General features: G+C 43.0%; 55 protein-coding genes (2 of these 55 cut by a window edge). 32 read left to right on the top strand and 23 right to left on the bottom strand.

All coding sequences use genetic code 11. The features are described 5' to 3' along the window. The 10 genes from G3569_RS09255 to G3569_RS09210 all read left to right on the top strand — a co-directional run. Positions 1 to 200, top strand: partial view of an acetyl-CoA C-acyltransferase gene (locus G3569_RS09255; RefSeq protein WP_165268367.1) — the final stretch only. It extends 982 nt beyond the left edge of the window; the window shows 200 of its 1,182 coding nt (coding positions 983-1,182); its start codon lies beyond the left edge, outside the window; its stop codon occupies positions 198 to 200. 180 nt (positions 201 to 380) lie between these two features. Next, positions 381 to 1,496 carry a type IX secretion system outer membrane channel protein PorV gene (porV, locus tag G3569_RS09250; RefSeq protein WP_205720113.1) on the top strand — a complete coding sequence of 372 codons (1,116 nt, stop codon included), beginning with the start codon at positions 381 to 383 and terminating at the stop codon, positions 1,494 to 1,496. Positions 1,497 to 1,524: 28 nt separating this feature from the next. Continuing rightward, positions 1,525 to 4,695, top strand: a complete 3,171-nt coding sequence (locus G3569_RS09245; RefSeq protein WP_491523260.1) for a T9SS-dependent M6-like inactivated metalloprotease — start codon at positions 1,525 to 1,527, stop codon at positions 4,693 to 4,695. Next, on the top strand, positions 4,696 to 8,061 hold the full coding sequence (locus tag G3569_RS09240) for a TolB-like translocation protein (RefSeq protein ID WP_165268361.1): 3,366 nt from the start codon (positions 4,696 to 4,698) through the stop codon (positions 8,059 to 8,061). Next, positions 8,054 to 8,962, top strand: coding sequence for a hypothetical protein (locus G3569_RS09235; RefSeq protein WP_165268359.1), 909 nt, complete (start codon positions 8,054 to 8,056; stop codon positions 8,960 to 8,962). The genes G3569_RS09240 and G3569_RS09235 overlap by 8 nt, the downstream gene beginning before the upstream one ends. Before the next feature lie 29 nt (positions 8,963 to 8,991). After that, positions 8,992 to 9,816 carry a PASTA domain-containing protein gene (locus G3569_RS09230; RefSeq protein WP_240894665.1) on the top strand — a complete coding sequence of 275 codons (825 nt, stop codon included), beginning with the start codon at positions 8,992 to 8,994 and terminating at the stop codon, positions 9,814 to 9,816. Between the two features lie 5 nt (positions 9,817 to 9,821). Continuing rightward, entirely contained in the window at positions 9,822 to 10,508 is a 687-nt protein-coding gene (gene rpe / locus G3569_RS09225) for a ribulose-phosphate 3-epimerase (protein ID WP_165268356.1), read from the top strand. A 98-nt stretch (positions 10,509 to 10,606) separates the two neighbouring features. Next, positions 10,607 to 11,587: a PhoH family protein gene (locus G3569_RS09220; protein ID WP_434084075.1), complete on the top strand. Its 981-nt coding sequence runs from the start codon at positions 10,607 to 10,609 to the stop codon at positions 11,585 to 11,587. Positions 11,588 to 11,651: 64 nt separating this feature from the next. Beyond that, on the top strand, positions 11,652 to 12,443 hold the full coding sequence (locus tag G3569_RS09215) for an MBL fold metallo-hydrolase (RefSeq protein WP_165268354.1): 792 nt from the start codon (positions 11,652 to 11,654) through the stop codon (positions 12,441 to 12,443). 3 nt (positions 12,444 to 12,446) lie between these two features. Then, positions 12,447 to 13,235 carry a purine-nucleoside phosphorylase gene (locus tag G3569_RS09210; RefSeq protein ID WP_165268352.1) on the top strand — a complete coding sequence of 263 codons (789 nt, stop codon included), beginning with the start codon at positions 12,447 to 12,449 and terminating at the stop codon, positions 13,233 to 13,235. Between the two features lie 222 nt (positions 13,236 to 13,457). Here G3569_RS09210 and G3569_RS09205 read toward each other — a convergent pair whose 3' ends face one another. Continuing rightward, entirely contained in the window at positions 13,458 to 14,948 is a 1,491-nt protein-coding gene (locus tag G3569_RS09205) for a hypothetical protein (RefSeq protein ID WP_165268350.1), read from the bottom strand. A 288-nt stretch (positions 14,949 to 15,236) separates the two neighbouring features. Between G3569_RS09205 and G3569_RS09200 the strand changes: the two genes are divergently transcribed. The 7 genes from G3569_RS09200 to G3569_RS09170 all read left to right on the top strand — a co-directional run bounded on the left by G3569_RS09200 (position 15,237) and on the right by G3569_RS09170 (position 20,317). Next, positions 15,237 to 15,722, top strand: a complete 486-nt coding sequence (locus tag G3569_RS09200; protein WP_165268348.1) for a TIGR00725 family protein — start codon at positions 15,237 to 15,239, stop codon at positions 15,720 to 15,722. 69 nt (positions 15,723 to 15,791) lie between these two features. Next, positions 15,792 to 16,286 (top strand): hypothetical protein, encoded by a 495-nt coding sequence (locus G3569_RS09195; protein ID WP_165268346.1) that lies wholly within the window; start codon positions 15,792 to 15,794, stop codon positions 16,284 to 16,286. A 5-nt stretch (positions 16,287 to 16,291) separates the two neighbouring features. After that, complete coding sequence (locus G3569_RS09190) at positions 16,292 to 16,675, top strand: BlaI/MecI/CopY family transcriptional regulator (RefSeq protein ID WP_205720112.1); 384 nt, start codon at positions 16,292 to 16,294, stop codon at positions 16,673 to 16,675. Then, on the top strand, positions 16,672 to 18,300 hold the full coding sequence (locus tag G3569_RS09185) for a M56 family metallopeptidase (protein WP_165268344.1): 1,629 nt from the start codon (positions 16,672 to 16,674) through the stop codon (positions 18,298 to 18,300). Before G3569_RS09190 ends, G3569_RS09185 begins: the two co-directional genes overlap by 4 nt. 153 nt (positions 18,301 to 18,453) lie before the next feature. Beyond that, complete coding sequence (locus G3569_RS09180) at positions 18,454 to 19,137, top strand: CDP-alcohol phosphatidyltransferase family protein (protein ID WP_165268342.1); 684 nt, start codon at positions 18,454 to 18,456, stop codon at positions 19,135 to 19,137. 53 nt (positions 19,138 to 19,190) lie between these two features. Continuing rightward, a complete protein-coding gene (locus G3569_RS09175) occupies positions 19,191 to 19,373 on the top strand; it encodes a PspC domain-containing protein (protein ID WP_165268340.1) in 183 nt (60 codons plus the stop codon). Positions 19,374 to 19,462: 89 nt separating this feature from the next. Further along, positions 19,463 to 20,317 (top strand): Gfo/Idh/MocA family oxidoreductase, encoded by an 855-nt coding sequence (locus G3569_RS09170; RefSeq protein ID WP_165268338.1) that lies wholly within the window; start codon positions 19,463 to 19,465, stop codon positions 20,315 to 20,317. Here G3569_RS09170 and G3569_RS09165 read toward each other — a convergent pair. The 5 genes from G3569_RS09165 to G3569_RS09145 form a co-directional block, all read right to left on the bottom strand. Next, a complete protein-coding gene (locus G3569_RS09165) occupies positions 20,314 to 21,177 on the bottom strand; it encodes an SDR family oxidoreductase (protein ID WP_165268336.1) in 864 nt (287 codons plus the stop codon). The two genes, G3569_RS09170 and G3569_RS09165, sit on opposite strands and share 4 nt — an antisense overlap. 112 nt (positions 21,178 to 21,289) lie before the next feature. Continuing rightward, positions 21,290 to 22,471: an acetyl-CoA C-acyltransferase gene (locus tag G3569_RS09160; RefSeq protein ID WP_165268334.1), complete on the bottom strand. Its 1,182-nt coding sequence runs from the start codon at positions 22,469 to 22,471 to the stop codon at positions 21,290 to 21,292. A 54-nt stretch (positions 22,472 to 22,525) separates the two neighbouring features. After that, positions 22,526 to 22,879, bottom strand: coding sequence for a four helix bundle protein (locus G3569_RS09155; protein WP_165268332.1), 354 nt, complete (start codon positions 22,877 to 22,879; stop codon positions 22,526 to 22,528). 97 nt (positions 22,880 to 22,976) lie between these two features. Then, entirely contained in the window at positions 22,977 to 25,349 is a 2,373-nt protein-coding gene (locus tag G3569_RS09150; RefSeq protein WP_165268330.1) for a 3-hydroxyacyl-CoA dehydrogenase/enoyl-CoA hydratase family protein, read from the bottom strand. Between the two features lie 50 nt (positions 25,350 to 25,399). Further along, on the bottom strand, positions 25,400 to 27,202 hold the full coding sequence (locus G3569_RS09145) for an AMP-dependent synthetase/ligase (protein WP_165268328.1): 1,803 nt from the start codon (positions 27,200 to 27,202) through the stop codon (positions 25,400 to 25,402). A gap of 212 nt (positions 27,203 to 27,414) precedes the next feature. Here G3569_RS09145 and G3569_RS09140 point away from each other — a divergent pair, with 212 nt between their 5' ends. Continuing rightward, the gene (locus tag G3569_RS09140; protein ID WP_350356555.1) at positions 27,415 to 27,780 is read left to right on the top strand and encodes a hotdog fold thioesterase; all 366 of its coding nucleotides are present in this window, start codon (positions 27,415 to 27,417) and stop codon (positions 27,778 to 27,780) included. 138 nt (positions 27,781 to 27,918) lie between these two features. Here G3569_RS09140 and G3569_RS09135 read toward each other — a convergent pair whose 3' ends face one another. The 4 genes from G3569_RS09135 to G3569_RS09120 form a co-directional block, all read right to left on the bottom strand. After that, positions 27,919 to 28,275 (bottom strand): four helix bundle protein, encoded by a 357-nt coding sequence (locus G3569_RS09135; RefSeq protein ID WP_165268324.1) that lies wholly within the window; start codon positions 28,273 to 28,275, stop codon positions 27,919 to 27,921. Between the two features lie 138 nt (positions 28,276 to 28,413). Continuing rightward, complete coding sequence (locus G3569_RS09130) at positions 28,414 to 29,130, bottom strand: hypothetical protein (RefSeq protein WP_165268322.1); 717 nt, start codon at positions 29,128 to 29,130, stop codon at positions 28,414 to 28,416. Positions 29,131 to 29,262: 132 nt separating this feature from the next. After that, entirely contained in the window at positions 29,263 to 30,921 is a 1,659-nt protein-coding gene (locus G3569_RS09125) for a class I adenylate-forming enzyme family protein (RefSeq protein WP_165268320.1), read from the bottom strand. A 349-nt stretch (positions 30,922 to 31,270) separates the two neighbouring features. Further along, positions 31,271 to 32,875, bottom strand: a complete 1,605-nt coding sequence (locus tag G3569_RS09120) for a sensor histidine kinase (RefSeq protein ID WP_165268318.1) — start codon at positions 32,873 to 32,875, stop codon at positions 31,271 to 31,273. Between the two features lie 406 nt (positions 32,876 to 33,281). Here G3569_RS09120 and G3569_RS09115 point away from each other — a divergent pair, with 406 nt between their 5' ends. Genes G3569_RS09115 through G3569_RS09105 form a run of 3 tightly spaced genes read left to right on the top strand, consistent with a single transcriptional unit; the run spans position 33,282 to position 36,557 of the window. Next, positions 33,282 to 33,986: a protein-L-isoaspartate(D-aspartate) O-methyltransferase gene (locus tag G3569_RS09115; protein ID WP_205720111.1), complete on the top strand. Its 705-nt coding sequence runs from the start codon at positions 33,282 to 33,284 to the stop codon at positions 33,984 to 33,986. Between the two features lie 49 nt (positions 33,987 to 34,035). Next, positions 34,036 to 34,854, top strand: coding sequence for a hypothetical protein (locus tag G3569_RS09110; RefSeq protein ID WP_165268314.1), 819 nt, complete (start codon positions 34,036 to 34,038; stop codon positions 34,852 to 34,854). A gap of 32 nt (positions 34,855 to 34,886) precedes the next feature. Next, on the top strand, positions 34,887 to 36,557 hold the full coding sequence (locus G3569_RS09105; protein WP_205720110.1) for a S8 family peptidase: 1,671 nt from the start codon (positions 34,887 to 34,889) through the stop codon (positions 36,555 to 36,557). A gap of 67 nt (positions 36,558 to 36,624) precedes the next feature. Here the strand turns inward: G3569_RS09105 and G3569_RS09100 are convergent, their stop codons facing one another. From G3569_RS09100 to G3569_RS09085, 4 genes are all read right to left on the bottom strand, one after another. Continuing rightward, positions 36,625 to 37,440: a class I SAM-dependent methyltransferase gene (locus G3569_RS09100; protein ID WP_165268312.1), complete on the bottom strand. Its 816-nt coding sequence runs from the start codon at positions 37,438 to 37,440 to the stop codon at positions 36,625 to 36,627. Positions 37,441 to 37,489: 49 nt separating this feature from the next. Continuing rightward, entirely contained in the window at positions 37,490 to 38,185 is a 696-nt protein-coding gene (locus tag G3569_RS09095) for a class I SAM-dependent methyltransferase (protein ID WP_205720109.1), read from the bottom strand. Further along, on the bottom strand, positions 38,182 to 38,712 hold the full coding sequence (locus G3569_RS09090) for an OsmC family protein (RefSeq protein ID WP_165268308.1): 531 nt from the start codon (positions 38,710 to 38,712) through the stop codon (positions 38,182 to 38,184). Before G3569_RS09090 ends, G3569_RS09095 begins: the two co-directional genes overlap by 4 nt. A gap of 73 nt (positions 38,713 to 38,785) precedes the next feature. Next, on the bottom strand, positions 38,786 to 40,480 hold the full coding sequence (locus G3569_RS09085; RefSeq protein ID WP_205720108.1) for a tetratricopeptide repeat protein: 1,695 nt from the start codon (positions 40,478 to 40,480) through the stop codon (positions 38,786 to 38,788). A gap of 248 nt (positions 40,481 to 40,728) precedes the next feature. Between G3569_RS09085 and G3569_RS09080 the strand changes: the two genes are divergently transcribed. Further along, positions 40,729 to 41,346, top strand: coding sequence for a TetR/AcrR family transcriptional regulator (locus tag G3569_RS09080; RefSeq protein WP_165268306.1), 618 nt, complete (start codon positions 40,729 to 40,731; stop codon positions 41,344 to 41,346). 7 nt (positions 41,347 to 41,353) lie between these two features. Here G3569_RS09080 and G3569_RS09075 read toward each other — a convergent pair whose 3' ends face one another. The 7 genes from G3569_RS09075 to hppD all read right to left on the bottom strand — a co-directional run bounded on the left by G3569_RS09075 (position 41,354) and on the right by hppD (position 49,618). After that, entirely contained in the window at positions 41,354 to 42,061 is a 708-nt protein-coding gene (locus G3569_RS09075) for a hypothetical protein (RefSeq protein WP_205720107.1), read from the bottom strand. A gap of 87 nt (positions 42,062 to 42,148) precedes the next feature. After that, positions 42,149 to 43,720: a tetratricopeptide repeat protein gene (locus tag G3569_RS09070; protein ID WP_165268302.1), complete on the bottom strand. Its 1,572-nt coding sequence runs from the start codon at positions 43,718 to 43,720 to the stop codon at positions 42,149 to 42,151. Positions 43,721 to 43,847: 127 nt separating this feature from the next. After that, a complete protein-coding gene (gene mddA / locus G3569_RS09065; protein WP_205720106.1) occupies positions 43,848 to 44,618 on the bottom strand; it encodes a methanethiol S-methyltransferase in 771 nt (256 codons plus the stop codon). A gap of 66 nt (positions 44,619 to 44,684) precedes the next feature. Continuing rightward, positions 44,685 to 45,134 (bottom strand): cupin domain-containing protein, encoded by a 450-nt coding sequence (locus G3569_RS09060; RefSeq protein WP_165268300.1) that lies wholly within the window; start codon positions 45,132 to 45,134, stop codon positions 44,685 to 44,687. A gap of 144 nt (positions 45,135 to 45,278) precedes the next feature. Next, positions 45,279 to 46,928 carry a tetratricopeptide repeat protein gene (locus G3569_RS09055; RefSeq protein WP_205720105.1) on the bottom strand — a complete coding sequence of 550 codons (1,650 nt, stop codon included), beginning with the start codon at positions 46,926 to 46,928 and terminating at the stop codon, positions 45,279 to 45,281. A gap of 266 nt (positions 46,929 to 47,194) precedes the next feature. Further along, a complete protein-coding gene (locus G3569_RS09050) occupies positions 47,195 to 48,379 on the bottom strand; it encodes a homogentisate 1,2-dioxygenase (protein WP_165268296.1) in 1,185 nt (394 codons plus the stop codon). Between the two features lie 90 nt (positions 48,380 to 48,469). Further along, on the bottom strand, positions 48,470 to 49,618 hold the full coding sequence (gene hppD, locus G3569_RS09045; RefSeq protein ID WP_165268294.1) for a 4-hydroxyphenylpyruvate dioxygenase: 1,149 nt from the start codon (positions 49,616 to 49,618) through the stop codon (positions 48,470 to 48,472). 202 nt (positions 49,619 to 49,820) lie between these two features. On the opposite strand from hppD, the gene paaA reads away from it, so the two are divergent. The 6 genes from paaA (at position 49,821) to G3569_RS09015 (ending at position 53,713) form a co-directional block, all read left to right on the top strand. Beyond that, a complete protein-coding gene (gene paaA, locus G3569_RS09040) occupies positions 49,821 to 50,765 on the top strand; it encodes a 1,2-phenylacetyl-CoA epoxidase subunit PaaA (protein ID WP_165268292.1) in 945 nt (314 codons plus the stop codon). Between the two features lie 127 nt (positions 50,766 to 50,892). Further along, the gene (gene paaB, locus G3569_RS09035) at positions 50,893 to 51,207 is read left to right on the top strand and encodes a 1,2-phenylacetyl-CoA epoxidase subunit PaaB (RefSeq protein ID WP_165268290.1); all 315 of its coding nucleotides are present in this window, start codon (positions 50,893 to 50,895) and stop codon (positions 51,205 to 51,207) included. Further along, complete coding sequence (gene paaC, locus G3569_RS09030; RefSeq protein WP_165268288.1) at positions 51,204 to 51,989, top strand: 1,2-phenylacetyl-CoA epoxidase subunit PaaC; 786 nt, start codon at positions 51,204 to 51,206, stop codon at positions 51,987 to 51,989. Before paaB ends, paaC begins: the two co-directional genes overlap by 4 nt. 6 nt (positions 51,990 to 51,995) lie before the next feature. Next, positions 51,996 to 52,508, top strand: a complete 513-nt coding sequence (gene paaD / locus G3569_RS09025) for a 1,2-phenylacetyl-CoA epoxidase subunit PaaD (RefSeq protein ID WP_165268286.1) — start codon at positions 51,996 to 51,998, stop codon at positions 52,506 to 52,508. A gap of 12 nt (positions 52,509 to 52,520) precedes the next feature. Then, positions 52,521 to 52,907: a hypothetical protein gene (locus G3569_RS09020; RefSeq protein WP_165268284.1), complete on the top strand. Its 387-nt coding sequence runs from the start codon at positions 52,521 to 52,523 to the stop codon at positions 52,905 to 52,907. A gap of 20 nt (positions 52,908 to 52,927) precedes the next feature. Next, positions 52,928 to 53,713: an enoyl-CoA hydratase-related protein gene (locus G3569_RS09015; RefSeq protein ID WP_165268282.1), complete on the top strand. Its 786-nt coding sequence runs from the start codon at positions 52,928 to 52,930 to the stop codon at positions 53,711 to 53,713. Between the two features lies 1 nt (position 53,714). Here the strand turns inward: G3569_RS09015 and G3569_RS09010 are convergent, their stop codons facing one another. After that, positions 53,715 to 54,131 (bottom strand): type II toxin-antitoxin system VapC family toxin, encoded by a 417-nt coding sequence (locus tag G3569_RS09010; RefSeq protein ID WP_165268280.1) that lies wholly within the window; start codon positions 54,129 to 54,131, stop codon positions 53,715 to 53,717. After that, on the bottom strand, positions 54,128 to 54,367 hold the full coding sequence (locus tag G3569_RS09005) for a FitA-like ribbon-helix-helix domain-containing protein (RefSeq protein WP_165268278.1): 240 nt from the start codon (positions 54,365 to 54,367) through the stop codon (positions 54,128 to 54,130). The genes G3569_RS09010 and G3569_RS09005 overlap by 4 nt, the downstream gene beginning before the upstream one ends. A gap of 154 nt (positions 54,368 to 54,521) precedes the next feature. On the opposite strand from G3569_RS09005, the gene G3569_RS09000 reads away from it, so the two are divergent. The 4 genes from G3569_RS09000 to G3569_RS08985 all read left to right on the top strand — a co-directional run. After that, positions 54,522 to 55,688, top strand: coding sequence for a 3-hydroxyacyl-CoA dehydrogenase NAD-binding domain-containing protein (locus G3569_RS09000; RefSeq protein ID WP_165268276.1), 1,167 nt, complete (start codon positions 54,522 to 54,524; stop codon positions 55,686 to 55,688). Between the two features lie 79 nt (positions 55,689 to 55,767). After that, positions 55,768 to 56,196 (top strand): hydroxyphenylacetyl-CoA thioesterase PaaI, encoded by a 429-nt coding sequence (gene paaI, locus G3569_RS08995; protein ID WP_165268274.1) that lies wholly within the window; start codon positions 55,768 to 55,770, stop codon positions 56,194 to 56,196. Positions 56,197 to 56,242: 46 nt separating this feature from the next. After that, positions 56,243 to 57,448 (top strand): 3-oxoadipyl-CoA thiolase, encoded by a 1,206-nt coding sequence (pcaF, locus tag G3569_RS08990; protein ID WP_165268272.1) that lies wholly within the window; start codon positions 56,243 to 56,245, stop codon positions 57,446 to 57,448. A gap of 97 nt (positions 57,449 to 57,545) precedes the next feature. Next, on the top strand, positions 57,546 to 57,671 hold the 5' portion of the coding sequence (locus G3569_RS08985) for a four helix bundle protein (RefSeq protein WP_165268270.1). The gene runs 312 nt beyond the window's last position; only the first 126 of its 438 coding nucleotides appear in the window; it begins with the start codon at positions 57,546 to 57,548; the stop codon falls past the right edge of the window.

Here is a 57,671-nt window from a genome sequence, read left to right as displayed (position 1 = left end):
AGATCCTGGAGTTAGCCCCTGAAAAAGTCAACATCCACGGGGGCGCAGTTAGTATCGGGCACCCCATCGGATGTTCCGGCACACGTATTATGGTAACCCTGGTACATGCTCTCAAAAGGACAGGTGGCAAATATGGTTGCGCCGGAATCTGTAATGGAGGAGGCGGAGCATCGGCAATGGTAATTGAGATGCTATCTTAAACTTCTGTATACCCATTGTATGAAGGCGGGATAACTCTGGTTGTCCCGCCTTTTTTATTTTAAAATATTATGATACATTTATACTATTACAATTATTGGTAATCAAGGGAGAAATTTACGAAGTTATATTTCGCTTGATCGTTTTTTATACACATAAATGATTTATAATTGCCTGATCTTATGATTAAGAAAGTACTTTCAGTTTTATCATTACTTCTACTAACAGTTAGTATATCTTCTGCCCAGGTGGGGATAACTGCAGTTCCATTTCTACAAATTGAACCTGATTCACGGGCCGCCGGAATGGGAAATACAGGGGTTGCTCTTGCTGATAATGCCTCGGCGGTATTCTGGAATCCCGCAGGACTTGCTTTCCAGAAAGGGAACCAAATAAGTGTTACCCACAGTGAATGGCTACCCCGATTTAATGCCGACCTTTTTTATGACTATCTCGTTGGCAAATATCATGTTAAAGATATTGGAACCTTTGGTGCACATATCACCTATTTGAACCTTGGTGAACAGATAAGAACAAGTACCGAAGGTAATAATCTTGGTCGTTTTAACAGTTATGAACTCGCTGCCGGACTTTCATACGGGTTAAAACTTAATGAAAATTGGTCATTGGGTTCCGGAGTCCGATTTATTTATAGTAGTCTGGCTGATGGTAAAGTGGATGAACAACAAATTAATCCCGGTTCCAGTATTGGCGTAGATATTGCAGCTATGTATCAATCAAACACTTTTAAATTTTTGCGTCAGGATGCCAATTTTAATGCCGGCTTGAATCTCTCAAATATTGGGCCAAATATGACCTATATCGATAATGGTCAAAAAGACCCGCTGCCAACCGTCCTTCGGGTAGGGTGGGCATTTACTACTGGCCTTGATAATAAGGGGATTAATACTATTACCATTACCAACGACATTTCAAAAATAATGGCTCGCTTAAATTCTGATGGCAATCCTGAAGGCCCTATCGGTGCCATATTTAATTCCTGGGACAGCCTTAAAAGAGATACCGATGGTGACCCTTCTACCGATCCTGTTACTCTTTCATTAGCACAACAGCTTATGATCGCCACAGGCTTGGAATATTGGTACAATGACCTATTCGCTGTACGAACCGGCTATTACTATGAAGATCCTAATAATGGCGATCGCCAATTTATGACCTTGGGAGCTGGTCTGCGATACAAGTTTGTGGGTATCGACTTTAGCTATATCTATACCCTGGGAGATGAAAATCACCCTTTGGCAAATACCACACGATTTGGCTTAGTCCTGAACTTCTAACCAACAACTCAGGATTGAACTTGGCTTAATGGAGAAAGATCGTGAAAGTAAGATAATCAAAAGCATACTCCCTGTGAGTATGCTTTTATTTTTTTGCATATTTTCTGCTACGGCCCAACAACTCACCCGAAGCCATGCTATATCATCTCACTCATCTTTAGAAGCCCGAGCCCTCGACTCCCTGACCATTATCGGCGTTCGTGTTCAATTTCAGCCCGACGAAAATCGTCTTACCACCGGAGATGGCACATTTCAAAATGGCAACCTATCCTATCTTAATTCTCCGGATATCCGTATCGATCCCCTGCCCCACAATCGGGAATATTTTGAACAACATCTCAAATTTACAAAAAACTATTTTGAAACAGTATCGGGGCAGCAGATCCATATTGGCTATCATGTGTTAGAAAATATTTACCAGCTTCCAAAAAAGATGGAATCCTATTCGCCTACCGGCAAGAACTTCAGTCATAAAAAAATTGCCAAACTTGTTTCTGATACCTGGCAAACGGTACGCCAACAAGGCGGTATGGCAACCGATACATTAAATCCGGAAACAACAGCTTTTGTTATTTTCCACGGCGGAGTAGGTCGCGATATTGAATTGACCGGAACCAGCCTGAATAAGACTCCACAGGATATCCCCTCGCTGTATATGGGCAAACAAACATTAGGTGACCTTCTTAATATCCCTTCCTTTGATGGATTTGCAATTAACAACAGTTCATTTCGTATTACTAATTCTATAGTTTTACCCCGCACGCTTTCACGTCCCGGTGAAGATATCACAGGCCAACAATTTGTATTGCAACTATCCCTCAATGGACTACTGAGTGCCTCTATCGGTAGCTATCTGGGGCTACCCGACTTATTTAATACCGAGACCGGAGAATCGGGTATCGGCCGATTCGGGCTAATGGACGGAGAAAGCTTTTTTTCGTACCAAGGAATATTTCCGCCCGAGCCATCGGCCTGGGAAAAGTTTTTTTTGGGATGGCAAAACCCTTTTACTATCAATAAAAGTACCTCTGGCAACATATCACTTCCGGCTTCTGGATTGTATCAGAATAATAGCATTGCAAAATATAACCTATCTGGCAACGAATACTTTTTGATTGAAAATCGCCATCGCGATCCAAATAAAAATGGGGTTACTCTTACTATTGAAACACCTGGGGGAGATGTAGAAAAACAGACGTTCACAAATGACAACCAAACCTTTGTTAATCAAACGGATGGATTTACGGACCTGTTTGAGGCTGGGGTAGTTACCGATGTTAGTAGTTTCGACTGGAGTCTGCCTGGAGGTATGGCAGTGGGGCCTGATGGCGAAGATGATACCGATGATGATCGTCTGTTGAACGGCGGTATCCTTATTTGGCATATCGATGAAGCGGTAATCAATGAATCTCTTAGATCCCAAACAGTAAATGCCAATCCTCAACGTCGGGGAGTAGATCTCGAAGAAGCTGATGGAGCCCAGGATATCGGAAGAGCCGCTAACAGCAACTTCAGTTCCCAAGCTCGGGGTACAGCCTTTGATTTTTGGTGGAAAAACAACAACGCCTCTGTGATTACCGCCTCGGGTGATACGCTAACACTATATGAGAACCGTTTTGGTCCGGACACCCACCCAGCCAACCAAAGCAATTCAGGAGCACAAAGTTTTTTTGAACTCTATGATTTTTCGGATAATAAACCGGTAGCCACATTCAATATACGTCCACTTTCATCTGGCAATATCACTCCTGTTTCACTTCCACATGATACCGTTCCGGATCAAAAAACCTATTCAGATCAAGTGGAGGCATACAACCGATCCTACCCAATGGAACTTTCCCTTTATCACAGTTCGTCCGACTCTTTTTTGATTGTCCCCAGCCAGCAATCAACCTATGCTATTCGCTTATCAAGTAATAGTACCCCTATTTTTGATTTTCAGTCAGCTACACCACAACAGCCATACCTGGGACGTTCCCTCGTTTTAGCAGAGGAACCTACATCAAATACCATCAATGTAATGTCTTGGCGATGGGATGGCACGCAGTGGGTCAATAATTGGAGCAGCCAAGCTGAGGCAAACAACGGGTTTATCAGTTCATTGGATGACCAAACCCTGCTACTCGATTTTACTCCCCAACGTCTTGATCTATCAGACGGGTCATTCTTGTCTCCCCTTGATGCTCCTCTTCAGCGTTCACATACAATTGATGGCCGTTATGCCCAACTAACTGACAGAGAGCTCCAAATACTCCCTGCTCAAGATACCTATAGTATACCCTCTTCTACCAACCGTATGTACACCGGGACAATTCAGCTCTCGACATCACAATCTGGTTTTTTCCTGATAACAGATAACAGCCTGGTGCTTTACGACTCTCGTGATTCTTCTCCCCACTATCTCGTCAAAAATACAGCTATTGGTTGGCCTGCAATGGTCGACATCAATAACGATAACCGGCTGGATTTTTTATATATCAATAAGAAAACAGGCACTCTTGAAGCACGAAATAGTAATGGTGCAATGCTATCTCACTTTCCCCTGGAACCCCCGCCGGGGAGCTCTTTTACCGGAACACCTCTTGTTGCAAGCATCAAAAATTCAGAGCACCATCGTCTTTATCTCCCAACACAAGATAGCCTTGGAATAAACATTCATGCCTATAACAGCCAAGGCAAACCCATCGAAGGTTTTCCTCTCTATGTAGGGGGAATATCAAAAAATAACAATGCTCCTATACATCCCATTTTAAGTAATAATACGTTATATGCCATTAGCCACAAAGGGGAACTGAAAGCTTGGCAACTTGCCTCTATTGATGATGTGCTATGGGGCAGTAGGTACGGCAATTCTTCATACAATAAAATATCCGGTTCCCTCAATGCCCAACCTCCCCCTACCGGCAACCCGGGATCAGAGATCTTAGTAAAAAAAGAGACCTACAATTGGCCCAACCCGGCAAATAATTACTCGAATATACGTTTTCAAACCTCAAAACCTGGATATGTAGATATTAAAATCATTACCAGCAGTGGGTCTGTGGTCTTCGATAAACGTATTCAAACAACCGGAAATGCCCCCGAAGAACATCGCATTAATACACAAAACTGGAGCAGCGGATTATATTTTGCAATGATTACCGCAACAGTAAATGGAGAGAAAAACCAAAAAATGATCAAAATGGTGGTTGTTCATTAAATGATAAACCGATCTCTGCATATCATCTTCCTTATTTCTGTGATCGCATTTGCAGGCCTATCCACCCCCGCGTGGGCACAACTTTCACCATCCCAATACAGTTACCCGCAAAACCATTTGCCCTGGTATACTGTAGAGAGCGAACATTTCCAGGTTCATTTCCAAAAAGGAAATAGCCGATCGGCACAAGTTACTTCGAGAATAGCTGAAGAAGTATATCCCACTATTACCTCGTTATACCAATATGAGCCTGATACCAAAATAGACATTATCCTTAATGATCGGCAGGATTATTCCAATGGCGCAGCATATTTCTTTGACAATCAGATCGAAATATGGGTACCGGCCCTAAACAGTCCCCTTCGCGGTTCGCACGATTGGCTATGGGATGTTATAAGTCACGAGTTCACCCATATTATACAACTACAAGTGGCTATGAAAAAGGGACGACGACTGCCTGCCCTTTATTTTCAATGGCTATCATACTCTGATGTACGCCGGCCTGATGTACTATATGGATATCCCAAAGGAATTCTCACCTATCCCTTTGCCACTATTAACGTACCGGCATGGTTTGCCGAAGGAGTAGCTCAATATCAGCGCAAGAAACTGTACCACGACTTTTGGGATTCGCACCGCGATATGCTTTTACGTACAGCCCTGCTTAACGGCAGTCCTATCTCTTTAGATGGGATGGCATTCTTTACTTCCAAAAATGCTCTCGAGCGAGAACGAGTTTATAATCAGGGTTTTGCCTTCACTAGTTTCATGGTACAAAACTACGGCGAATCTATTATCCCCAAAATATCTAACGCCTTAGCCCATAATGGGGCGTACACGATCAACGAAGCACTGCATAAAGCCACCGGCACCGATGCTCAGCAGCTGTTTCATACCTTTATTGATAACACAACAAAAAATTATACTTCTGCTATTGCCGGACAAACATTTTATTCAACGAATACAATTCAGGACGGTGGTTTTTTCAATTTCTATCCTCACCTCTCTCCGGATGGTAATAAGATTGCATATCTCTCGAATCAAAATTTCCGTTCTTCAAGTACACAACTTTTCATTGAAACATTAAATGATAGTGCACGATCTCAACAAGCTATCAATATAGGGGTTCCACATACCTCCTCTCCACAAAAAGCCAAAGGGCATTCTCAGAAACCCATCCTTAAACATATACAATCGGCTTTTTCTTTTTCACCTGATGGCCAGTCTCTGATCTTCAGCAAACAAAAGCTAAATCAGTACGGTGAGCGATACAACGATCTTTTTATCTATAATATAGATACACCCCATACCCAACGCCTTACCCATAGTAAGCGTCTTTCTTCACCAATATGGCATCCTACCAAGAAACAAGCTGTTGCTGTTCAACAAACGGGTGGCAGTAGTAATATATCTATTATAGATCTGCAAAGTGGCTCCTTAAAACCGCTCACAAACTTTACCAAAGGACAACACGTTTATACCCCGGCATGGCATCCCGATGGTAATATCGTATACTTCGCAAAAGCTGACGACTATAGCCGAAATATTTATCGATATGATTTTGAAGAGCATACAACCGTTCCCGTACTCCACGATTCCCTTACGAATTACCGTGATCCCTTTGTAGATGCATCCGGGCAATACCTTTATTATGCCGCTGACCCGGATGGTATTTTCAATATTTATCGCATCTCACTGGACGAACCGTCACCGGATCCCCAAAAGCTAACCAATGTACTGGGGGGTGCCTTTATGCCTCACCAAGCGGGCAGCAAACTCTATTTTTCTGAATTTAAGGCCGACGGGTATGCGATTTCAGCAATAGATCTGTCTACGGTCAAACAAACTGTTAAAACCGAATATGACCGCTCCGCTATCGCGTTGAAAACTCTTGAGGAGCTTCCCGATCGTACAAACCTTAAGCATATCACAGCCATCTCCCCTGCTGAGCTTCAAAAGCTGGGGCAATCCGACTCTCTTACCCTCGATATTACCGGTAAAGCAAAACACAATCCCCCGGTTTTAACGACCTATAAAAATAACTACACAAGTTTTAGTTTCTATCCGGTTCTTCGATTTGATAATTATTCAAAAAAACATGGTAGCAACGGCCGATTACTTACCGCCGGCAGGTTTGGTGATCTGGGTAAAAACTTGCTCCGAGACCTAAAGATCGGTACATACTTCAGTTCTCGAGAAGTTACCGATAATTTAACTGTTTTTGGTGGGGCCCTCTTTGGCATAGCTTCTGAACCAAGCAGTGGAATTGGCAACTTCTTTTCGCCCTCGCGGCTAACCGACCTGGACCGCGATTTATTCACGATCATAGAACATAGCGGACTGCCATTTATTGAAAAACGATGGTCGCCTACCATTTCTGTTGAACTTTATAATATGCGACGCAATGTATCTAATGGCTTAACAATTGAAGAGTTTCCCTGTACATCTTGCCTGCCCGATACTACCTCCGCTGATATCGCGTATAATATATGGGAAGCCAACCTTTACCTTCGAAGTAAAATTAACAGGCACAACTTAGTTGAAATTGGAGCCCGGTACAGTCCCTATGAAGTTCAAACCGATGGATTCTTTTCTCGAGAGCTTCAACAATTTATTCCCTCTTCCTCTTCGGAATACTATAAAGGCACAACCTTTACTGCAGCCCACGTGTACGAAAACGTATTGCGTTATCCACATTCCGATGTTGCACCCGTGGGCCTCAAAACTTTGATTAGATATTCCTATGAGCCAAGCAAACTGTTAGATGAATACGAAATTGAAGATAACACCCTTTTACCCGTTTATGAGACGGTAAAAAACCATTCGCTGGAAGCAACCGTGCGCTTTGGGTATCCTCTCTCAAACAGTTCGTCCCTGGGAATATATGGCCGGGGGTTTAGCTATGTAAACGCTCCCAATGATGCTTTCTACCTTGACTATATAGGTGGATTTACCGGGATGCGCAGCTATCCGTACTTTGCGATTGGCGGCAATAGCACAGCCATGACACAACTTTCTTATAATGTTCCACTTATTCGTAACATCAATCACCAGCTCGGCCGCCATAGTTTAGACAAACTATACCTTCGGCTATTTGGAGAGGTCGGCAACGGATGGGGCGGGCCATTAGCTAACAATACTACTGTTAAAACGGGCCTTGGAGCAGAACTGCGATTTGCCTTCAACAGTTATTACCTATTTCCCTTAAAGTTATTTATAAGTAGCGCTTATGGATTCAATAACTTTGATATTAACTTACCTGATGAATTTATAACCCAATCGTCGGGTAGTACTGTACAATATGGAAATGAATTTATCTTCCACTTTGGTTTAACTTTTGATTTTGATGTTCTCAATAATGATTAGAAAAACAGCAATATCCCTATTATTATTTTTAGCAATGCTCACCATTGGGTATGCGCAACCCAATTCTTTAAACTCCGATGAACCCACTGTTACGATCCAAGACCTACAGCCAAAAATAAATTATGCTGACCAATCAACGCCGTTCTACCAGCCAATTAGAGAAAAACCGGGCCTTGCCCTGCTAAGTTCTGCCATTATTCCCGGCAGCGGACAGGCAGCCAACAAAAAATGGATACGAGCGGGAACTTATCTCCTGGCAGAAGCCATCTTCTTAGGTATACATATCAAAAAACTACGTGACGCCCGGGCCCAGGAACGGCGATATAAAAAATTTGCCAATAACAATTGGAGTGTAGTTACTTATGCCAAGTGGCTGGTTGAATACCATAATCAAAATCAACAAATAAGTAATCCCTATATTGATGAGCTTGCTAATAAAGTTACCGGGATATCAGCCAGCTACGATCCTGATCAGGATTGGGGAAAAGTTGATCTTGAATTGCTGCGAAATGCAGAGCGTAATACCCCTTTTGTCTTTCCTGATAATGAATATGGAAATCCCTTTTCACATGTATTGCCCGATTATGGCTCGCAACAGTACTATGAGCTTATCAGCAAATACTATCAATTTGGACCCGGCTGGAGTGACTTTGACTCAAAATACCAGCTTGCATGGGATGGGGCAGATATGTCAAGTTATTTCTTCCGGGGAGCAGACCTTGCCGAAACATTCAACGACAGTTATCGATTAGCCGGGAACATGGTATCGCTACTTATACTAAACCATATTGTCTCTGCGTTTGATTCATTCCTGACGGTTAAGATTAAGAATAATCGTCTGGAAACGCAGACAAATTTTTTAACACCCCATAAAAGCATATCCCTTAAATATCATTTTTAAGAAATCCCCAAAGAACTGTATTTTTACCCATGATGTCGACACTTAAAAAGATCTTTACCAGCAAAACTTTTTATATCGGTAGTGCTTCAATCATTGTTTTGGGAGCATTGATTCTATTCTTGGCTGATATGATCATCATGCCCGCCTACACAAATTACGATGAAGGATTAACCGTCCCTGATGTATCTCAAATATCTCTTGAAGAAGCCCAACAACAACTGGAGTCGTATGGCCTGCGATCCGAAGTTGCCGAACGCAGATCTAATACTGCTTATCCGGCGGACTATGTTATCGACCAGACCCCTGCTCCTTCTGAAATTGTCAAGCCCAACCGCAAAATCTACCTTACGGTTAACACCGAATCGAACCCTACAGTAACGGTTCCGGATGTTGTAAACCTCTCGTACCGCAATGCCAAACTACAGTTACAAAATTATGGGCTTGGAATCGGAACGGTAAGCTATGAATCCAACCGTTTTAAAAACAGGGTCCTGCGTCAATCTATTGAACCCGAAAAAGTAGTACCCAAGGGTACTCTTGTTGATCTCGCAGTTAGTGACGGTTTGGGCGAAAAAACTGTAGATGTACCAAATATCCTGGGATTGCGACTGTCTGAAGCCCAACAGAAACTTCAAAAGGCAGGCCTGCGTGTAGGCGAAATACAATTTAAACCCAGCAAAGATGTCGATCCCAATGTGATACTCGATTACCAACCAAAGAAAGAACAGGTAGTGGTTGACACAACACTTAAACTCATCGTCTCCGAACGATATAATTTAAAAGAAGAAAGTGAATCTGGGGCCATCATTGATACCACACAAAATATAGCTGTCCCCGACACAACAAAGCAATAAGAATCATGGATTTTGAACTTCCTATTTTAGCACCTTCAATTTTAGCGGCCGACTTTAGCAAGCTTGGCGAAGAGATCGAAAAATGTAATAACGCCAATATCCGTTGGATACACTGTGATATTATGGATGGGCATTTTGTACCCAACATCAGCTACGGGCCAGACATTGTAGAAGCTGCCGGGCGCTCGACCGATGCCTTCCTGGATGTACACCTGATGATTGAAAACCCGGATCAATATATAGAAGCTTTTGTAGAGGCAGGAGCTAATCATATTACCGTGCACCAAGAAGCATGCCCCCATTTGCACCGCACCGTTCAGAACATCCACTCTCATGATATTACAGCAGGTATAGCTATAAATCCCGGTACTTCATTAAGCACTATCACACCTATATTAGAAGATATCGATATGGTACTTCTTATGAGTGTAAATCCTGGATTTGGCGGCCAGTCTTTCATTCCATCTACCTACCAACGACTTCAGCAGTTGGTTCAAATACGTGAACAAACAAGCACTAACTTTGTTATAGAGGTTGACGGTGGAGTAAAACCACACAACATCCAAAAAGTAGCCCAGGCAGGGGCTGAAATTCTAGTTGCCGGCAGTGCTGTTTTTAAAGCTGATGATGTACAAAAACGTATCGCTACTCTTCAAAATAAGGCCCGCCTTGGTAAAGGAACTGTTGCATAAACAAATAAATAACACCTACAAAATTATCATTCAATTTCCTTATTTTAAGGGTTCAGTTTTAACTAAATTATCATTTTTCTATCGCAGACCAATCAACAATTAGTAACGCGACGTACAGCATTGAGGATGTAGAACCGGTTATCATTTTGGGATTTCATGATGAACATCTCAAAAAACTGGATAAAGCCTATCCCGATACCAAGATTACGGCACGCGGCGGAAGTATCAAAATTAACGGCCCCGAAAGTGATCGCAAAGAGCTTATCGAGATCTTGAATGAGCTCGTTAATATGGCTAAACGAAATAACGACCTTACCGAAGATGATGTTGACACCGTACTGGCTCTAAAGCACAGCGATCGAGAAGACCAGAAACCCAACCCCCTTCGTGATAGCCGAATCTCGGGAGATTTTATCCTTAATACCCACGATGGTGAACCTATCACGGCCAAAACACCGGGCCAAAAAGATATTGTTGAGGCATCTGCAACCAATGATATCGTCTTTACTATCGGGCCTGCGGGTACAGGAAAAACGTATACCTCTGTTGCTCTTGCGGTTCGAGCCCTTAAACAGCAGAAGGTTAAGAAAATTATTTTAGCACGGCCGGCAGTCGAAGCAGGAGAAACGCTTGGTTTTTTACCGGGTGACCTGCGTGAAAAAATCGATCCCTACCTGCGCCCCCTTTATGATGCGCTGGAAGATATGATCGAGTATGACCGGTTAGAACTGTACTTGGCAAAAAATATTATTGAAATAGCTCCTCTGGCTTATATGCGTGGACGTACCCTCAATAATGCATTTGTCATTTTGGATGAGGCACAAAATGCCACCAATATGCAGATGAAGATGTTTTTAACGCGTATTGGTTTTAACAGTCGGGCCATCATTACCGGGGATATCACCCAAACCGACTTGCCTCGAAAAAAACAGTCGGGATTAATTTCCATACAAAAGATTCTTAAAGATATTGAAGGAATCTCCTTTGTTTACCTCGATGAGGATGACGTTGTTCGCCACAAACTGGTACGCGAAATCATTGAGGCCTACGACAGGCATGAAAGTAAAAATAGGAAATAAACAATAAGTAACCTGTAGAGCTCTCCCGGCCTCAGCAACCTTTCACTTCGTTTTATTTAGCAGTATGAGTACTAAAACAATATCCGCCCATGCACTTTATGAAGGCACCTTCAGTGTGGGATTAGATAAAAAATTTAATCGAATCAATCGTGATGATCCCCCGGCCAAAGGGGCACTGAAAATTTCTCTTAATCCGTTCATTATACAATCAGGCAACAAAAATATCCTGTTTGATGTTGGTATCGGCGACTTTGGAGAAGACACCAGTACCGAAACCTTAAAAAAGAATCTTGAAGAATATAACCTCACCGAATACGATATCACTGACATTTTTGCCAGTCATCTCCACTATGATCATATAGGGGGATTGGTAGAGCGCTCTTCCGGATTTTGGGAACTCACCTTCCCCGATGCCAAGCTGTGGGTTTCTGAAAATGGCTGGCAAAAAATAATGACCCAAGATGAATATTACGACGAGGAAAAAACTGCTTTTATTCATTTTTTAGATGCTAAAGCAGATATTCACTTTTTAGATGATGATGAGCAACCATATCCCGAAATATCAGTCGAAAAAATTGGGGGGCATACCGAATTCTCGCAAGTGTTACTTTTTGATGACGGTACTCAAAAATATATGATGGCCGGCGATGTACTTGCAACGCGTGGAGAGGTGAACCGAAAATTTGCCGCAAAATATGATTTTGATGCCCAACAAAGCATGCGGGCCCGTAAGGAGTTGCTTAAACGAGCTTATGAAGAACAATACATACTAATGGGATACCATGATTCACACCATCCCCTTTTTAAGCTCACCGACTATGATGAACAACAGGGATACAAAATCGAAGCAATATAACTTATGTCACTACCCGAATTTACTGAACCCATCGTCAACTACTTGCAAAAAAAAGCCCCGGCTAAACTGGAAGCAGCCGTTATCCTGGGATCAGGTCTTGGAGGCTTTGCCGATGAAATCCAAAATCCACAGATTATACCATACAGTGATATACCGGGAATGCCCCACTCTTCTGTAAAGGGCCATGCCGGTGAACTTATTCTTGGTGAGATAAATGGAAAGCAGATGATGGCCTTTTCGGGTCGTTTCCACCACTACGAAGGTTTTTCATTTGAAGAAACAGCTACACCGGTCTATATCGCACATGCTTTGGGGGCTCAAAAACTGATTATCTCGAATGCAGCCGGTGCTATCAATACCTCCTTTTCAGTGGGAGACCTGATGGTAATTGAAGGTGTTATTCGAAATAACCTTTCCATATCTCCCCGCGGTTATTCCAGGCACCGCTATCTACATCACAAATGGGTAGATAAAGTACGGAGCCTCGCTGCTGACTTAGAGCTTGTAACCCAACAGGGTACCTATATGTACGTGACCGGCCCCAACTATGAGACCAAAGCAGAAATCCGATCATTCCGTAAAATGGGTGCTGATGCGGTGGGCATGTCCACGGCTCCCGAACTCTTTGAAGCTGCCCGGCTTGAGCTAAAGTCAGTCGCTATTTCTCTTATCAGCAACATGGCTTCGGGCGTCACAAAGGGTAAACTGAACCATGATGAAGTAAAAGCAGCTGCAGACTCCCGGAAAGAAGATTTTGCCAAGCTGGTTTCCACACTGATAGAGCAGTTATAGGATCTTCCTACCCTGAAGCAACTGGCTGATGTATGAAGGTTGCTCTTTAGTTGCTACGCGAACTTACTCCAAGAGATTACTTTTATTGCGCCAGCTCAATGGGGCATTCTTACCCTGCTTATATGATTCACCGGACGACAACCCCAGTCGCCCGACGAAAGATAGGAGCTCATCCGAAATAACAAAAAATTGTTGGGCCTGCTCCTGATATTCTTACCGATCCTATAATTCTAAAGCTTGTTGACTACCCCGGTTACCGTAACGTTGTAGGTACTCATCCAGCTTTACCTTTCGTCGCGTACTTTTACTAGTCATATATCGAACCTTCCCATAGATCGGACGTTCCTGCCATGCCCGATCGAATCGACCAAATATCCAGAAAATACCCGAATAACTATTGGGATCCCGTCCGTCTATTGCATATCGATTGTTTAGCTCAATCAGGTACACCAGGGCTGTCTCTGGGTTGGGCGTCCACTCGAGTACCTTTTTACCCCATAACATACGCAGATAATTATGAATAATTCCCTCTTCTCGTAGCTGTGTTTGGGCTGCATTCCAGAGCTCATCATGAGTCTTCGACTGGGCGAACTCCTCCAGATCATAAATATACTCTCGCGGATCATCTTTATGTTTCTCAAGCGTTTTAAGAGCCCAGCCGGGCAGCGATTCATATTGATCATAGTCGGGCTCATGATGGGCAAAGTGGAACCCAACTTCCCGCCAGGTAATTACCTCATCCAGGAAACCATCCACATTCGGATCTCCATTAAAGAATCCCCCCGTAGAACCTTTGTTAAATGTAATATCGTCCAGGCTCCATCCCTTGGGTTGATGTTCCAAGACTGCTTTTACGATTTCATACTCCGATATTTTTCCGAAATGAAGCCACGGACTCATGCCACTGGTCTTTTCTTCATCGGGATCATTCCGCTTTTCATCATACACCTTCAATCCATTTTGCACAAATTGATCTAATCGATTCAATGCTGCCTCTCGGCTACCCTCAAGGTCAATTTTTCCTACCTCATGGTTGATATCCAGTGAATTAATAAAACCAGTGGGATTATCCAGATGTGAATAAGCTCTAGGATATTTCTCCAAAAAATCCGAAGAAAGTGTTATATCATTTTCATTCTCAAGATCATGCAGTGGATTCTTCTTGGGACCATGCTTATAGCAGGTAATGAAATTCCGTTGCATAATCTTTCTAAAGAAATATGCGTTATAGGGTGCCTTATCAGTAAGCCCAAACGGGATCAATCCATTGCTATCAACTGTTATGAATGGGATATCGAACTTGGGGGCAACCTGCTCATTATGCTCACGAATAATAAAGACGGGAAATTCATCCGTAATAACAGCACAGGCATCATCCGCCAAAGTATACAGCAGCCCACTCCCTGCCCCTGGTTCATCCTCCAGATAAGAATAATAGTTAAAATCATTATTTTGAGCATATTCCAAATTTTCGGCCATCCCTTCCGTGATAAAATGATGAAAGCGATCGGCCGCCCAGGGATAATCACAGCTAAGCCCTTCATAAATCAACAAAGGCTTATTCAGTTTATTTGCTAATTCTACAGCGTATTCCAAAGCAAAATTATACTGAAATCGTCTGTTTATCTGCATCCAGTACAAAACATAATCCCCATCTTCGTTTAGCTGTTCATCATTACGTTCAAATATTCGCTGCTTGTTAATTCCTTCCATAGATGTTTCTCAGTAATTGAATATTCTTTTACAACTTATCCTGATCTAGCAAACTTCTGTATGAACTATTCTGTTAATTCCTTAATCGAACTGGGCCACCCAGATAGGTTTAATTGATCGTGCAGAATAAAAACAGCTTTATTAAAATCATTAATATCAACAGATAGAATTTCTTGCTGTATTTTATCCCCAAAATAAGCCTGCGACATTATTGCTGTTTAAAAGTCAGTTGATTATTTATTCAATGTAATAGGTTTTATGATTTATTAGTTCCCAACAACAAATATTATGGCAAATACGATTATCGGAGTAATGGGTCCCGGTGAAGGGGCAACACAGCAAAACATTTCTGATGCAACAGAATTAGGCAAATTGATCGCAGAAAAGGAATGGGTTCTGCTTACAGGCGGGCGCAATGTTGGGGTTATGAATGCCGCATCAAAAGGGGCACAACAAGCCGGCGGACTGATAGTTGGCATTCTTCCTTCAGAGAACCGAGATAACAGCTCGCCCTATGTTGACATCCCAATATGCACCGGTATGGGCGGAGCACGGAATAATATTAACGTCCTTTCATCTGATGTGGTTGTAGCCTGCGGTATGGGAGCAGGAACAACCACAGAAATAATGCTGGCTATCAAAGCCCAAAAACCCCTGTTGCTGTTAAACGCTAAACAATCACTGATGGAATACCTTGAGGTTTTGCCTTATCCCAGCCCCAAGCAGGCGACATCGCCGGCACAGTTAATTTCATTCATCACTCCAATTTTATGAAGCAATTTGAGAACAACCAATATACTACTATATTAGTACTACTAATACTAAATAAATAGTACTAATATTATGCGTGTTATTATCATTGGCTTCATACTGCTTTGTTCAAGCTATTGTGTTACAGCACAACCTATAACCGATACCTTTACACAAGCTAAGCAAGAGGGTATCTCTTTTACAGAGCTTGATAGTTTATATCCCAGTGCCGCACATGCCCATCCCACAAAAGGAGTATTTAACAAAGATCAAGCATCATTTCTCAAAAAGTATCGAACTATGATGCAGGAGTTCGGGCAATTTCTTAATGAAAATAACTTCCAGTGGGGCAACCGAACATCTTTTTTCCAGCGGATCTATTTTGACAAAAACGGTAGTATAGACTATTATTTTGTAAACTTAGATCAAACTCACTTTTCTGATAAAAAAAGGAAACAGTTTTTAAAATTACTGCATGCATTCAGCGAAAAATACCAGTTCCCAATGCAAGCAGAATCAAACTTTGCACAATGTGCTCCAATTACTTTTGTTGACCCAAAGAGCACAGAACAAAAATCTAATAGATAGATATCATGAAAAAGTCACTTACTCCTTTAGGAGAAACAGAAATGGAAGTTCTGCACCATGTTTGGGATTTAGGAGAGGCTACCGTAAAGCAGGTACGAAAGCGAATTCTTGAAAGCCGAGAAGTCGCATATACCACTATTATGACCGTTATGAAAAACCTGGCAGAAAAAGGATATCTCAAGTACCGTAAGGATGGTGTTACCTATGTCTACAGCCCGGCTCAGGAACCGGAATCAGTGCAATCAAGCCTTATCAAAGATTTGATGACTAAAGTATTTAAAGGGTCGCCCAAACAGCTTATTCAAACCCTGGTAAAAAGTGACGACATGAATGCGAAGGATCTTGAAGAAATCAAACACATGATTGACAATATGGAGGATGAGGTATGACCAAGGTATACAGCTTTCTATATTCATTTGGCGACCAAATGCTAGACTACGTTTGGTTTCCACTTTTGATATGGACCGTATTAGCTATTCCTTTCACTCTTCTTCTTAAATGGACAGAAAAGATCTCACCGGTTTATCAGTACCACTGCAGAATAGGCCTTCAACTTACTCTGCCGCTGGGTATCATAGGAGCAGCACTTGCCCCATTTTTTACCAGTACTTCTGCCGCAACCCAATCGATGGCATTCATCGTAGTAAAAAATCCCCTGCCCTCAGTTTCAGCGCCTTCATCCAGTTCAGCTGCCTTTACTTTTTCTGATCCTATGTTGTGGGTTGGACTGATGAGTGTAATTACAATTCTCGGTGCACTTTTTTTCTTGGCAAAAATGCTATTCCAACTTTTGCAGCTGAAAAAGATGGAACTGACCCACCATTTTCGCCCTCTATACCAATGTCGAGAATTGGTGAGCAATTTGCCCAAGATTGATAAACATGCTGCAAATACCCTTATCGCTTATTCTAAAGAAGCTACCATTCCATATACTTATGGATGGCGTAATACTAAAATTGTGATTCCGGCCGATCTTAAATCTGATTCTGATGCCCTTTGCATGGCCGTGCAACATGAGCTTATGCATATCAAGCACAACGATTTTCTGTTTAATACCATTAATATATTTGTCAGGTCTTTATTTTGGTTCCATCCCTTGCTTCACTACTTATACAACTCCAGTGAAGAATACCGGGAAATAACTTGTGATAACGAAGTACTTGCACAAAACACATTTTCTAAAAAACAGTATGCTTCTCTGCTCTATGAGCTGGCTCAAAGGGAATATCGGACCCAATTGGCAATGAGTATGGCAGTAAATCCATCTTCTCTTAAAAAGCGAATTAAGATTCTGTCTGACAACACCAACTTCACCTCTAAATTAAGAACCAGTTTTTTAATAGCATTAACCTCTGCTGTCTTCATCGTACTTGCCATTTCTTGTACGGATATGACCGACGGGGGTATTACTAAACCTGAGGTAAACCAAGCACAGGATGAAATGCAGAAGCCCCCTAAACCGGCCTCTCCCCTTTATGTGATTAATGGAGAACAATGGACCGACAAAAATAAAATTAAAAATGAACTTGCAGGACTAAAGACAAAGTACATCAAATCGATTGATGTATTAAAAGGAGATAAAGCCAAAGAAAAATATGGCAAGGCAGGAGAATCCGGTGTCATAGAAATTCAGATAAATAATCCTGATAAAGCTTTTACAGATCTAAAAGATAAAAATTCAGTTGAGCCTCCTCCTAAGAAAAAAGATCACTTTGTAGCTGTTGAAAAAATGCCTGAGCTGATCGGCGGGCTGGCCAGTTTACAAAAGAAAATAGATTATCCCGAAATGGCTCGAAAAGCAGGCATAGAGGGGCGTGTAATTGTACAGTTTATCGTAAACGAACAGGGACAAGTTGAAAACCCACAAGTGATTAGAGGTATTGGCGGAGGCGCAGACAAAGAAGCCTTACGCGTAATCAAACAAGCCAAGTTTAAGCCGGGTACACAACAAGACCAAAAGGTTCGGGTGCAATATTCATTGCCCATTACATTTAGGCTGCAAACATCAGACTAGGAACAACCAATTGATTAGTCAACTTATTTCGCAATAAATTGTAAAGACTGGCTTTTTTTAAAACTATTTGAAGGCGGAGCTTCATAGGTTCCGCTTTTTTTATTTTATTACGAAAGAAATTGACGGCAGAAATATACATTTGGACATATAGGCGTGAAAAAAACAGCAGCATATGGAGTCCATGTTTTAACTGCTTTAGGTGCAGCACTTGGATTATGGGCTATAATTCTTACTTATGATGGTTTTTACCAAGAAGCCATCTGGGTTTTAGCTATTTCAGCAATAGTTGACTCAGTGGACGGGGCATTGGCACGTCTTACGCAGACTAAAGAATATGCTCCAAAAATTGATGGTGCATTAATGGACAACATCATTGATTTCCTAACCTGGACCATTGCTCCGCTTTTATGGATTTATGCAACTATGGATTTACCGGTTTGGGTATTAGTTATTTGTGCTACTGCCAGTATTTTTGGCTTTTCTAATACCAAAGCTAAAACCGATGATCATTTCTTCCTGGGCTTTCCTTCTTATTGGAACATCGTGGTATTTTATATCTACTTACTTGAATTACCGGCAGAATTTGCTTCTGCTATTTTAATATTGTTCGCACTTGTTACTTTTTTACCTGTTAAATTTATTTATCCAACCCGCACAAAATTTCTGCGCCCATTGACAATTATACTGGGTCTCTTATTTCTGTTGCAGCTTATTGCCCTAATGTACTACTTTGATGATTCATCCATTTTTCTAATTCACAGTTCATTTATTTTCCCCTTCTACTACTTTGGGCTCTCTTTTTATTTAAATTTAAGAAAGCCTGTAACATCTGAGTAATATTCCCGTAAAAAACGACAAGCATAACAAGATAAATCTAAGAAATATCCTCTATGGGAGCTCGATTAAAAAAATCACGGACCGACCGGATGATTACTGGTGTTTGCGGAGGTATCGCCGAATACCTTGGATGGGACCCCACCATTGTTAGAATGATTTTTGTAATCTGTTCTTTTTTTAGCTGGGGAAGTCCGATACTTTTATACTTTATCCTGGCCCTGGTAATGCCAGACTAAACAAGCTGACCTTTCTTAAATTCCATTTTGAAAGTTGATCCCAATTTCATAAATATTTGCATATCGAAAGTGCATTAAATTATCAGATCATGAAAATTGGGATTGTTGGACCTGCGGATCGTGCAATGGCTTGGGAAAGCCATCTTCGCCCCCACAAGTCCGTTTCCGAAGTTATCATCACATCTAAACTAAAAGATATTGGAAATGTTGATGCCTGCCTGCTTCTTGATGATAGTGATAAACGACTGGCCCACCTGCTCGAAGCTGTAAAACAAGGATACCACTGCTTTTTAGTTTCTCCCTTGCCAACCGATCGGCAAAAAATTCAAAAAATCTATCATGCAGCTGAAGAATCTAATGTATTGCTACAATTTTCTCACTGGCCAACATTGGCCCCAGCCTCTAAATGGATGAGTAAAAAGGTTGCAAAACCTTCTTTAATTCAAATTATACGAGAAATTAACCACTCAGAATTCTACGACTCGGATCATGATTTTTCGCACTACTGGATTAATGAGCTTGCCTTTTGCATGCGCTGGATTAATGGGGCTGTCCACCATATCGATTTGAAAACTGTCTCATTCAGCGGAGACCATCTGTATATGTTACACCTTTTCCTTCGTTTCAACAGTGGTGCAACAGCAAATATATATATAAATGCCGCTTCGACTGAATACAATCATCATCGGGTAGCTGCGGATAAGAACTATATGCTCGACTGTAATGTCCGGGAGCAAAAAGTGCGTCTCGCCGAGCAAAAGAATAATCAGAAACGCCTGTATGTGAACAGGCAAACCTTTGATGCTTCAAAATCGGCTGAACTAGCCAGTATGGAATTTTTAAAATCGATACAACTCAATCGGGCCACGATCTATAATGGTTATCACTTGGTAGAACTCACTAAAACGATTGAAAAAGTTAAAAAAAGGTTGGCAAGAACTTAGCCTTTTTTATTTTTCATCATTTTAAAAAAGCCTTTCAACTTTTCGCGTGGAGCCATTTTATCGAGAAAGTTAAACTGCCCTGCAGCCAGACGCTCTCCCCCATCAATAACTACACATTCCCCGGTCATATACGAAGCCATATCACTCATCAGGAAGGTCGCTAAATTAGCAAGTTCCTCCTTCTCTCCATACCTGTTAGCCGGAATTTTAGAAAGAAACTTCTCTTCAAAATCTTCATCAGGCACTAATCTTGACCAGGCCCCTTTTGTGGGAAACGGCCCCGGAGCAATAGCATTTAGTCGAATACCATAAGTCGCCCATTCGTATGCCAGCGATCGGGTCATCGCTAATACCCCGGCTTTACCACAAGCAGAAGGCAATACAAAGGCCGATCCGGTTGACTCTGAATAGGTAGTCACCATATTTAAGATGTTACCCTCTTGCTCCTGCTCAATTAAGTAATTGCCAAAAACGTGTGTGCAGTTAAAAGATCCGTGCAGTACAATATCTACCACAGCTTTAAAACCACCGGGTGACAGATCTTCCGATGCAGATAAAAAGTTACCTGCTGCGTTATTTACAAGGCCGGTCATAGTACCAAAGTCAGAGACGATTTCATCGACCATCTCTTTTATACGATCATAATCACGGACATCGGCTGTATAATACTTCACTTCTGCAGATTCATATCCCGTTTTCGCAATATCTTCTACAGCATTTATTAACTTCTCTTCGGTACGGCCGCAAATAGCAATATTGCTGCCCAATGAGGCAAACTTTTTAGCCATGGCCAATCCTAAGCCACTACCACCACCGGTTATCAAAATTGTTTGGTCTTTTAGGGTATCATCTGTAAACATAACATCTCTTTAAATTAAAAGAAGTTGATCATTTCGAGTGCAAACAAGAAATCTTTATTCAAAACAAAGATCTCTCCCTTCAGTCGAGATGACAATAAAATAGCATTGTAAATTAATTCACATTCTCAAAAATGCCTGCTGCGCCCATTCCTCCCCCGACACACATGGTAACCATGCCGAACTGTTTGTCAAGGCGTTGAAGGTCATGCAAGATCTGTGTAGTCAGCTTTGCTCCCGTACACCCAAGGGGATGTCCCATAGCAATAGCGCCGCCATTAATATTGACGATCTCCTCATCAAGTCCCAACTCACGAATTACCGCTACCGATTGGGCTGCAAAAGCTTCATTTAATTCTACCAAGTCAATATCATTCAAATCCATGCCTGTTTGCTTCAGCACTTTGGGCACGGCCTCAACGGGACCAATTCCCATAATTTCGGGAGGAACGCCGGCTACAGAAAATCCATGATACTTTGCAATGGGTTGCAGTCCCAGCTCATCAGCTTTTTCTTGGCTCATCACCATTACAGCAGCTGCAGCATCATTCATCTGCGAAGAGTTCCCTGCAGTAACGGTACCGCCTTGTTTAAAGGCCGGGTTAAGTTTCGCCAATATCTCTTTCGAGGTATCGCGCCGCGGACCTTCATCTTGTTCAAATAAGAACTCATTTTCCTCCACTTCTCCACCAGCGGTAACTTTCTTTTCTTTCACTTTAATCGGAGTAATCTGCTCATCAAAGTACTCCTCCTCCCATGCTTCTATTGCACGCTGGTGACTACGGTAGGCAAAGGCATCTTGAGCATCGCGACCAACCTCATATTTTTCGGCAACATTCTCGGCTGTTAATCCCATGTTGATATAGATCTCGGGATAGTTATCCACTAAGTCGGGATTTGGTTCCACAACATAGCCGCCCATAGGTACCAGCGACATCGATTCTACCCCACCGGCAATGATCACATCTGCCGCGCCGGTCATAATGCGTTCAGCCGCCTGGGCTATCGTTTGCAAGCCGGAGGAACAAAACCGGTTCATGGTAGCAGCAGGTACCGAAGGTGGTAAGCCCCCTAAAGCAGCACACTGTCGAGCAATATTGAGCCCCTGTGCAGCCTCGGGAAACGCGCATCCCAAAATCACATCATCAACCATTTCGGGTTGCAAGTTAGGAGCCTTCTGCAATAATGATTTTATCACTTCTCCGCCGAGGGTATCCGGGGGTGTAAAACGAAGTGATCCTTTATTAGCCTTTCCTGTTGGTGTTCTCGTTGCCGCAACTATAACTGCATTTTTCATAGTAGTCGAAAGTAGTAAGTTGTAAGTAAAAAGTGATAAGTAAAGTTACTTTAGTTACGCATTTAAACTTTTTCTTAAAGAATAAATCATTTTCTGTATTTCAATCAGTTTATCTGAGATTTTTTCAAAATCAACACCATTCAAAAACTGCAAGTTCTGTGAAATAGTAAGCTGAGTTTCCAATTCATAACAAGACCCCATCGAAATATTTAAAAAATGGCTGAATTCCTTCTTTGATCCTCTTCCAGCCCCTTCTGCAATATTTGAACTTATTGAAATAGCACTTCTCCTCATTTGACTTGTGAGTCCATATGTTTCAGTCTTGGGAAAGTTTTCCGTTATCTGATATACATAAGTCGCCAATTCGACAGCCTTATCCCAAACATCTAAATTTCTAAAATTATTCATGATTAATAGCCTTTTAATTAAAGTGGTTACTTACAAGTAAGACTGCTAAACACTTGGCAACTTACAAACTTTTCCACTTTTGACCTTCGACTATTAACTAGTTTCTTAATGGCTTTCCTTTCTTTAACATATGTTCAATTCTAGCTTGGGTACGTTCATCTTCAAGCAATTTTAAAAACGCTTCTCTCTCCAATCGCAACAGATAATCTTCGGGTACCTCTTGCGGCTCACTGAGATCGCCCCCACTCATAATATAAGCTATATCATCAGCTACCACCTTATCATAATCAGTAATAAAGTTGGCTTCATGCATAATATATAGCATCAGTCGTAGCGAACTTAGTGCACGTTTACCAAGTACTTTAAGCTGTGGTTTTGCCGGGGGATGATAACCCGCATCGACCATCCGTCGGGCCTCTGCCTTGGCATTGGCGATCAGCAGATCACGATTCATTACAATTTCATCGGAGTCGCGCAAGTACTTTAACGTTTTTGCCTTGGGTGCTCCATCCGAAACTTCCGCCATACCAATAGTCTTAAACACCTCTTTGACATTCGGCATGGGATCAACCTGCTCATCTTCCATAACCTGTTCCATGGCTCGAGCTAGCATTTCTGTCGTTCCTCCCCCTGCCGGCAACAGTCCTACTCCCACTTCTACCAATCCGGCATATAATTCATGGTGGGCCAGAACCTTATCCGAATAAAGGATAAACTCCACGCCGCCGCCGAGACATCGCCCAAAGGGAGCAGCAATAACCGGGAATGGACGATAGCGCAGCCCTACTGCTACATCCTGGAAATTCTTAACTGCTTCTTTAACCCGTTCCTTATCACCCTGCTGCCAAGCTCCCATTGCTTCCATCAGGTTGGCCCCATAGGTAAAGTTATCTCCGTCGTGACTAATTACGAGAGCATCGAACTGCTCCTCTACAATATCACAGGCTTTATCAAGTGATTGGACCAGTTCAAAGCCCAGGGTGTATTTGTGGGTTCGAAATTCGAAGAGGGCCACGCCATCGCCCAGATCATACAAGCCGGCACTGTCATTCCCCATAACTTCTTTGCCATCAGCTTTGAGTGAGGATACGGTGACAGCTCCTTCTGCAGGCGGACTCAAAGATTCCACATCGCCAGTAGCCAAGTTATAAACGGTACCTTCTTCATAGTCATAAAACTTCTTTCTTCCACTCTCGAGCATATCTAAGACCGTCTCCGGTACTTCCAGCCCTTCATCTTGCATGCGTTCTACAGACTCCGCTACCCCAATAGCATCCCAGCGTTCAAAGGGGCCGAGTTCCCAGTTGAATCCCCACTTCATAGCACGATCAATAGCTTCAACTGAGTCCGTTATTTCCGGGATGCGGTTCGCTGCATATAACAACAGGTCGCAATGAATGTCCCACAAAAAGTCACCCACTTCATCATCCTGATTAACCAAAAAACGGAGTCGTTCTTCGGAACTGCCATACTTTTCTTTAGCCTCAGATGCACTCTCAAACTCCGGGGAAATTTGCGATTCATATTCGCCGGTATCCGGGTTAATTACCTTATATTCCTTCTCGGAATCGGTACGCACCTTTTTATAAAACCCTTCCCCTGCCTTATTTCCATGCTTCCCATCTTCTACCATCTGCTCAAACGCTTTGGGGAGATCAAAGACCTCGCGCCGTTCATCATCCGGAATAACCGGGTACAGGTTCGTAGCCACATGATGGATTACATCCAATCCCGACATATCGGCCGTACGAAAAGTAGCTGCCTTGGAATAGCCCGTGAGCGTACCCAGCAGATAGTCGATCTCTTCGGCTCTGAATGATCCATTAAAAAAGTGTGGCATTATGCTGGCCATCGAAAAGATGCCGATGCGGTTGGCAATAAAATTGGGAGTATCTTTACACTGTACTACCCCTTTACCCAGCTCTTTCTCACAGAACCGGCTCATATATTCGGTTACAGCCTCAGAAGTTGAATCTGTAGGAATCACTTCTAAAAGCTTCATATATCGGGGCGGGTTAAAAAAGTGCGTCCCCAAAAAGTGATCCTTAAAATCCTCAGAAAGATCTTCGCTAATTTTTCCGATCGGCAATCCCGAGGTATTCGAACTGACAATAGTGCCCGGCGTTCGCACCTCTTCGATATCAGCCATCAAATTCTTCTTGATATCCATCTTTTCAATGATGGCTTCACATACCCAGTCAACCTCTGCCAACAGGTCCAGATCATCAGTAAAATTACCCACTTTTATGCGATCTGCATATTCGGGCTTTCCCAGCGGCGAGGGGTTCATCTCTTTTAGCCTCTTGACATTATCAATAACCTGTTGGTTGGGATTATCACTCTCCTCATCTTTGAGATCAAGCAACCAAACCTGCAATCCTGCGTTCACACAATGAGCCGCAATTTGGCTGCCCATCGTTCCTGAGCCCAAAACTGCAACTTTCTGAATAGCATATTTTGATGTAGACATATCTTTATAATTAAATTCTTGTTGGTACTAATAATTGAAAAATAATATTCCTAACCTTGCGACTCTGTTCCTTCCTCCTCATACATTGATTCTATCTCATCGGAGTAATGTTCTTTGACCACCGGTCTCTTCACCTTTTGGGTGGGCGTAAGTTCATCTGATTCAATAGAGAAAGCGGCATCTAACAACACAAACTTTTTAACCGTTTCCCAGGGTGACAGCTCTTTATTCACTTTATCTACCTCATCTTGGATAAGCTTTCGTACCTTAGGATCATCACTGACATTATCAGCCATCGATTTCCCTTGACTCTTCAGCCGTTGCTCTACATTATCAAAACTTGGTACAATTAACGCTGAACAAAACTTACGTTGATAGCCAATCACAACAGCTTGGTCAATAAAGCCACTTTCTATTAGCTTATTCTCAATGATCTGAGGAGCTATATATTTACCGGTTGAAAGCTTAAATACCGACTTTTTACGATCCGTGATAAACAAGTAGTTGTCTTCCAGCTTTCCAACATCCCCGGTCATAAACCAGCCGTCATCGGTAAATACCTCATCGGTCTTTTCCGGGTTATTATAATATCCTTCCATCACATTGGGACCTTTGGCAAGGATTTCGCCATCTTCTGCAATTTTGATATCCACATTGGACAGCGGAAACCCGGAGCTGCCAACCCGCAGGTGATCTTTATCTTGTACAGAAAGTACCGGAGAGGTTTCGGTAAGCCCGTACCCTTGCAGACATATAAAGCCGATGGCATTCATAAACCGAAACAGGTTTGGAGAAAGGGCTGCTCCCCCACTCACAACACCCAGCAGGTTCCCTCCAAACAACTCCCTGATTTTAGAGTAAACCAACTTGTCGGCAATTTTGTGTTTCACCGTTTCCAATCCTGAAGGTGGGTTTTCGGGATCATATTCTTCGGCCCGGTGAAGCGCCCAGTAGTATAGCTGTTTTTTAAGTCCGCTCAACTCCTGCCCCTTCACCTTTACCCCTGTGTGGATCTTCTCTAATAACCGAGGTACAGTAGCAAGGTAGTACGGCTTCACATATTCAAAATCATCACGAATCTCCTCTACTTCTTCAATGTAATAAATGGGATATCCTAAATGTAAATACAGGTATGTAATCATACGTTCAAACACATGCGATAGAGGCAAGTAAGATAGCATTCGCTCATCTTCTCTCACCTCTTCATCGAATGGAACTCGTTCCAGTGAAGCCCGAATATTGGAGGCAATATTGTTATGGGTCAACATTACTCCTTTGGGATCCCCTGTGGTGCCGGACGTATAGATCAAAGTAGCCAGATCATCAGGTTTTACCTTCGACTTAAGCTGTTCGAAAAGTTCGGGCTCTTCCTCATGCTTTTGGGCTCCCATCTCCATAATCGCATCGAAAGATTTGAGCTTATCATGCTTGGATCCAAATATAGAGATCACCGCTTCTACATTGGTGATGCCTTTCATCAACGGCTTGGTATCCTTAAACAGTTTATCTGTGGAGACGATATGAACTTTGGCACCGGAGTTTTCTAGAATATATTTGACCTGATCTCCCGGCTGTGTGGTATAAATGGGCACGTTGGCCGCTCCTATAGAAAGAATAGCCTGATCACAGATTACCCATTCTGCACTGTTTTCTGAATGTACGCTCACTTTATCGCCTTCACGAACACCCAGCTGGTAGAGTCCCAGAGCAAAATTTCTAACCTTTTTTTGAAACTCATCTCGGCCGGTTTTTACCCACTTGCCGTTTCGTTTGGTAGCTATCAGAACTTCTTTATCATGCTTTCGCAATCCCGCATCAATCTCAGAAATGATTGTAGTATGTTCGTTGCCCATAAATAAGTCTCCGTTATATATGATATAATATGGCGTATGTTACACTACTAATTTACACCTTTGTAGTTTATTTAAAAGTCTATTTTTGTTTCTTCTTCACTTGTAATGATTATATTAATATCTACTAATGAATTGTAACAGAATACTTTATGTATATCCAACCTAATTTAGAAAAACGTGTTGAATATTTTTTGGACCTCCCTCAGCTACATATGGGAGATAGTCTTAACATCGCTTTTACCTCGTTTAAAATCGACGAAATAAAAGCTACTATGCCGGTTGATAAAAATACGGTACAGCCTTTTGGCTTTCTACACGGGGGGGCTTCTGTAGTATTAGCAGAAACGCTGGCTTCTGTGGGGGCGTGGCTCAATATTGACGATGAGGACAAAACAGCAGTTGGTATAGAAATTAATGCCAACCATATGCGAGCAGTAAAAAAGGATAATACGGTGCAAGGTATTGCAAGACCTGTTCACAGAGGACGCCAAACCCAGGTATGGAAGACAAATATTTATACAATGAATGAAAAGCTGGTATGTACTTCTCGGTGTACTTTGGCAGTTGTTGAGATGTGAGACTGGGAGATATGAGACTAGGAGATTTGAGATTATGAGATTATGAGATGTGGGATGGTGAGTAGGGAGATATGAGTATTGAGATTATGAGTCAAAGAGATGTGAGAGATAGAAATATAACGTAGAGCTGGTTTCCTATTAACGTTGTTTTAATCTTTTTGAGAAGGTAAATATCATTTTTTGAAGTTCTATTACCTCTTGTTGAAGCTTTTTGCTTTCTTCAAGAGGTAATAGCTTTAGATTTGTTGCAACTATCAACTGAGTTTCAAGCTCACATGTTGAACCATAAGCAATACTTAGAAACCGGTTGAAATCTTTATCGGTATTACGTCCGGAGCCTTCAGCGATATTGGATCCTATTGAAACTACGCATCTTCTAAGTTGTGAGACCAAACCGTATTTTTCTTCACTAGGGAAATTGGAGGTAGCTTTATATATATCAGTTGCAAGTGAAACAGCTCTCTTCCAAATATCAAGATCTTTGTATTTGTGCATAAGTAAACAACAGTCTTAATTATTACTTATTAGTATGACTGTGTAAACACACATTCCTTACAAACTATCTTTGATAAATTTTTCTCTCATTACGTATAGTCTCAAATCTCACAATCTCACATCTCATTACTCCCTAGATTACTCAAACAACTGTCGTAACAGTTTACGCTTGGTAACCGGAAAAATCGTCTCATTAAAAGGAAGACTCAGATCGGTGTTGAAGGCATAAGTCGCCGGATTGGGCAATTTTTTATTATTGCTAATCAGATCCAGCTTTATGGCATTTGGTGATAACTGTGCCTTACCTTGCCCCAACGCTTTCATAAAAGCTGTTTTTAACGAACGGTAATTATCTTTGGCACTTTCAAATACCGTAACTTCATACTCAAAAAGAATCAATTTTGACTCTTCATTGTCGGGGACGAAAAAATATCCCTCATCCGTATAATTGGGAACAATCCCCACCTCTTCGATCTCTATCTCTTCGTTCACAAATTCGTAGATCGTTTTCCCCTCTTCAATTTTGGCTTTAATATATGGCAGCGCCCACTCAATAAGATCTTCTACTTTTGCGAGATCCGATCCCTGAACAAAGACGACTTCATGCTCAATCTCTTGGTTTACGAAGTCGATCTTTTTGATTCGTTTCGGAAATTCATCACGTAGATCCCGTAGTCGTTTTAAAATATCATCCAACTTGGTATACAGGTCCACCAGGTGACTCAGATGAGGATATATTTTATTTTTCTGAAAATCCTCAGATATTTCCTTTAGCCCAGCCAACACTTTGTACTGTGCTGATTCAAAATCCGATTGAACATGAGTAAAAAAGTCGAGATTCAATGAATTACTCATAGAAACCTCCAATAATTTTAGTTAGCCGAAATATAGATAATCGCCTTTACATACGTTTGTTAGATAACGAACATTTAGATCTTTATTATATTTATCGGTACTAAAAACGAAATCTAAAGCGCTCATTGCTCCCTAGTCTTCTCGGAATTGTACCTCCTTCCACTCCTCAAAATGGTGAGTCACTTTTCGTCGTTGATACTTTCCTGTTGAAGTAACCGGAATATCATCACCAAACACTACTACTTTCGGAGCCTTACTAAAAGGCAGTTTCTCTCTGCAGTAATTTAAAATAGCCTCTTTATCTTCTGCTGCCCCCTCTTCTAGCTGAACAAAAGCCCCTACTTCTTCGCCATACCAGTCGTTTTCAAACCCAACAGCAATACCTGCTTTAACACCCGGTGCTTTATTGATAACCTCATCAATCTCCAGGGGTGCCAAGTTTACTCCACCACGAATAATAAGCTCTTTTAGCCGGCCGGTAATAAAGAAATATGGGCGCCCGTCATCATCCTTAATATAAAACCCTTCATCTCCGCTTCGGAACCACCCATTTTTAAAAGTCTTCTCGTTGGCCTCTTTATTATTGTAGTACTTAATCATCACATTGACCCCACGGATTACAATTTCGCCCCGTTCATTCTCTTCAAGTGCATTTCCATCTTCATCATGAATGGCCATTTCATTTGCAGGAACAGGCACTCCAATACTGGGATACCCATAATCACTTCTCCACTTTTTGTGTTCCTCTTCATCGATATCGGTAGGAACAAAACAGGAGTAGCAGGTTGTTTCTGACAATCCATAGCCATGAATGATAGGTACTCCAAGTTGCTCTTCAAAGGTTTCAGCAACTTTTACCGTTAACGGACCTGCCCCACAGATAACATGTCGAAGCGTAGGTATTTCCGGACGTTCTCTGTCTTCATAGTAACTATTCAGATATTGTAACAGGGTAGGTACCATACTTACGATATGCACATTCTCTGCAGCAATCAGTTCGAAATACCTGCTCGTACGAAATCGCTTATTCAATACCGTAGATCCCCCTGCATAAAAAGGGGTAATAAGCGTAACCACTGTACCATTTACGTGGTGAATGGGAAGCACACACATCATACGTGTATTTTCATCGATACCGTGCCAATTGGAAATGCTGCGCGCATCTTCCAATAAATTCCGTTGACTTAACATCACTGCTTTGGGAGCTCCGGTAGTCCCTGAGGTAAACACAATGAGGGCTTCGGACTCTGTCAGCGGATCTTCAGGCAGGTTTAATGCTCCATCTTCTTTCGTGAAGTTATCTACCTCTCCTTCGCAGACAATCCACTCAATATTTTTAAGTTTATCTTTATATGTATCAAGAATATTCCGGAAACGCTCTCGGTACTCTGTTCTAATAAAAGCAAGTTCTACATCGCCATTTTCAAGGATATAAGCGATACGTTCATCATCTTCGCCCAAATTAATAGGTACTACAACCAACCCCAGTAACCAGGAAGCAAAGTATTGGATATTGGTGTGCCAATGATTATGTGATATAGTGGCCACACGGTCTCCTTGCCTAAGCCCCCGCCCCTGCAAAAAACGGGCGCAATCTTTTACCTGCTTACAAAAATCAGCATAACTCACTTCAGTGCGATTGTCATCCTCATCAATATAAGTAATATAACTACGTTGATCCTCAGAACGCGCTTTTATCAGTGCTTTAAAATCTGTGTATGGCAGCGGTGGCAGTTCATCTGTAAGGGTTCTTGCATGATCAATCTTTTGCTGAAGCTCTTTAAAATCCATTAGTCAGTATTATTTTTTCCCCGTTAACTTGTGTCCAATTTTAGTTTATGGATAGCGGAAAGGCAAATACATATTCTGTTTGATCTAAGATTAGCATTAGATTTATTTAAAAAAGTAAATCATATCCGGTTTTTCCCTAAAAAAGTAATACCTCTTTGATAGCACTATGACCTCCCCAATATTGATCGGATTTATCAGTGACGTAAACTCTGAGAGGGTCAATCCCGGAAATATTCTGATGACAATATTCCGAATATTCACTTTATAAAAGCCGTTTTGTGTATTGCATATCCATACCACCGTTATATCAATACCATCGACATGTATATCTCTCGCAGATCAATACCAATTATGAATTAACAATAGCTTTCTTGGGTATCCATGTCTCCATAAAGGATGATGTTGGTTTCTTTTCAAATGAGAATTCCAGTGTGATCTCTTTCTCGGAGTTTTGTTCTTTGGATAAGGTTGTATTTAATTGACGACTAAGCTTATTAATAAGGGTTACATCCAGCTCATCATCAGGATGGTCAAAATCAAAAGGAGCAACAATACCCTCAAACTTTGTTCTAATAACATCCCCTACTTCTTGAATACCTATTGTTACCACCCGGGATTGATCTTTAAGACTTTTCTTTTGCCTACAAATAAAAGTGAGTATCTCATTTAAAAGTAACCCAAAGGTTACTGCTTGGTTGATAGTCAGCTTTATGGGCACACAATTCAATTCAAAATTAATATTTTGATCGTCCCCAAAATTCACTTCCACCTGTTTTACCAGACTGTTGACATACACATCGATTTTGACATCAGCTGCTTCTTCATGCTGGTACGTTTGTTCATGCACTTTCCCCATTGAATATATACGGGAATGACTTTTTCGAAGTTCTCTTTCCACAAAAACATTTTGGGTATTATGCATTTGGAGCTCAAGCAAACCAGAGACCAACTGCATGTTATTTTTTACGCGGTCATGGATTTCAGCTATTAGCGCTCGTTTTATCCTTATCTGTTCTTTGAGGGTTTTATTCCAGCTTTCGACCAGTCGGATACCCGCCAGTCCTGCTGCTAACAGAATGGTAATAGAGATCCATGCAGTCATTTCAAAGGTCTGCGTAGCACTAATAATTTCACTGCCCAAAGAAGATTCTGTTGTTCTTAGTGCTTCTTGAATACGTAAGGCCCCAAGCTTTTCTGCCGATAAAATAAAAACCCCTAATACTGTTACCACAGTTATGATGGAGGTATAAACCCATCCCAGTGATACATCAGGACGTTCCGGCACCTCAAAAAAAGCATCCTTTAGCTTTTCAGCCCGATTACCCACAAGAAATAAAATAGGGGCATTAATAAAGACTATCTGCAGAAAGGCTCCTGTCCACCAGCTTTGCCACGCAATTAGGGTTTGCTCAATGGTTAATGCCTGCACATGGCTCCAAATTAATGATCCTAACGATGAAGCCATAGAGGCGACAAGAGCCACCCCTACGAAAAATGCCAGATCACTGAGACTACGTAATGTATACCTGAAACGAGTACTGTAATAAACCAAAGAAAAAATGGCCATTCCAAGAACTACAGCAATCCCAAATAGGATAGCCCACTGCACAGGCATATCAGAGGCCAATGCCAACATAAAGGTAGATAAATAAGCCGGGATAAACCCCCATTCAAATCCCAACCAAAAAAGTAAAAAGTTACAAATCATCAATGGAGGATAGAACAACAAAAATAAGGAGATCGCTTTTCGAGATGTTGTTAATGAGGACCAATCGTTAGGTATCCAATAGATTACCGATAAAAAGCTGATTGCAAAGAGTAGAATCCAACCTAAAAACAGAAGCCCTGCCCTCTTGCTGAAAAGCCCATACCGTTCAAGTAAATACCCCCAAGGAAGTGGTCGCCAGTGTCCCCTTTGACTCGTTGAATCTTCAGTCCCTAATTGATTTCCCATCCCTATTGCACTTATTTTTTATTGGACTTTATACGAATACCCGAATAATAACCTTAACAAGTAATAGTCTTTTTTCGGGGCTTTTTCCCTCTCAACAGGAGTTTTACTATGAATCAACTAATTGTATGTTCAATAACTCCTTTAAAAAACAGTCGTAATTCAGCAAAAACCTATAACCCGTGCCGTGCTATCTCTTAGTTACTCCGATTCTAGTTTAGCTGATGGAAAGCGGAAAGGCAAATTAATATGTTATATGAACTAAGGATACCACAGAATTTGTTTTAAATAGTAACCTAAACAGGGATGAGCTATGATGAAGCTTCGTATCAGTCTTTTTACAGCCATTATTTACAGCATATTATGCTTTTGCAGTCAAGAGGTTAACGCCATAACTGACACTCTGATCATGCCATTGCATGCAGATACTGTTGTTCACGATTCTCTTAGCTGGCAACGACCTCGATTTTCGGATCGTCAAAATGAGCGACACTCTTTAATAAAAGAAGGAGTGAAGAAACAGGGAGTTTCCGATCCGGCGGTATTAGATGCGATGCGGCATGTACCACGACATCTTTTTATCCCCCAACAGTACCGGCAATATGCTTATCAAAATCGCCCCCTTCCCATCGGTCATGAACAAACAATTTCGCAGCCTTACATTGTGGGTTATATGACCCAACTATTAGACGTGAATACAGGTGATAAAGTACTGGAAATAGGCACCGGCAGTGGTTACCAGGCAGCGGTACTATCCGAAATAACACCCTATATTTATACCATCGAAATTGTTGAACCCTTAGGCAAGCAAGCTGTTTCACGATTCAAAAAATTGGGCTACCATACTATAAAAACAAAAATTGGAGATGGCTATAAAGGCTGGCCTGAACATGCCCCTTTCGATCGGATCATTTTAACGGCCGCCCCAGAGCATATTCCCCAGCCACTACTTGATCAACTTGCCCCAAATGGCATTCTTATTGCTCCTGTGGGCAAAACCGGTGAAACCCAGTATCTCACCAAAGTTACAAAATCAGCAGATGGAACGATCACACGTCACAAGAAGCTTCCGGTTCGCTTTGTGCCGATGACGGGCAAAGTCCAAAAAAATTAATTACTTTGGTGCTATCCGGAAGCCTTATTATTAATAATATAATTTCATCATGACACTGTTTTATCGTGCTTTACTTTTCTTGGGATTTACCCTACTGCCGTTTTCTCTTTCTTCGCAAAATATAAAACCAGCTAATACTCCTGCAAAAGGTGATGATATTTTTGAGGCCATTCACCTGGAACGACAGCTTTTTGAAATATCAGAGGAGATGCAAGAGCTGCTTTCACAAAATCCATTTGGGTTATCCCAATCACTAAACAAACAGATGCTGGAACACTACAAAAAAGCCTTTACCAAACAGTTCCTGCTTACCGACGCTCACCGTACGTTCCAGGATCAGCTTAATACCCAATATTCAGATTCCACCTTACAATGGATAAACCAAGAGACAAGCCAAAGAATTCTTAGTGCCGAAGAAGACTACTACACCCTTCAGGGCATTCGCAAGCGGGTGGTACGCAGATATGAGCTTGAGAAAACCCCTCCCTCTCAAGAACGGATTACGCTTGTCAATACGTTAGCCAAGAAAATGGGCGTTCGTGAAGTAAAACTAAAATCCAAAATAATACTTATGCGCACTTTTTTAAAGGCATTTAATGCGCTCAGTAAAAGACGCACTTTTAAGCAGAATCAAAGAGAAGCCATAATTGCCAATTATAAGAATCAACTCCGAACCAATATGGATAAAGAGGTGCAAACCCAATTCCTGGTCACTTATTACGGAATTAAAAATGAAAAGCTTAGCACTTTTTCCTCTTTTTATAATACCGATGCCGGCGAATGGTTAAGAAATACCAAATCAGCGGCGCTTTATTCGGCTTACCAGGCAGCAGCTGATCGTTTTTTAGAATCGATACAAAATGATTAGCCCACCAAAATTTGACCTATAGCTATATACTCATGATCAAACGAAGTCCGATATTCCTTGTCATATTTGCACTTTTATATGGATGTTCAACTACTGAACCAACGACTACCAAAACGCAACCTGCCCAACCGAAGGTAGATTTTTCTACACTTGAAAAACCACCCCAAAACTGGCATCACCTTGATGAATCCCAAACACAATTCCGGGGCATCAGCAGTAAACAGGCTTACCAGTCCATCCTAAAAAAGAAAAAACCACAAAAAGAGGTAGTCGTTGCCGTTATTGACGGAGGCGTTGATACCAATCACGAAGATCTCAAAGATAATATATGGGTAAATACCGACGAGATCCCCAACAACCAAAAAGACGATGACCAAAATGGCTATGTTGATGATATACATGGATGGAATTTTGTAGGCGGACCCGATGGTAAAAATGTTGACGATGATACCTTTGAATTGACCCGCATCTATCGTCGCCTCAACAAACAGTTTAAAAACATTGATACTACCTCACTTTCCGGGGATCAAAACCAGCAGTACAATTACTATCAGGAGATCCGCTCAGATTATGAAGCAGAAGTAAAGAAATTGTACCGCCAATACAGTAACATTACTTCTCTGGAGCAGAATAAAAAACGTGCTAACGATATTTTGGTTGCCCATTTTGGCTCTCTGGATTACACCCATAAACAGGTAGAAGAACTACAACCTAGCAACCGTCAGCTCAATTTTGCAAAAAATGTAATGAGCTATGTATTTGAACACGATATCGATTCCACGCTCATTGCTGATCAAAAGAAACAGATTTATGAGTTTGCAAAATATGGCTACAATCCGGATTTCAATCCACGACATATTGTGGGTGATGATTATGAAGATAAGACTGAGCAATACTATGGCAATAATGATGTTGCCGGCCCCGATCCGAGCCATGGCACTCATGTGGGCGGTATTATTGCGGCCGTACGAGACAATGAAACAGGAGTTAACGGCGTAGCTGCGAATACCAAGATTATGGGGGTTCGGGCAGTACCCAATGGTGATGAACGCGACAAAGATGTTGCTAATGCTATTCGATATGCTGTTGATAATGGGGCCGATATCATCAATATGAGCTTTGGCAAAAGCTATTCTCCCTATAAGGAAGTTGTGGATGAGGCAGTAAAATATGCCGATAAAAATGGTGTTCTCATGGTTCACGGTGCGGGCAATGAATCACAGAATATTGACCAAAAACCAAAATACCCTACTGATGTGTATGGGTCGTCGATCAGCGGTGACTCTGCCGCTACTCACTGGCTAAGTGTGGGGGCCACGTCTTGGAAACCCAATGAGAATTTCATTGCCAACTTCAGTAATTATGGAGATCAAAAAGTGGATATTTTTGCTCCGGGTGTAGCGATCTACTCTACCATGCCCGACAATAAATATAAGCGGCAAGATGGCACCAGCATGGCCTCTCCCGTCGTTGCCGGAAGTGCGGCCCTCATCATGGCTTATTACCCGGAACTAACGGCCCAACAGGTGAAGCAGGTCCTGATGGAAAGTGTCGTAAAATACCCTCAACAAAAAGTAATTCTCCCCAAAGAAAACCCTGCCCAGGAAGCTAAACAAGTATTTTTCCATACCCTTTCAGTATCGGATGGCCTTATCAATGTATATCAAGCCCTGCAGGCTGCAGAGCAACTTAGTACGCAATAAACGCATGGATTTCACCCTGTTAAGATTTAAATTCTTGACAGGGTTGAACCTAGTCCTGATCAAATTATTACTTATCCCCAGCTACAATTACAAACTCCCCCGGGATCTCATAAGCCGTTCCATTCCAATACGGTTTTATTGATTCCAGGTATTCTTGATGCGCTTCTTCTTTTTCCTCTTCCTCAAACTTTCGATATGCCATTGCCACTGCTCCACCCAAAAAGGCGCTGATTATTGCCTCCTCATCCGAATGGAAAGGCAGGGTCATGTTAAATCGTTCTAAACGTACCTGTTTAAAACCGACCTCTTTGAAGTGTTTTTTCAACCTGTCACCCGTACCTAAGCTAAAAAAGAGCGGACACACATCTGTTTGTACGCGCCGATCTACAATAGGGAATATCCCGGCCCAACCACAGCTGCTGCGTTTTCCCCATACCAATGCAGCGGCCCTTCCCTCTTTCTTGGTTACTCTATACATTTCTGCTATGGCTTTTTCGGGATTGGGGTAATACATCATCCCCAACGAATTCACCGCCACATCAAAACGGTCATCGGCCAAATCTAATTCTTCAGCATCCATCCGCTCAAACGAAACATTCGAAATGTCCGCCCCTTCAGCTTTATCAGCAGCTTTTTCAATCATCTTCTCGGAGAGATCAATGCCCATAACCTTACCCCTTTTTCCCACTTTTTGGGCAATAGGCAGGGTCACCAATCCCGTACCGCAAGAGACATCCAGAACGTCTTCACCAGGCTGTAGATTAACGTTCTCCAGCAACCGCTGCTGAGCCGGCCAGAGCTGTTTATCCCACCCCTTTTCGTAGTGCGGAGAGGAATAATCCCATCCATATCGCTGTACTCTCCGCTGAAGTTCTGGTCTCATAATAGGTTATTTAAGGATTCGTAATAAAAATACATAAGTAAACACTATACTACTCTTTTCGAGCTGCAATACAACAAGAAGTAAGCTGTTTTTTGATATCTCCAATTTCTATTGGAGGATCCTGTTGTCTTCGCAACTCCAGCAACGAAAAGCCATTTTCACCTAAGATATCTTCCCATTGATCTACTTTATATAGATTAAAACCATGCTCTACAAAAGGAAAAACAAGCATACTTTCATATTCTCTCATCCCAGTATAAAACTCTCCCCCCGGTTTCAATATGCGATAAATTTCAGCAAGGTGCTTTTTGGGTTGCTCCCAAAAGTATATCACCATATTGCAAAATACTTTATCGAACGAACTATCATCAAAAGGAAGGGACCCACTTTCTCCTTTTCGGAGATCCAGCTTATCCGAAGCTAACAGATCAGGATTATTTTGTTTCGCCAGTCTGACCATCTCTTCGGAATAATCGATACCACTTATGTTGATATTTTCTTCGAATGAAATCAGTTTTTTAAAAAACTTTCCCGTACCGAAACCTATTTCAAGGATACGATCGTTTTGCTGTGGATTCAATACCTCAAGAGTTAAGTCAAATAATGGTTTATTTACTATATCCATTTTTTGGCCAATTTCTTGGGCAAAATCCCCTGAAGGCCTCCTAAGTTGTTGAGCAATAAATCGGGGGTCAGGTTGTGATCGCAAAATTATCGGTATGCGGTTCATAATATTTATACTCATAACGTCTCTCCCTTAGCTTTTGTAATTTTCACTTCACGTTCAATGGGAATAGCTCTGCTAAAGTCGTCAAGCACCGGGCTGTGCTTATCTGTTTCCTCTATCACACGCATGATCTCATCCTCAGAGGCCGGGCTTTCTATATGTACAATATAGCGTAACGCTTCAAAACCGGGCGGACGCTCATCGTCCAAATACAACATCCCGCGGGCATCAAAATCAGATTCTACCTCGACCTCAATGTTATCTATGGGGATTCCCAACACCGCTGCCCGCTGCGAATAGCCGATTGCCAGGCAACTGCCCAGTGCCCCGCGCTCCAGAATCCCCGGCCCCGGACCGGCATCGTTACCGCCTTCAGCTTCACCGATATCTACCTTGAATTTCCAGTGCTTGTGCTTAACCTCACAAGTGGTTCCATCGCGCAGCCGCACTTTGGTTGTGGCCGTGCTCTTAGCGGCTGAAGGACGAAGCTTAACAGCCTTCCGGTTCCGTTCAAACGCTCCCTTTATCGTCTGTGGATCTGCCATATCCTCTCCTCTATTTTTTAATATCTCACCTACGTTGAATAATGTACTAAAAGATTTCATCAAATATTAGTCATCATAAAATACGCGATGATTGCAACCTAACATCTGCGTGCTTCCAACTCTTATCAAATTTCTTCTTTACCTCTTCCGCTTTCACCTTTTTTCCTTGCGCTTTCAAACTCTGCCACAAACCGTAGAGAGACCAACCGTTATCAGGAAACTTAGCCAAATCGGCCCGATATACCGACTCTGCCTCTGCCGGGCGATCTGCTTGCAATAAGAGAGATCCCAGATTATGTCGCACGGGAAAAAACCAGTCCGGGGGCTCGTTGTAATTTAACTGATCTTCAATTTCAACAGCTTCCCGAAGCTGGGCAATAGCCTGATCATAATTACCTTTTTGTGCTTCGATCTCCCCTTTCAATACATGCACCGCAATCTGCATAAGCTCTTGGGTAGTATTGATATCCCATATTGTCACTTCTTTGAGAGTATCATCTGCTGCTATGGTTTTCAACTTATTCAACTCATCAGAGGCCTTGTTAAGGTTTTCCTGTCCCACATGAGCCATCCCTCTGGAATAATGCCAAACACTGCGCGGATAAATAAGATCTTTGGCAGGCTCAGGATATGAGAGGATTTTATCCCAGCGAGCAAAACGCACATGATCATACAAAGGAATCACCCAATAGTGTTGCAGGGTACCCAATCCCGGCTGACGCATGGTTTCAGTATCGACCAACTTTGAGGTGTTACGCGCCGCTTTGAGACTACGCTCGGAGCGCCCCTCCATAGTAGCCGTAGCCCACAAAAAATGGTAGTTGTGCGGCACATAGGCCAACGGGTAGATCCCCTGCTGGCGACACTGCCTAACATATTCGTTATCCGCTTTTACCGCCCGTTCATTAGCTAGCGTTCCCTGGTGATAATCTCCCGTTCGTATGTATATATGAGACGGCATATGTACCAGGTGTCCGGCGCCCGGGACCAATGTTCTGAGCCGATTGGCACTGGCCAGGGCTTTTTCCGGTTTTTCCGCTTCCACCGCATGAATATAGAGATGGTTTGCCCCCGGGTGATCGGGATCACGTTTCATCACTGATTCCAGTACTTTCAGTATTTTGGGGGTCCAGGGTTGAGTTTCGCCATTCTTTTTCCAGTAGTTCCATGGGTGCAGGTCCATTAGCGCCTCCGCATAAAGGGTTTGAGCATCCAGATCATTGGGATACTTCTCGGCCAGCTTGCCCATCGCCTCAGCATAAGCTGAATCCAGCGGCGTACGGTCTTCCGGTGGATCTTTCTCATATCGATGTGATAAAGCCTCAATATAGTCCTGCTCTTTTTGCGTACCGTTCTCTTTCAACTTAATGGCTTTTTGCAAGGCCTTCCAAGCCCGCGGGATATTATCTTCCGGCATTCCGGCATTGATATTGGGCCCCAGCACCAATGCCGCACCCCACCAGGCCATGGGATTATCGGGATCTAGTTCTGCCGCTTGCCGAAATGACCGATTGGCCTCTTTGTGATTAAAACCATACGAAAGGGTTAAGCCCTGGTTAAAAAACTCCTGCGCCAGAGTATCATCGGTTGATATTGCAAAATGATGATCACCCATTCCTTGTAGTAACGGCGCAAATTGCCCCTTAAATAATTTCTTAGTCGTCTCTTTTTCCTGCGAGGTGCAACCGCCCAGAAGTATAAAACCAAAGAAAATTACCAGACAAAACCTGCTTCTATTTTTTAATGCCCTGTTGACACAATTCATCATATCGATCTCCCTTTTGTTTTTATTACCATACCACTGTATTGGCATACACTATAACATACCAACTAGTCGGTATTATAATAAGGCAAGAAAGACATTGTCAAATGATTATTGATAACAAGCACATTATAACGCCTAAAATAACTGTTTATGGTGATATATCGGACTAAAAAAGTATCTGAGCTTGCTGATTTTACTCCATTATTTTCTTTTATTGGAACAAACCAGGCAGTATGTTATAATTTATTATTATGAAAAAAGATCCTACAGCTACACGTACCAAGATTATGAATGCGGCCAAAACGCTTATTCTCGATAATGGCTTTGGGGGCACCACGGTTGATGCAGTTATTGAACGTGCCGGGGTAAGCAAAGGAGCTTTTTTTCATCATTTTTCGAGTAAAGCTGAACTGGGACATATCCTGGTAAAAAGATATGCTGAAAATGATGCCCAACACCTAGACGAAACCCTGGATAAAGCAGAAGAGCTCAGTGACGATCCCCTGCAGCAGCTGCTTATTTTTGTAAAGCTGTTTGAACAGGAGATGCGTTCGCTGGAGGACCCATTCCCCGGCTGTCTTTATGCCTCATATATCCACCAATCCGAACTTTTTGATGATCGAATCAAGGAACTTATCCGTGAGTCGATGCTGAAATGGCGTATCCGGGTTAAAGCAAAGCTTGAAGAAGTTGTTGAGAATCATCCACCTAAACAGGAAGTGGACCTGGAAAGTCTGGCTGATATGCTACTTGTCATTTTTGAAGGGGCTTTCGTGCTGTCTCAATCCCTTAAAGAAGCCAAAACCGTAGCTCAGCAGCTGGCTCATTACCATACCTATCTGCAGCTTCTTTTTGAAGAAAAGGGATAGCCTGATTTTACTGGGTGTTAAACTGCAGGTGTATCCCCAAAGAAAACAATAACGTCCGATAGTCAAAAGCGATATCATCCTGCAGCGGCCCGGCAACACCAACTTGGGTTTCAAATTTTACATTTTTCCATCCCAGGCGTGCAAAAGCTGACGGCTCAAAAAAAGTTCCTCTCTCTGATTCCTCATAGGTTGTATTTGAAGTTTCAAACTTTCTAAAAATGACGTGTCCCAACCGAATAGCCACACCGGCCTCCAATATTCCCGTCTCCACGCCAATATTATTTTGCAGAAACACCTTTGTATAATCACCGGTTGCTTTTACTTGCTGGGGACCAAAGAAATTATACTGCGTGACTGACTCAGCAGAACCTGCGCCAACCCCAGCCATAACCTCATATCGCCCCTTAGTGCCAATCGGTCTAAAATAGGTGCCGCCTATCTCGGCATAGCTGTGCTCATGAAAATCATCAGCGGTTCCCTCTTCTTCCGAAGAGCCAAAAGAAGCAGCACCAATAATCCCGAAGTTATCCGACACCGCATATCCGGCCTGTATATCACCTCCATTCACACCGGCATGGGCCGCAGCATGGAGCTCCCCTTTTTCGTTCATCAGATTAGTGTGTTGTGCACTGGGAACATACACCGAAGCACATCCTGAAAAGAGTAACCCGCTTAGTCCCAGTACAAGGACCATCATATGTTTAAAAAAATCCATTTCTATTTCTCCAAAAAGATTTTCATCAATCTTCTTCAGTAGAATAGTATTTGAATAAAAGTATAATATCAATTACACGGTTTCCTTTTAATTTGTAGCAAGAAAATCACGCACCTCTTTAAATATTGGCCGATCCACTTCATCTGACGTTGTCATGGTAATTAACATCTTATAGTGTGCCTTTGCTTTAACAATATCACCTGCCAACTCTGCCGCACGACCAGCACCATATAGACTTCGTAACCGATTGGCAGATATAGCCAAACTTTCTTCATAAGCCTTCAAGGCTTCTTCGGGACGATCCATTTTCAAAAGTATATCTCCCAGCAATTCGCGCGCCGGCAAGATATGGCCGGGCGTAATCGGATGCTTACCAACTCTATCTTCGGTATCAGCGGCCTTTTTCATTAATGTAAGAGCTTTTTCCTGACTCCCCTCTTCGAAAGTCATCCACGATTCAATAGCCATTCGCTGCGCATCAGTCAACACCGCCCAGTACTCTTCACCTTTTTCATTTAGGGTTTGATATATGTTATTCAATGCTTCTATCGCTTGCCGTGCTCCATTCAAATTGCCCGACCGCGCCGAACCAATGCCCCGAGCAAAATAGATCATCGATTGTGCAGCTGGATACTTATCCACCAAAAAATTATTGGGAGACTCCAGCGAAATTTGAGCAGACTTATCCCATTCCTCGCGTTCAAGATTGTATCGCGTCAGTGCAGCTACCACCGAATAGGCCGAACCCAGATGATCTTGCACGTTCTCGACCTTTATCGTTTTTTGAGCTACTTTTTTCGCCTTTCTATCTTCTCCCCGCTGGAGATATGCATAGTTCAGATAATCCAGCGCATGCACGTAATGCATCGAAACTTCATCTTCTGAAGACTGGCGAAGTGCCGCCTCTGCCGAACGCTTATTCCAATCGATGACATCCGACCAGATTCCCTGTCTTACAAAAATATGGCTTGGCATGTGCAGGGCGTGCGGAACATCGGGGGCCACTTTATCGTAAGCTCGTGCAACATCCACCGCTCGCTTAGCTAATTTTGGATTATCATAAGCGTGAATAATGTAATGGAATAGTCCTGGATGCTGGGGATACTTTTCATGTAGTTCTTCGAGCATTGCGCCCGCTTTTTGCTGATGGCTAAGCGTCCCATCTTCAGGCGGTGCAGTAGCTAGATGTCCCAAAGCATAAAATGCTGCCCCATCTTCATCATTCGGATACTGCTCGTGTAACTCTCGATATCCCTCCTCAAAAACAGAAAGCTGATCACGATAAGATGTTGCTTCCCAATTTTTAAAAAATGGTTCTAGCGCATTTATGTACGCCATTTCTCGATGGGGTACTCCATCCATACCTTTTGCCTTGGCTATAGCTTTGCTGCCCGCTTTAAACTCAGTATCCGCGGGACGCTGTCCCCATAGCGGATGGACATAGCTCATGGCAATACCCCATTGCGCTATTGCACATTCGGAATCTGATTCGGCTACTTTCTTAAATTTATCCCGGGCCTGCTCATACATCATGTGATGCATTAATGCCAAGGCATGGTCAAAATCGGCCTGAACTTCGTCAGTGCATGAAACATTGAAATCGACTTTCCCATACTGCTGAGACTGAGCGCGCAGCTCCTGAATAGGTACGAGTATCATATATCCTAAAGTGCATAAACATATAAGTATTTTTTTATTCATCATGACTCTCCTCTTTTTCTTTTTAATAACAAAACAAGGCGAAACTTTGCACCTTTGATCTATGCTTACTTACAGTCAATAATGATCACATATGTTCCTCTTGCTGTGATTCTTTTTTCCGTACCTTCAACCTCGGAAAAAATTTGGGGACCCGGTCCCGATAATCCTTATACTTATTTCCGAATCGTTGAACCATTGCCTTTTCTTCATAAAAAACTCCTATCAAGATGTAGAGAGTCATCCCGCCAGAAAAAATAAAATGCCCTACAGTCATATGTGGAATGGACCAAAATGCGATTAAAAAACCAAGCATAAGCGGGTGGCGGACATATTTATAAAATCCTGGTTCCATAAACTGCGGGGAGTGTTGTTCTATACCCCTCATATAATTCCAGACCTGCTTGAGCCCAAATAAGTTAAAGTGATCAATCATCCACGTGGAAAGAAACAGGACTAGCCAGCCAAGCCAGAACCCCCACTGCAGGACTAAAGAGACCCACACTGTATCAACATGCCAAACCGTTTCTGGAAGTGGCTGCCAAAACCAAAGAATTAAAATTAAAGCAATGGCTGAAAACAACACATAAGTACTACGCTCTAACGGCTGAGGCACGAATTTCGTCCACCACTCCTTGAAGGATTTCCGTGCCATTACAGTGTGCTGAACCCCAAACAAGGCAATCAATCCCAAGTTGATAAGAATGGATTCTGCCAGAGATCCTGATACCCCCTCATTTACTGCTGTAGGTGCATAGACTTCAAAGCCTCCAAGAAATAATATCATCCACAAAAAGCTCGCAAAGAAAATCAGGTAACAAATAACACCATAGATAAATGCAATTAGTTTTTTCATCATATCAAGGTTCGTTGTTACGATTTAGTAAATGAGTTCAAAAAATCCCGCTTTTTAATCCGAAATAATTTATTCAACGGCAAAAGCATCGATGGGCTCCTCAAATGCAATAAATAACACGCAAGATTCCTCCGAAATACACGCTGCTTTATGGCGTTTCTCGGGTGGTCCATATGCATAAGAACCAGTTTTTATCACCTCGGGTTTTTGCCCCTCATATTCAACCTTCATTTCTCCTGATACTAATACCATGCGCTCGGCCGAATGATGCCAATGGTTGGGCACCTCTGTATTCCCTTCCATTTTGAAAAAGATATCTGCATTGGGTTCTGCAGGATCCCCCTGGAGAACAGCTATACTACAGCTTTTGGGCATGAATTCCGGACATCCTCCCCATTCAAGTTTATCCGCATCAATACTGCGGACAAAAGCATCCCCTTGATCTTGAGCTATCAGCAAAGTTGGAAAAAGCAGTAATGTTAAAACAACAGTGACGAAAATTGATGAATTGGTATACATAGCGTTTTTGTTTAGTTAGTTAAGGTAAATATTTCCGACTAATGCCAACCTATCTTATACTACGGGAAAGGGCAATTTTAGCAAGGTCAACAATAGGTGAACAATAGCTTAAAGCAGCCTTAACTTGCTCTAAGCGCAAAAATACTAACTGCTTTTTTCAATCTCTCTCTTTTCTATTTCCATCATAAACTCAGTAAGATTTTCTTCCGTCTCAATATCCAGCTTTTTGCGAAGACGGTAACGCGCCGTTTTAACGCTCTCGGGTGTAATACCCAAAATAGTTGCGGTCTCTTTAATGGATAGATTCAATTTCGCCAGTGCCGAAAGACGCAATTCGTTTGGTGTAAGATCGGGGTAATGTTCATTTAATGCTTTAAAAAAAACAGTATGTACTTCTTCAAAATAGAGGCGAAATTGCTTCCAGTCGTCGTCGAGACTAAAGCTATAATCCACCATATTTCGCAACTTCTGTAACGCTCTGTTGATATCTCCATTATCCTGCTGACAGATAGAGTTAATCTTATGTTTAAGCTCCTTCATTGTTTCGTTTTTCTGCACCAAATGAAGTGAATGAGTTGTAAGCTGTTTATTTTTGAATTCAAGGTCATTCTCCAACTGCTTCTCTTTAAGACGAATATTTTCAAGTTCTGTGCGATTTTTATTGATCTTCAGTCGCTGCCGGTTATAAATCAAGAACCCTATAATACCCACCATCACCAGTCCTGCCATTACAGCGTTTCTCATGAACGTTTTGCGCTGATTCTCTTTTTCAAGTAGCGCAATTTCCTTTTCCTTCTGAGCTGCCTCATATTTAGTCTGTAACTCGTTAATCTGTTGTGACTTTTCTTTATTTAAGATACTATCCTCTACCATCCTGAGCTTTTTCTGGTGCAGAAATGCCTTTTTGTAATCTCCAAGAGTGCTATAAATATCTGAAAGCAGTTTATGTCCCACTTTCTCACCGAGCAGGGAACCGAAATCCTGAGAGAGCATGAGCGTTTTTTTAGCATGAATCAGTGCCGAGTCATTTCTTTCTGAGAAATAATACACCTTTGCCAAATTTTCGTGTATGATCGAAGTAAGATCCGGATCTCGATCATCATTCCTCTTCAAAGCGCGGTTCAAATAATTAATAGCTTCACTATAGTTATTTTGCTGCATATATATCCGCCCTATATTATTCAAACTGTTGGCTATGCGGATAATATATTCTAAATCACGTCGCATCTTCAGCGCTTGGAAGTGATATTCCAATGCCTGTTCATACTTACCTTGATCTCCATACAGCAATCCCAAATTGTTGTAATTAATTGACATCCCATGTCGATTGTCCAATCGCCGATTAATTTCCAAAGCCCGTTCATAAAATTTTTGTGCCCTTTCCTCATTGTCCAACTCAAAATAAACCAAACCAATATTCCCCGATATTGAAGCAGTGGCCCGGTCTAATTCATTAGCCTCACTCAACTCAATCGCCTGAAAAAAATATTCCAGTGCTGTATCATACTGGGTTTGCGTCTTATAAAGGTTTCCGATGTCGTTAAGTTGTGATATTATGCCAAGCGTATCACCTGATTTTTGATTATAGGAAATTCCTTTCTCATGATGATTTAGCGCTGTTTCAAAATTTCCCTTTACCCCGTTCGAATAACCTAATTCGCGATGTGCCTTGGCAATTCCTTTGGGATAATCAATTTTCTTAGCAATTTCGAGCGCTTGTTCAGCAAACCTAATCGCCCGATCCGGATCAGCAAAAGAAAGCTCATAACTCGAATCAATTAAAGCATGTACCAATGTTGTATCCGATAAGGTAGGTTTTGTCGGAATGTTGATTTGCCCTTGAGATTTACCCCAACAGACAATCAGTAACAATATGACAGTGCTAATCTTTTTGCCCATCACATTTGATTGCTTTTTTTAAATATATAAAAAAGCAGGGGTAATTAAGTAAAATCAAACAAATTAGTGTTCATCTCATTTTGAAATGAATTATCTTTGAATAAAAAAGCCCATCAAGCTTTCACCTGACAGGCTTTTATTATCCGATAACTGAAAAGTTATTACTCTTCTGCTTCCACCTTTTCTTTCTCTTCATCCTCCAGCCAGGAATAGGGATAACTCTCATCATCCAGTTTTTTGGCTTCCATAGTGAGGTGCAATGGATGGAAGGTATCGATCATCACCGCATACTCATCGGTACCTTCTTTACCAATACTGCCTTCATACTTTCCGGGATGCGGCCCATGCGGAATACCACCGGGATGTTGCGTAATACTGGCGGTTTCCACCCCTTTGCGACTCATGAAATCACCCTCAACATAGTAGAGCACCTCATCAGAATCCACATTGGAGTGTGCATAGGGTGCCGGTATCGATTTGGGGTGGTAGTCATACTTTCGCGGGCAGAAAGAGCAAACCACGTAATTCGCTGCCTCAAAAGTCTGGTGTACCGGTGGCGGCTGGTGCACACGGCCGGTGATGGGCTCAAAATCCTTAATATTAAAGATCCAGGGATACAGATATCCATCCCAACCTACAATATCAAAGGGATGATGCTCGTACCAATACGAAGTATATCGTCCCTGCTTTTTAATACGCACTTCAAACTCACCCTCACGGTTCACAAATACCGGTCCCTCAGGACGTCGAATATCACGCTCACAGAAAGGACTATTCTCGGCAAACTGTCCTTTTTCGGTCAGGTAGCGGTTCGGCACGTCAATAGGTCCTGTAGAATCTACCGTTAGTACGCGATTTTTCTCTGTCTCAAAAACCATCTGGTAGATGGTACCACGCGGGATAAAGATATAATCACCATATCCGAAGTCGAGCTTACCGAACATGGTTTGTACATACCCTTCCCCTTCGTGGATAAACAGCAACTCATCGTGTTCTCCATTTTTATAGAAGTAGTCCATCTCTTCGGTAGGACGAACCGCTCCAATTTGAACATCATTATTGAACAGTAATACCTTTCGCCCCATCACCGGGTCGCCGCCCTCTTCAATGTTGGCGGTTCGCAGGTGGTGATGACGAAGTACGCCCTCATCCCACTTTTCAATCTTTACTTCTTCTCCCTTCTCTACCTTAAAAGTACGGGTAGGCGGGTTATGGTGATAAAGCAGTGATGAGCTTCCGTGAAACCCCTCGGCTCCGAAAAGCTGCTCTTGGTACAGCTCTCCGTCGGGTCGTCTGAATTGTGTATGCCGCTTATGCGGGATCTTTCCTAGTTGATGGTAAATCATAGTGTCCTCATTTTTGTCAAAAGTAGAAAGTCACAAGCAGAGAATCATAGTACTTGGCAAACTCTCAATACTTACGACTTTCGACTAAATTTAAAGATTTCCGCGCTTTTCCTGCTCTCGTTCAATAGCTTCAAAAAGAGCTTTAAAATTTCCTTTCCCGAAGCCACGGGCTCCTTTTCGCTGGATAATTTCAAAGAAAAAGGTTGGCCGGTCTACTACGGGCTTAGAAAAGATCTGTAACAGGTATCCCTCATCATCGCGATCCACAAGAATACCCAACTCCTCAAGCTTATCAATAGGCTCGTCAATAGTGCCTACCCGCTCTTCGAGCTCCTCATAATAAGTGGTAGGAACATGCAAGAATTCTAAACCACGTCCCTTCAGTTCATTTACCGTTTTAATAATATCGCCGGACAGCAGGGCAATATGTTGCACGCCCGGACCTTCATAGAAATCAAGGTACTCTTCAATCTGTGACTTTTTCTTGCCGTCAGCCGGTTCATTGATAGGGAACTTAATCATACCGCGCCCACCGGCCATCACTTTCGACATCAGTGCCGAATATTCCGTAGAAATATCGTCATCATCAAAGTGGATATACTGTGTGAAGCCCATCACATCGCGGTAGAATTCCACCCACTTGTTCATTTTACCTTTCTCGACATTGCCCACACAGTGATCTACAAACTGTATACCTACCGGCTCTACATTCTCAATCGGAGATTCGGCTTCTTGGAAACCGGGCATAAATAATCCATCATAACCCGACCGGTCGATAAAGGTATGGATGGTATCGCCATAAGTGGCTATAGCAGCTTTTCGAATAGTGCCGTTTTCATCCTTCAGGTCATGCGGCTCTTCCACACTGGTTGCTCCACGCTTGACCGTTTCCTTGTAGGCCCGGTCCACATCTTCAACATGCATGGCAATATCATGGATACCGTCGCCGTGTTTGGCAACATGCTTGGCAATAGGGGAATCGCTGTTCAGCGGCGCTGTTAACAGGAATCGAATATTTCCTTGTTCCAACAGGTATGATACCCTGTCTCTGTTTCCGGTTTCCAGCCCACTAAATGCTTTCAGTGTAAATCCAAATACCGTTTGGTAAAAATGACTGGCTTGTTTGGCATTACTCACGTAATGCTCCACATAATCTACATCTTGCAGGCCCAAGTGGTCATCAAACTCTTGTTCCACCGGGCGTTCAAGTGTAGCAGCTTGGTCGGCTCCTGCTCCCATAGTATTACCTCAATCTTTTCATTATGATTTTCATAAAGTTAATATAGTGTCCAGCTAATTATGTCTCAAATTATTTGGCAGCTTATGTAATAAAGATATAAAATTAAGGTTGAACAAACCTAAAGCCGATGAATGTATTTGTTAATTTTAATGTTCCTATATATGTTCTGAGTGCAAAAAGTTTTCACAAATATTTTACCATATGAGCAAAGAATCCAAAGCGCAAGAGTTCCAGGAACGGATCGATAATGGGGAAACCATAGAACCCAAGGATTGGATGCCTGAACGGTATCAAAAACAACTTATACGGATGATGTCGCAACACGCCCATTCCGAAGTTGTAGGGATGCTGCCCGAAGGCAACTGGATTACCCGGGCCCCCTCGTTACGCCGTAAAATGATCTTGTTATCAAAAGTACAAGATGAAGCCGGACATGGCTTGTATCTCTACAGTGCAACGGAAACCCTGGGGGCAAGCCGACAAGAAGTTCTTGATGATCTTCTAAACGGACGCGCCAAGTATTCCAGCATTTTCAATTATCCTACCCTCTCTTGGGCAGATGTAGCTGTTATAGGTTGGCTGGTTGATGGTGCTGCCATTATCAACCAGACGATGTTGGCCCGCAGTTCATACGGTCCGTATTCTCGTGCTATGGTTCGGATCTGTAAAGAAGAAAGTTTCCATAAAAAGCAGGGCTACGAGATGGTGGCCCAGATGGCTGATGGTACTCCCGAGCAGCAAGAGATGATTCAAGATGCTGTTGATAGATGGTGGTGGCCTACTCTGATGATGTTTGGTCCGCATGACGAGGATTCTCCCAACAGTGCTGAGCTCATTAAATGGGGAGTAAAATCAAAGACAAACGACGAGTTACGCCAGAGTTTTGTGGATCGACATGTACAAGAAGCCCATGCTGTGGGACTTGAGATCCCCGACCCCGACCTGGAGTACAATGAGGAAACCGAGCACTGGGAGTTTGGTGAAATTGACTGGGATGAGTTCTGGAATGTGGTCAGAGGTAATGGCCCCATGAACAAGGAACGTATGAAAACCCGTCGCGAAGCCCACGAAAACGGGAAGTGGGTACGGAAAGCCGCCGAAGAATATGCTCGCAAGCAGCGACTTCAGAAAGAGAAGGCTTCATAGGGAGATGGTTATTTAGGTTACGAGTTGCGGGTTGCTCGTAGTCTCCTTTAGAAAAAAAACGCGCAACCCGAAATCCGTAACTTGTAATAACAAAATATTCGATAACCAAGAACTCGTAATCAAAATCATGACCAAAACCGACGAAAAAGAATCTAAAGATACCCAATGGCCGCTCTGGGAGGTCTTTACCCAGCCCCGAGATGGCAAACCCCATGAACATGCGGGCAACGTACACGCCCCCGACGCCGAAATGGCCCTGGAAAATGCACGGGATGTATACGCCCGGCGTAAAGAGGCCGTCAATATATGGGTTGTCCCCAGTGACCAAATTGTGGCCTCCAAAGGGGAAGATGCCGGCCCGTTTTTCGATCCGGCTGATGACAAACCCTACCGTCACCCACAGTTTTACAGTGTACCCCGAGTTTCAAAACGACGAAAATGAGTACCCAGACAAAGACATTGACAAAGAAAGAAGCTTTATTTGAATACTTGGTCCGGCTTGCCGATGACCGCCTTATTCTGGGGCATCGCCTCTCGGAATGGTGCGGCCACGGGCCCATTCTTGAAGAAGATATCGCGCTGGCCAATGTGGCCCTCGATTATATCGGGCATGCGGCATCGCTCTACGAATATGCCGTGGAAATAGAAGGCGAAGATCGCCACCGTGATGACCTGGTCTACTTCCGCAATGACGTAGAGTTTAAAAATCTTAAGCTCACCGAACTGCCCAAAGGGGACTTTGGCTTTACCATCGCCCGCCAGTTTCTCTTCGCCTCTTTCAGTTACTTCCTCTATACGGAACTTTCTGAAGTAGAAGACGAGCAGTTTGCCGGCATGGTAAAGAAACATCTCAAAGAGGTTAAATACCACCTTCGTCACAGCCGCGAGTGGGTACTACGCCTGGGCGACGGTACTGAAGAAAGCCATGAGCGTATCCAAGATTCGATTGACGACGTCTGGACTTACGTAGGTGAACTCTTTTACCAAGACGAAGTGGACGAAATTTTGCAGGAGCATAACCTGGCCGCCGATACCGAAACGTTTAAAGAAGAATGGAAAGAGCTGGTGGTGGATACCCTGGAAGAGGCAACCCTAGAGGTACCCGACTTTGATCAGTTTATGGTAGAAGGCAGCCGACAGGGACTACATACCGAACATCTGGGCCACCTTCTGGCCGAAATGCAGCATCTGCGCCGCTCATACCCCGATGGCAATTGGCAATAAAAAATTATGACAGCCACAAAATCTACATATAACAAAGAAGATATCTGGGAGCTGATATCCGAGGTTACCGACCCGGAGATCCCGGTATTGACCATTGTAGATTTGGGGATCGCCCGTGATGTGGAATACAAGGATGGCACGTTTGTCATCCGCATCACCCCCACCTATTCGGGCTGCCCTGCCATGCAGGCCATTGAAAAGGAGATTGAGAAAAAACTGCGGCTCAACGGCATCGACAATTTCGAGATCAAAACGGATTTCTCGGAAACCTGGACCACCGACTGGATGACGGAAGATGCCAAAAAGCGCCTCAAAGAGTATGGCATTGCACCACCGGGCAAAACCGAAAAAGTGGATAATTTTCTAAAATCTCTTGAGAGTTCGGGGGATCATGTGCCCTGCCCATATTGTGATTCTGAAAATACGGAAATTCAAAGTGAGTTTGGGTCTACAGCTTGCAAAGCACAGTACTATTGCCGAGATTGCAATGAGCCTTTTGAACACTTCAAATGTATTTAAGGAGGTCAAGCGATGCGACAATTTATTTTTTTCGTCATCTTGCTATTATATGGACTTTCCAGTATTGCGCAACCTGTCAGAAAAGGAGTGCAAACTAAAAAAGATACCACTAGCATTTCTATTCAAGAACTACTGAATCCCTCATTGTTACCCCTGAATATAAATGATCCTGCTTACTCTTCGTCCAAATCAAATGTTACCCAATTTAGTAAAACAACAAAGCTTCTGTTAAAATTAGGAGCAGACTTAGTTCGTGGAGACATGGAGGATCACTCAATCTATTCTCTGGATAACGCCTGGAAATATCCCGGGCCAACGGTACGCTATCCTGAAACAGCTACCGAATATCAACTTTTTCTAGATCGGTATAGGCAATACAATCTGGATAACGATAATTAATTACTAAACAATTCTGATAAATGAGCGAAAAGTTAGTTACATCTTCTGTTGACAATGGCATACTAACAATTACTCTTAACCGGCCAGACAAGCTCAACAGTTTCATCGAGCCCATGGCCAAGCAGCTGCAAGAGGCGCTGGCCGATGCAAAGACTAATGATGATGTCCGATGTGTGCTGTTAACAGGCAAGGGTAACGCTTTTTCTGCCGGGCAGGACCTACCCGAAGTCGTAGATAAAGGGGATGACTATGAACTGGGCGAAACCGTTCGCAAAAGCTATAATCCCGTTATCAAAGCCATTCGTCATCTCGAGAAGCCGGTAGTCTGTGCCGTAAATGGAACGGCAGCGGGTGCAGGTGCTAACCTGGCCCTGGCCTGTGATATCGTACTGGCTTCCGAAGAGGCTGTTTTTGTACAATCATTCAGTAAAATTGGATTAATTCCCGACAGCGGCGGCACCTTTTTCTTGCCCCGCCTGGTAGGACTGCAGCGTGCCAATGCAATGTACCTGCTCGATGAAAAGGTATCGGCAGAAAAGGCCGAAGAAATCGGCCTTATCTATAAAGCAGTGGAAGATGGGTTTCTCATTGCAGAAGCTAATTCCATCACCCAAAAACTGGCGAAAATGCCAACCAAAGGATTTGGCCTCTACAAGCGGGCCATCAACCAATCACTCAGCAACAACCTTGACGAACACCTGGAGCTGGAAGCCGACCTGCAAACCGAAGCCGGCAACACCCACGACTACCACGAAGGGGTACAATCGTTTTTAGAAAAGCGGAAGCCGGAATTTAAAGGAAAGTAGGTCAATAATTAAGCCCTCCGATATTTTCTTCGAAAGGAGAATCTACCATTCCTTTCACCAACCTTTTATCAGCTGTATAGAAAATGGCCTCGTAATCAACAGCTACGGCAAGGTAGGTGGCATCAAAAAAGGTAACCGGAAATGCTGTTGACAGATGAAAAGCAAATTCTGAGATCTCTTCAAAGGGAATAATTTTGTAAGGCAGCTGACGAAATACTTTTCGCTTTTGAAAAGCATCAGATACCTCCAGTTCACCTCGTCTTACCTTTTTTGTCAGGATGGCATCAATCTCCGTTAAAAAAAGATCAGGCACCCAAAAGAAATTCAATTGATCAAGCAACTGATGAGCTTCTTCTGTTCCTTCTTCCCAAATAAACCATTTAAGGGCCACAGAGGCATCAATTACATAGTTACTCACCGTTCCCGGTCCTCCCTGATATCATCCGTGCTATCAGAAAACTTTTTGCCTTCGGCTTTATACTTTTCGATGGATTCCCGGGCCATTCGACGAACCTCTTCGAAATCAGGACCGGCATGGGCCTCCAGCAAAGTTTTAAGCTCTTCTTGCAGCGATCGATTATTGGCCGCAGCCTTTTTCTTCAGCTTTTCCAGTACTTCTTCATCAATATTTCTTACGAGTACATCTTTAGACATAACACCTCTCCTTTTATTTCTATACTATCATCATGCTATCACTTTTTTAAATAAAATGCAACCCGAGGGCAAAGCACCCAAAGAGTTGGTTTTAATTGTGAAATCGTTATTTTCAAAACGAATTTAAGTAATCAGGAATTTGAAATAGAATAACATGGATCAAGACACAACTATCGGCGTTGTAGGGGCCGGCACTATGGGACAAGGCATTGCCCAAATTGCATCAACTAACAAACACAAGGTGTACCTGTATGATGCCTACCCCGATCAGCTGGGTAACGCCAAACACGCTCTCCGTAAAATCCTGCAGCGACAGGTCGAAAAAGAGCGGATGAGCCAGAAAGAGGTTAACGATATTATGGATCGCATCCACTTCGTGGAAGACCTCACCAATTTTGATGAGTGTTCATGCGTCATTGAAGCGGTTGTTGAAGACCTGGATATTAAGCAGGATGTCTTTCAACGGCTGGAAGGGATTGTCCCGCGCGACTGTATCCTGGCCACCAACACCTCTTCCCTGTCTATCGCCTCTATCTCATCAGCACTTAAAAAGCCCAAACGTTTTCTGGGGATTCACTTCTTTAACCCGGCGCCTATTATGCCACTGGTTGAGATCGTCCCCGGTATCCCCACAACGGACGATACCACTGAAAGTGCCCGCGCCCTTATCAACAGCTGGGGCAAAACCACGGTATTGGCCAAAGATACCCCCGGCTTTATCGTAAACCGTGTTGCCCGTCCCTTTTACAGCGAGGCGATCCGACAGCTCGAAGAAGGCGTGGCCGACGTGCCTACGATAGACTGGGCAATGAAAGAGATTGGCGGCTTCCGCATGGGACCTTTTGAACTGATGGATTTCATTGGTCACGATGTAAACTACAAGGTGACTGAAACCGTGTTTAAAGAGTTTTTCTACGATCCCCGTTTCAAGCCCTCATTTACACAGAAGCGCTTGGTAGAGGCCGGCTGGCTGGGCAAGAAATCGGGCAAAGGTTTTTATGAGTATGGGGATGAAGCTGACAATCCCGAACCCACCAAGGATGAAGCCTTGGGACAACAGATTGTAGATCGCATTGTAGCTATGTTAATAAATGAGGCCGCCGATGCGGTGTTTATGAATGTAGCCACCATTGAAGATGTTGATTTAGCGATGACCAAAGGCGTGAACTATCCCAAAGGATTGCTGAAGTGGGCTGATGAGCTGGGACTAGACACCGTGCTGAAGCGTATGGAGAAATTACAGGAAGAGTACGGCGAAGACCGCTACCGACCCAATCCACTGCTGAAGCGGAAGGTTCGAAATAACGAGACGTTTCATTGATTCGTGACAAGTAATGCGTGATACGTAATACGTGATGCGTGATGTAGCATCCTGAATCCTGTAACTTGAATCTTGCACAATGAATAAACAGAAACTTGCGGTAAAAGTTGTTGAGAAGATGATGGCTGATGATGCTTTCAGTCAGTGGCTGGGTATTGAGGTAGTCGATATTGAGCCGGGCTATGCCCAGTTAGAAATGAAGGTTCGTCCCGAGATGGTAAACGGCTTTAATGTCTCTCACGGCGGCATCGCCTTTTCGCTGGCCGACAGTGCCCTCGCCTTTGCCTCCAACAGCTATGGACGCGTGGCGCTGGCCCTGGAAAATAATATTTCGTTTACCAAGAAAGTAATGGCCGGCGATCAACTGACAGCGACCACCGAAGAGCTAAGCCTGGGACGACGTATCGCAGTATACAATATTAACATCCAAAACCAGGATGATGACAAAGTAGCCCTGTTTCGCGGCACGGTCTTCCGAACCCAAGACCAACATTTTGAGCAGGATTAAAACTAAACAAACTTTTTACTTAACACTTAAAACTTTCTACTAGCTTATGTCTGAAGCTTATATTATTGACGCCATTCGAACTCCAATCGGCAAATACCGCGGATCGCTCTCCCCCATCCGTGCCGACGATCTGGCTGCACTGCCGATCAAGGAGCTTATGAACCGTAATCCTGATATTGATCCCGAACGCATTGAAGATGTTGTTTTGGGATGCGCTAACCAGGCGGGCGAAGATAATCGCAATGTAGCACGAATGGCTTCTCTGCTGGCAGGACTGCCCACCTCGGTACCCGGCGAAACCGTAAACCGCCTCTGTGCCTCGGGCATGAGCAGTGCAGTGATGGCCTATAAGTCTATTAAGGTAGGTGAAGGCGACCTCTTTATTACGGGCGGGATGGAGCATATGACTCGCGGACCGATGGTGCTGGGCAAAGGATCAGCACCCTACTCCGGTACTAACGAGATGCATGATACCACCTTTGGCTGGCGCTTTGTGAATCCCAAGATGGATGAAGAGTACGGCAGTGAAGCGATGGGCCAGACAGCAGAAAATATTGTGGAGAAGTTTGGCGTGAGTCGCGAAGACCAAGACAAATTTTCGGCCCGATCACAACAGAAAGCGGCCCAGGCTACCGAAAGCGGACGACTGGCCAAAGAGATTATGCCGGTGGAGATCCCCCAAAGAAAAAGTGATCCCAAAATTTTCGAGAATGATGAGTTTATTCGTCCGGACACTACGGTGGAAGTCCTTAGCAAGCTGCCTGCGGTGTTCCGTGATGGCGGCTCGGTAACGCCCGGTAATGCCAGCGGTATCAATGACGGGTCCTGTGCTATGCTGATTGCCGGCGATTCGGCCATTAAGGATTTCGACCTGGAACCGATGGCACGCATTGTGGCTTCGGCCGTAGTGGGTGTTGAACCCCGTATTATGGGGATGGGTCCGGTAGATGCTACCAAGAAGGTGCTCGGCCGCACCGACCTGTCGCTTAACGATATGGGTGTTATTGAACTGAATGAGGCCTTTGCGGCCCAGAGCCTGGCGGTGCTGCGTGAGCTGGGTATTGCCGATGATGATCCACGGGTAAATCCACACGGCGGTGCTATTGCACTGGGACATCCGCTGGGTATGTCAGGGGCACGACTGCTGCAAACGGCAGCTATTGAGCTGCACGAGCAGGATCAACGCTATGCGCTCTGTACACTCTGCGTAGGCGTAGGCCAAGGCATGGCTGTCATCCTGGAAAAAGCTTAGTTATTTGTTGGTAGTTAATAGTTAATAGTTAATTGTTATTGGTTATTAGTTATTGGTTAATGGTTATTTGTTAGTTGTTATTCGTTGATAGGTAAACATGGATTCATCCCAAAAAGAGATACAATCATTTAAGGATCTCAAAGTTTGGCAAGATTGTCGTGAGGTTAGAAAAGAAACCTCTATCCTCGCGAACAAGTTGCCGGATGAAGAAAAGTACCGACTC

It is taken from the genome of Fodinibius halophilus, from assembly GCF_011059105.1.
Classification (GTDB): Bacteria; Bacteroidota; Rhodothermia; order Balneolales; family Balneolaceae; genus Fodinibius; species Fodinibius halophilus.
Note: the sequence above shows the minus strand (reverse complement) of the source record. Positions and strands in the feature narration are given on the sequence as shown.

What these genes read in the sequence shown, in the direction of transcription:
- porV (WP_205720113.1), top strand. Translation starts at nt 381, where the DNA reads ATGATTAAGAAAGTACTTTCAGTTTTATCATTACTTCTACTAACAGTT.
- G3569_RS09245 (WP_491523260.1), top strand. Translation starts at nt 1,525, where the DNA reads ATGGAGAAAGATCGTGAAAGTAAGATAATCAAAAGCATACTCCCTGTG.
- G3569_RS09240 (WP_165268361.1), top strand. Translation starts at nt 4,696, where the DNA reads ATGATAAACCGATCTCTGCATATCATCTTCCTTATTTCTGTGATCGCA.
- G3569_RS09235 (WP_165268359.1), top strand. Translation starts at nt 8,054, where the DNA reads ATGATTAGAAAAACAGCAATATCCCTATTATTATTTTTAGCAATGCTC.
- G3569_RS09230 (WP_240894665.1), top strand. Translation starts at nt 8,992, where the DNA reads ATGATGTCGACACTTAAAAAGATCTTTACCAGCAAAACTTTTTATATC.
- rpe (WP_165268356.1), top strand. Translation starts at nt 9,822, where the DNA reads ATGGATTTTGAACTTCCTATTTTAGCACCTTCAATTTTAGCGGCCGAC.
- G3569_RS09215 (WP_165268354.1), top strand. Translation starts at nt 11,652, where the DNA reads ATGAGTACTAAAACAATATCCGCCCATGCACTTTATGAAGGCACCTTC.
- G3569_RS09210 (WP_165268352.1), top strand. Translation starts at nt 12,447, where the DNA reads ATGTCACTACCCGAATTTACTGAACCCATCGTCAACTACTTGCAAAAA.
- G3569_RS09205 (WP_165268350.1), bottom strand. Translation starts at nt 14,948, where the DNA reads ATGGAAGGAATTAACAAGCAGCGAATATTTGAACGTAATGATGAACAG.
- G3569_RS09200 (WP_165268348.1), top strand. Translation starts at nt 15,237, where the DNA reads ATGGCAAATACGATTATCGGAGTAATGGGTCCCGGTGAAGGGGCAACA.
- G3569_RS09195 (WP_165268346.1), top strand. Translation starts at nt 15,792, where the DNA reads ATGCGTGTTATTATCATTGGCTTCATACTGCTTTGTTCAAGCTATTGT.
- G3569_RS09190 (WP_205720112.1), top strand. Translation starts at nt 16,292, where the DNA reads ATGAAAAAGTCACTTACTCCTTTAGGAGAAACAGAAATGGAAGTTCTG.
- G3569_RS09185 (WP_165268344.1), top strand. Translation starts at nt 16,672, where the DNA reads ATGACCAAGGTATACAGCTTTCTATATTCATTTGGCGACCAAATGCTA.
- G3569_RS09175 (WP_165268340.1), top strand. Translation starts at nt 19,191, where the DNA reads ATGGGAGCTCGATTAAAAAAATCACGGACCGACCGGATGATTACTGGT.
- G3569_RS09170 (WP_165268338.1), top strand. Translation starts at nt 19,463, where the DNA reads ATGAAAATTGGGATTGTTGGACCTGCGGATCGTGCAATGGCTTGGGAA.
- G3569_RS09165 (WP_165268336.1), bottom strand. Translation starts at nt 21,177, where the DNA reads ATGTTTACAGATGATACCCTAAAAGACCAAACAATTTTGATAACCGGT.
- G3569_RS09160 (WP_165268334.1), bottom strand. Translation starts at nt 22,471, where the DNA reads ATGAAAAATGCAGTTATAGTTGCGGCAACGAGAACACCAACAGGAAAG.
- G3569_RS09155 (WP_165268332.1), bottom strand. Translation starts at nt 22,879, where the DNA reads ATGAATAATTTTAGAAATTTAGATGTTTGGGATAAGGCTGTCGAATTG.
- G3569_RS09150 (WP_165268330.1), bottom strand. Translation starts at nt 25,349, where the DNA reads ATGTCTACATCAAAATATGCTATTCAGAAAGTTGCAGTTTTGGGCTCA.
- G3569_RS09145 (WP_165268328.1), bottom strand. Translation starts at nt 27,202, where the DNA reads ATGGGCAACGAACATACTACAATCATTTCTGAGATTGATGCGGGATTG.
- G3569_RS09140 (WP_350356555.1), top strand. Translation starts at nt 27,415, where the DNA reads ATGGGAGATAGTCTTAACATCGCTTTTACCTCGTTTAAAATCGACGAA.
- G3569_RS09135 (WP_165268324.1), bottom strand. Translation starts at nt 28,275, where the DNA reads ATGCACAAATACAAAGATCTTGATATTTGGAAGAGAGCTGTTTCACTT.
- G3569_RS09130 (WP_165268322.1), bottom strand. Translation starts at nt 29,130, where the DNA reads ATGAGTAATTCATTGAATCTCGACTTTTTTACTCATGTTCAATCGGAT.
- G3569_RS09125 (WP_165268320.1), bottom strand. Translation starts at nt 30,921, where the DNA reads ATGGATTTTAAAGAGCTTCAGCAAAAGATTGATCATGCAAGAACCCTT.
- G3569_RS09120 (WP_165268318.1), bottom strand. Translation starts at nt 32,875, where the DNA reads ATGGGAAATCAATTAGGGACTGAAGATTCAACGAGTCAAAGGGGACAC.
- G3569_RS09115 (WP_205720111.1), top strand. Translation starts at nt 33,282, where the DNA reads ATGCCATTGCATGCAGATACTGTTGTTCACGATTCTCTTAGCTGGCAA.
- G3569_RS09110 (WP_165268314.1), top strand. Translation starts at nt 34,036, where the DNA reads ATGACACTGTTTTATCGTGCTTTACTTTTCTTGGGATTTACCCTACTG.
- G3569_RS09105 (WP_205720110.1), top strand. Translation starts at nt 34,887, where the DNA reads ATGATCAAACGAAGTCCGATATTCCTTGTCATATTTGCACTTTTATAT.
- G3569_RS09100 (WP_165268312.1), bottom strand. Translation starts at nt 37,440, where the DNA reads ATGAGACCAGAACTTCAGCGGAGAGTACAGCGATATGGATGGGATTAT.
- G3569_RS09095 (WP_205720109.1), bottom strand. Translation starts at nt 38,185, where the DNA reads ATGAGTATAAATATTATGAACCGCATACCGATAATTTTGCGATCACAA.
- G3569_RS09090 (WP_165268308.1), bottom strand. Translation starts at nt 38,712, where the DNA reads ATGGCAGATCCACAGACGATAAAGGGAGCGTTTGAACGGAACCGGAAG.
- G3569_RS09085 (WP_205720108.1), bottom strand. Translation starts at nt 40,480, where the DNA reads ATGATGAATTGTGTCAACAGGGCATTAAAAAATAGAAGCAGGTTTTGT.
- G3569_RS09080 (WP_165268306.1), top strand. Translation starts at nt 40,729, where the DNA reads ATGAAAAAAGATCCTACAGCTACACGTACCAAGATTATGAATGCGGCC.
- G3569_RS09075 (WP_205720107.1), bottom strand. Translation starts at nt 42,061, where the DNA reads ATGGATTTTTTTAAACATATGATGGTCCTTGTACTGGGACTAAGCGGG.
- G3569_RS09070 (WP_165268302.1), bottom strand. Translation starts at nt 43,720, where the DNA reads ATGATACTCGTACCTATTCAGGAGCTGCGCGCTCAGTCTCAGCAGTAT.
- mddA (WP_205720106.1), bottom strand. Translation starts at nt 44,618, where the DNA reads ATGATGAAAAAACTAATTGCATTTATCTATGGTGTTATTTGTTACCTG.
- G3569_RS09060 (WP_165268300.1), bottom strand. Translation starts at nt 45,134, where the DNA reads ATGTATACCAATTCATCAATTTTCGTCACTGTTGTTTTAACATTACTG.
- G3569_RS09050 (WP_165268296.1), bottom strand. Translation starts at nt 48,379, where the DNA reads ATGATTTACCATCAACTAGGAAAGATCCCGCATAAGCGGCATACACAA.
- hppD (WP_165268294.1), bottom strand. Translation starts at nt 49,618, where the DNA reads ATGGGAGCAGGAGCCGACCAAGCTGCTACACTTGAACGCCCGGTGGAA.
- paaA (WP_165268292.1), top strand. Translation starts at nt 49,821, where the DNA reads ATGAGCAAAGAATCCAAAGCGCAAGAGTTCCAGGAACGGATCGATAAT.
- paaB (WP_165268290.1), top strand. Translation starts at nt 50,893, where the DNA reads ATGACCAAAACCGACGAAAAAGAATCTAAAGATACCCAATGGCCGCTC.
- paaC (WP_165268288.1), top strand. Translation starts at nt 51,204, where the DNA reads ATGAGTACCCAGACAAAGACATTGACAAAGAAAGAAGCTTTATTTGAA.
- paaD (WP_165268286.1), top strand. Translation starts at nt 51,996, where the DNA reads ATGACAGCCACAAAATCTACATATAACAAAGAAGATATCTGGGAGCTG.
- G3569_RS09020 (WP_165268284.1), top strand. Translation starts at nt 52,521, where the DNA reads ATGCGACAATTTATTTTTTTCGTCATCTTGCTATTATATGGACTTTCC.
- G3569_RS09015 (WP_165268282.1), top strand. Translation starts at nt 52,928, where the DNA reads ATGAGCGAAAAGTTAGTTACATCTTCTGTTGACAATGGCATACTAACA.
- G3569_RS09005 (WP_165268278.1), bottom strand. Translation starts at nt 54,367, where the DNA reads ATGTCTAAAGATGTACTCGTAAGAAATATTGATGAAGAAGTACTGGAA.
- G3569_RS09000 (WP_165268276.1), top strand. Translation starts at nt 54,522, where the DNA reads ATGGATCAAGACACAACTATCGGCGTTGTAGGGGCCGGCACTATGGGA.
- paaI (WP_165268274.1), top strand. Translation starts at nt 55,768, where the DNA reads ATGAATAAACAGAAACTTGCGGTAAAAGTTGTTGAGAAGATGATGGCT.
- pcaF (WP_165268272.1), top strand. Translation starts at nt 56,243, where the DNA reads ATGTCTGAAGCTTATATTATTGACGCCATTCGAACTCCAATCGGCAAA.